Origin of the sequence: Ensifer adhaerens, assembly GCF_013283195.1 — a bacterium.
Taxonomy (GTDB): domain Bacteria; phylum Pseudomonadota; class Alphaproteobacteria; order Rhizobiales; family Rhizobiaceae; genus Ensifer; species Ensifer adhaerens_G.
Genome location: NZ_JABEKT010000005.1, coordinates 385,361 through 441,227, shown reverse-complemented (window position 1 = coordinate 441,227; position 55,867 = coordinate 385,361). Strand labels below are relative to the sequence as shown.

Sequence of the window (55,867 nt, the reverse complement as noted above, 5' to 3'; positions counted from 1 at the left end):
CCCTTGCGGGCAAAACAGGCGATGGCGGCGTCGAGGATGACTTGCCGCCTTGCCGCATGTTTCTCCGGGTCGATCTTGCGCATCGTGCTTCTCCCCAACGGGTCAATTTCTTTAATAGACTAATCGATCTGGTATGCGGTGCAGGCGCGTACGATGTCAAGAGAAGTGCCCCGATGACGGATGACGCCATGCTCCCGCAATGATTGTATGTGATCGCCTTACTCTTGACGCGTTTATCGAATGAAATTATTAGATTGACTGATCGAATAAATAATTTCTTCCGAACGCCATAATCAGGAACCGTCGACGTTGTGCTTGCTGCCAGAGTGGTGGCGACGTCCGGTTCCGTCAGCGAAAGCCAACCAGAATGAGACGTTCTCCAGCTCTGAATGCAGCCATCGTCGCCGTCTTCGCGCTTGCTGCGACTGCGGGCCAGGTTCGCGCCAACGAGGCGGCGGCATCCGTCAGCGCCGATGTCCACGCCGCAAGCCGCACCGTTTCAACGCTCGTGGCCGACAGGCAGCCGCAGAAGTGGCTGCGCTCCTTCGCGGGCATTTTCGTCGCTCGGGAAGAAATCGCTGTCGGGACGACACTGACCGAGCAACGGATCGCCAAGGTCGAGGTCGAGATCGGCGACCGGGTGGTTGCTGGCCAGGTGCTCGCGCGTCTCGAAACCGAGATGCTGGAAAACTTTCTGCGTGAGGCGGAAGGGCGGGTGGCGCGCGCCAGTGCGGCGGTTGCCCAGCAGGAAGAGACTGTCCGGCAGGAGGAAAAGAAGCTCGATCGCGCCCGGCAACTGCGCCATCTGAAGGCAGAAACCTTCCTCGAAGAACGGGTTTCGGCCGTGGCCATTGCAATCGAGGCGGTGAAGGTGGCGCGCGCCGACGATGCGCAGGCCCAGGCGCTCTTGGCCGAGGCACGCCGCAAGCTCGAGCGGGCCGTGATCGTCGCCCCGGCCGCCGGTATCGTTTCCGAGCGGCTTGCCCGTGCCGGCGCGCTCGCCGGAACGGAGCCGCTGATGCGGCTCATCCGTGACGGCGAAATCGAGCTTGCTGCCGAAATTCCGGAAAGCGAGTTGCCCTTGCTTGCCGTCGGTCAGAAAGTAAAGGTCAAGCTTTCCGGCCGCACGGACGCGATCGAAGGCCAGGTCCGGGTGATCAATCCGAAGATCGATAGCGAGACACGGCTCGGCACGGCCAAGATAACGCTGAAGACCGACAAGCCCCCCTATGCCGGAACGTTCGGCCGGGCGGAAATCGTCGTGGCCGAACGCGCGGCGATCATGGTCGACGATTCAGCGCTGCTTTACGGCACCCCGGACGGCATGCCCTCGGTGTTCATCGTCGAGGGCGGGAAGGTCAAGCGCAAGACTGTCCAGGCCGGAATGCGCCAGAACGGCAAGGTGGAGATCCTATCGGGTCTGGACGTCGGCGAGCGCGTTGTTGCCAAGGCCGGCGTTTCTCTCCGCGAGGGCGAGGCCGTCGCCACCAAGGACGTTGTTCCCGCTCAGACAGGCGTGCAGAAATGACCAGCAACATCTCCGCCTGGGCGATCCGTAAGCCCGTTCCGACCATCGTCCTGTTCGTCGTCTTGACGCTGGTCGGCATCGCCTCTTTCCTTCGCCTGCCGGTCAACGCAAATCCGAGCGTCTCGTTTCCCGTCGTGACCGTGACGATCACCCAACCGAGCGCCCAGCCAGCGGAAATGGAAACGCAGGTCACGCGTCGCGTCGAAGGCGTGGCGGCCGGCCTGGTTGCCGTCAATCACATTCGCTCGACGGTCGCCAACGGCATCTCGACGACGACGGTCGAGTTCAAGATCGGCACCGACCCGGATCGCGCTGCCAACGACGTGCGCGAGGCGGTCGCCCAGATCCGCTCCGATCTGCCGCAGTCGATCCAGGAGCCGGTGGTGTCGCGCGTCGACGTCGATGGCAGCGCCATCATTTACTACACCGTGCGCGCGCCCAACATGTCCGCGGTCGAGCTGTCATGGTTTGTCGACGACACCCTGAACAGCGAGCTTCTGACGCTTCCGGGCGTGCAGAAGGTTCAGCGTCTCGGCGGCGTCAACCGCGAGGTTCGCGTTTCGCTCGATCCGGAGCGGCTGCTGGCACTGGGCGTCACTGCCGATCAGGTCAACACCGCGATGCGCGAACTCAACACCAATGTGCCGAGCGGGCGTGGCGAGATCGGCGGGCGGGAGCAATCGATCCGCACGATCGGCAGCGCCACATCTGTCGAGGATCTTTCGCGCCTGTCGGTACCGATTTCGGGCGGCCGCTGGGTCCAGCTCTCGGACGTGGCGAAGATCGAGGACACGTCTTCCGAACCGCGCAATTTCGCCCGGCTCGACGGCGAACCGGTCGTCAGTTTCTCGGTGTCGCGCAGCAAGGGTGCGAGCGATACGGTGGTTGCCGATCGCGTTGCCGCGCGGTTGGCTGAAATCCAGGCGCGCACACCCGGCATCGAGATCAAGGAACTGATCTCGCTGGTCGAATACACCAAGGAAAGCTACGATGCGGCGGTGACGGCGCTGCTGGAAGGGGCAGCCCTGACGATCGTGGTCGTTTTCGCGTTCCTGCGCAACTGGCGGGCAACGTTGATCTCGGCGCTCGCCATGCCGCTGTCGATCCTGCCGACCTTCATGGTCATGGATTTTCTCGGTTTCACCTTGAACAGCATCAGCCTGCTGGCGCTGACGCTTGTCATCGGCATTCTTGTCGATGACGCCATCGTCGAAATCGAAAACATCGAGCGGCACGTGGACATGGGCAAGCGGCCCTTCCTAGCCGCGATCGATGCAGCCGACGCAATCGGGCTTGCGATTGTTGCGACGACGCTGACAATCGTTGCGGTGTTCGCGCCCGTCAGCTTCATCGGCGGTGCGGTCGGGCAGTATTTCAAGCAGTTCGGCCTGACGGTCGCTATCGCCGTGCTGTTCTCCCTGGCAGTTGCCCGCCTCCTGACGCCGTTGATGGCAGCCTATCTGCTCCGACCGAAATCAGCACCCCATCATGAGGCCAAGCGGTCGCGCATCGGCGATGCCTATGTCCACGTGCTCGGCTGGACGCTCGATCATCGCAAGACGGCGCTTTCCATCGTCGCCCTCATCTTCATCGGTTCGATCGCGCTTTTGACGATGTTGCCCACCGGTTTCCTGCCGACGAGCGACAGCAATCTCTCGACCTTGAAGGTGACCTTGCCGCCGGGCACGCGGCTCGAGGAAACGGCCCGCGTCTCGGATGAGCTGACGCGCAAGATCAGGCAGAGACCCGAGGTCGATAGCGTGCTTGCGACCGCCGACAGCCTCAACCGGGTCGACCTCCTGATCAAGCTTCGTCCGCGCAAGGAGCGCGAGCTCGACCGAAAATCGTTCGAGCTGTCCCTGCGTCCATTACTCGTCGAGACCCCGGACATCCAGGCGACCTTTGCCTCCGAGCAGGGGGCGAAGGACCTGTCGATCTATCTGACCAGCGACGACGCGGAGGCGCTGACCCAGGCGGTGCGCCAGCTCGAAAGAGAGATGCGGGCGATGCCGGGCCTCGTCAACGTGCAGTCGACCGAACCGCTGCTATCGCCCGAATTGCTGGTGAAGCCGCGTCTCGACGAGGCGGCCCGCCTCGGGGTCTCGGTGACGTCGATCGGCACGGTTGCGCGCATCGCCACCATGGGTGACAGCGAAAGCAATTCGGCGCGGTTCAATCTCGGCAACCGGCAGGTGCCGATCCGGGTCATGCTCGATGAGGCGGCCCGGGCGGATTTCGATACGCTGCGCAATCTCAGGGTGGGGACCAATTCCGGCAAGCTGGTGCCGCTGACGTCCGTGGCCGATATTTCCTTCGGCGCCGAGGAGGGCAGTGTCGAACGCCTCAACCGCAAGCGCCTGATGGCGGTAGAGGCCAATCTCAACGGCATCACGCTTGGCACGGCGTTCGACGCGGTCTCCGCCCTGCCGGCGATGAGCAACATGCCATCAGGCGTTTCGCAGGCGAATTACGGTGAAGCGGAATACATGTCGGAAATGTTCCGCAACTTCGCACTTGCCTTGCTCGCCGGCATCCTGATGGTTGCGGCGGTGCTCGTCCTCCTGTTCAAAGACTTTCTGCAGCCGGTGACCATCCTGATTGCCTTGCCCCTGTCGATCGGTGGTGCGGCGCTCGCGCTCATTCTCTTTGGCGCTGCGCTCGATCTGTCCTCGACGATCGGTATCCTGATGTTGATGGGTATTGTCTGCAAGAACTCGATCCTGCTGGTCGACCACGCGATCGTCTGCCGCAACGAAGGAGCGGACCGGAGAGCGGCCTTGCTGACGGCAGGCACCACCCGCGCCCGCCCGATCATCATGACGACGATCGCCATGGTTGCCGGCATGGTGCCGGCGGCGATCGGCGTTGGTGCCGATGCGGCCTTCCGCGCGCCGATGGCGATTGCCGTGATCGGCGGGTTGATCACATCGACGATGCTGAGCCTCGTCTTCGTGCCGGTGATGTTCACGGTGATGGATGATGTCAGCGTTCGCCTCGGCCGCCGGTTGAAGCGCCTGTCATCGGTGACCGACGAGGACAAGATCGCCGATGCGGCCCGCAGCGGCAACCCCATCCTGTCCGGCTCGTCTCATTGAACCGCGCGGCCTATTCGAAATAATTGACGAGCCGTGTGTCGCCGACGGCGTGTACGCGGCAGTCGACATCGAAGATCGCCTGCAGGCGTGACGGCTCGATCATGTCCTTCGGTGTACCTTCGAAGGCAAGCCTGCCGTCGCGCATGGCGACGATGCGATCGGAATAGGCAGAGGCGAAGTTGATGTCGTGCAGCACGACGACAACGGTCTTGGCGAAATCGTCGGCCAGGCGCCGCAGCAGCTTCATCGTCTCGACTGCGTGTTTCATGTCGAGGTTGTTCAACGGCTCATCGAACAGCATGTAGTCGGTATCCTGGCAGAGCACCATGGCGATGAAGGCGCGCTGGCGTTGGCCGCCGGACAACTCGTCAAGGAACCGGTGCTCGAAGACCTTGAGCCCGACATAGGCGATCGAGCGTTCGATATGCTCGACGTCACCCGCTGTCAGCCGGCCCTTCGAATAGGGGTAGCGACCGAAGGCGACGAGGTCGCGTACGCTGAGGCGTGCGGTGATATGGTTGTCCTGGCGCATGATCGACAGGCGGCGGGCAAGCACTTCGCCCGCCGTGTGGCTGACGTCGAGCCCGTCGACCAGAACCTGTCCCCCATCCATCGGCATCAGGCGGCTGACGATCGACAGCAGCGTTGATTTGCCTGCACCGTTCGGACCGATGATCGAGGTCAGCCCACCGGTTGGAAGCGTCATCGAGACCCGGTCGACGACAGCGTTGCTGCCGTAGGATTTGGTGACATCGCGGATTTCGATCATCGGGCGGAGCCTCGGACAAGCAGGAAGATGAAGACAAGACCACCGACGAATTCGATGACGATGCTGAGCGCGGTGTTGAAGGCAAACAGCCGCTCCAGGATCACCTGGCCGCCGACCAGCGTGACGATGGCAAGGCAGACAGCGATCGGCAGCACAAAGCGATGGCTTGCCGTCGGGGTGATCTGCCAGGCAAGGCTTGCGACCAGAAGGCCGAAGAACGTCACCGGCCCGACGAGCGCAGTGGAAACCGAGACGAGGACGGCGATGAGCACAAGCAGGATGGTAACGGTGCGGTGATGGTCGACGCCAAGCCCGATGGCGCTCTCGCGGCCGAGCGACAGCACGTCGAAGGTCGGGAACAGCCGCCAGAGAACGAAAGTGACGGCGGCGACGGCGACAGCGGAAATACCGAGAAGATCGGCATTGACGGTGTTGAAGCTGGCAAACAGCCGGTCCTGCAGCACCACGAACTCGTTGGGATCGAGGATCCGCTGCAGGAAGGACGAGAGGCTGCGGAATAGGCCGCCGAGAATGATGCCGACGAGCATCAGGAGATGCAGGCTGCCGGTGGCGCCTGAAAACAGCGCCCGGAACAGAAGCACGGAAAAGCCGACCATTGCCGCCGTCTCGATGACGAACTGAAGCCGCGGGTCGACGGCGTTGGCGCCTGCCGCCCCGAGCGCGAACACCATGACGGTCTGCAGCAGCGCGTACATCGCATCGAAGCCAATGATCGACGGTGTCAGGATGCGGTTTCCGGAGATAGTCTGGAAGAGAATGGTCGAGACGGCGATCGCATAGGCGACGAGGATCATGCCCGCAAGCTTGGTGCCGCGGAAGGAGAGGATGAACGCCCAGCTTCCCTTGGCGCCAAGCGTCATGAAGGCCAGCATCGACAGGAGCGCGAGCACTGCCGTCACAAGCAGCGTTCCGGCGGGCGATACCCTCTTGATGTCAGCCTGCATGGGCGCGCCTCGACAGCAGCAGATAGAGGAAGACAACGCTGCCGATGACACCCATGACCGTTCCGACCGGGATCTCGTAAGGTGCGATGATCATGCGGCCGACGATGTCGCAGGCGAGCACCAGCCCTGCACCGGTGGCGGCGATCAGCGGCAGGGTGCGCCTGAGATTGTCACCGACCACGAGGCTGATGACATTCGGCACGATCAACCCCAGGAACGGCACCATGCCGACGGTGGCGACGACCGTGGCCGTCACCATCGATACGATGCAAAGCCCGAGCGTCACGACCTTGTTGTAGTCGAGGCCGACATTGCGGGCGATGTCCTCGCCCATGCCGATGACGGTGAAACGGGCAGCGGTAACATAGGCGATCAGCGTCAGGGCAAAAGCGATCCACAACAGTTCGTAGCGGCCGCGCAGCACGCCGGAGAAATCGCCCGACATCCAGGCGCCCATCGACTGCATCATGTCGTATCGGTAGGCGATGAAGGTGGTGACCGCGCTGATGACGCCGCCGAGCATGATGCCGACAAGAGGCACCATCAGCACTGAACGCAGCGGGATCTGGCGCAGAATCTTGAGGAACAGTGCCGTGCCGGCGAGCGCGGTGAGGGCGGCCACGGCCATCTTGCCGGCGACCGGCAAAGTGGGCGCGAAGATCATCGTCACGAGCATTCCAAGCGCCGCCGATTCCGCCGTACCTGCGGTCGACGGTTCGACGAAGCGGTTGCGGGCGAGCATTTGCATGATGGTGCCGGCGACGGCGAGCCCGGTTCCGGCGAGCATCAGTGCAAGCGTACGCGGCACCCGGCTTTCGACGATCAGCAACCAGCCGCGCCCGTCGCCGTCAAGCCCGGAGGCGAGGCTGCCGACACCGGTCAGGACGCTGACGACGGCAAGCAGCAGGATGACGGGGACGGCAATCAGGAGTGACTTCATCGATCGGTCTTTACGTGCGCCGGTGCTTCAGTGAATGGCCCTTCGTGGCCCGCTTGTTGCCGTTCATCCTTCCGTTGCCTCCGAGCAACTTGAGATCGGTTTTACTTGCATCCGTCTCGGCACCGCCAAGCGGCGGACGGGAACTGAGCTTCCTTCATATATATGAGATGGTTAGTCAAGTTTCGTCGTGCCAAGCGCCATTGTCGGATGGTCGCATGCTGGCTCGTCGCTTTTGCACGACAGCAAACGGGCTTGTTGCCCTCTCTGGAAAATCGCGCTAGGACGGCTTAAAACATGAGGAAATAAGTCATGAATGTATCTCTATTTTCTAATGCTCTTCGTGGCGCCGTCCTGACGGCCGTCCTGGCTCTGGCGCCTGCCGCTGGCGCCGAAACGTTGAAAATCGAGCACAGCAGCGGCACGACGGATGTCGAAAAGTCCCCGAAGACGGTGCTGGTTTATGATTTTGGCATGCTCGAAACTCTGGATATGCTCGGCGTGCCTGTCGCCGGCGTTCCCGGCTCTGCCATCCCGCCGTCCCTCGAAAAATACAAGTCCGACACCTATCCGAAGATCGGTACGTTGTTTGAACCGGACTATGAGGCGGTCAATGCTGCCGAACCCGATCTGATCATCGTCGGCGGCCGTTCGCAGTCGAAATATGCCGAGCTTGCCAAGCTCGCGCCGACCATCGACCTGACCAACGACGACAAGGACCTGATCGGCAGCGTCAAGAAGAACGCCGCCATTCTCGGCCAGATCTTCGGCAAAGAGGCGGAAATCAAGGCTGCGTCGGACAAGCTCGACGCCTCGATCGTCAAGCTGCAGGGTGTCGCCAAGGATGCCGGCACCGGTCTCATCCTGCTGACGACCGGTGGCAAGATCAGCGCCTATGGCAAGGGTTCGCGCTTCGGCGAAATCCACGACATCTTCGGCGTCGAGCCTGCCGATCCGAAGCTCGAGGTCGCAACGCACGGGCAGGCAGTGTCCTACGAATATATCCTCGAGACCAATCCGGACTGGATCTTCGTCGTCGACCGCGACGCGGCGATCGGCCAGGAAGGCCAGCCGGCCGCGGCCCTCCTCGACAACGAACTGGTGCGCCAGACCAAGGCCTGGAAGAACGAGCGGGTCGTCTATCTCGATTCAGCCAAGCTTTACCTGACGAGCTCGGGTCTGAAATCCGAACAGGATATCGTCGATCAGCTGACGCAAGCGCTGAGCAAGAAATAGGCTTGAACTTTTCACGAGGGGCGGCTGGAGCAATCATGCCGCCCCTTGTCGTGCCTTTGCCTGCCCATCGATCCCATGCAGATTGGAGAAGACAATGTTGAAAGCCACGAGCGGTTTTGCCACCGAACGCGCCTCGCAATACCTGCAGCAGATGTCCAAGCATTTCGCGCACAAGACATCGGTCGAATATACCGAAGTGGATTCGGTGGCGGCGATTGGTGTAAGCACCGCGCGCATGACTGCCCGCGGACACCAGTTGTCGTTCGTCGCGGAATCGCCAGATGCCGAGGCGCTGGCGGAATGCAAGGATGTGATCGAACGCCACATCATCCGCTTCGCATTTCGCGAGGAGCTGAAGGCTCTTGACTGGACCGAAACCGCGGAGTGAGCGGTCGGCGTCTCCTGCTTCCACGCCTTCAATGCTTTATTCGCGACCCTGTTTCTCCAGGCTTGCCCGGCCGGGCCTGCAGGTGCGCCGAAATGCCTGATGGCAGCGATGGTTCAAGCAAGGGAGGTGCCGTCGGGAGCCGCACGGATGCATCGAGCGTTCGTTTCGGCGCCACCAGGACCCTCGGCGGCGATGGGATTGACACCGGGGTTTGCGCTGGTTCGGGAACCTCGTCCTGTTGGCCTTGCAATGCTTCCCTCAGGCGAATGACAGCGTCACGTGCTTTCAACTTGCAGCGCAGGTGATCCGGATCGTCCGAGAGGATGTCTTCGAAGCTCGTGAAAATTCCGAGGGCTTCCTCGCCTCGGCCAGTTGCGCACAAGGCGACGCCGAGCTTGTAGCGCACGAGGCTGAGGAGCGGGTGGCGGGCGAGCAGTGCTTCGAAGGTTTCGGCTGCTTCGCCGTAGTGTCCCTGCGCCATCTGGCTGTCCCCGAGCCGGTGCTGGATCTTGCCGGCACCCGGCATCGTCGCAAGCATCCCCTTATAGAGATACTCGGCCTCGTCGTGCTCGCCCTTGTCGTCGAAAAGCTGGGCGAGGCCATAGCGGGCGCGGGTGTGTGTCGGCATGGTGTGGATGACCTGCCGGTAACCGGGTTCTGCCCGATCCAGCCGTCCCTGCTTGTGTAGCTCAACGGCGCGCTCGTAGACATGTTCGATGCTGCGCGGGTTGAGGCAGTTGCGCAGATTGCGGCCGGATAGCGTTCTGACAAGCATGCTGCGAATACGGCGTTCCTCGACACCGAAGGCGTATTTATAGGCCTCATTGCCGCGCAGGAAGTCGTAGATCCGGTATCCCTCGGCAATCGCATCGCGAATGGAAAAGCCGTGCAGCAAAAGCCCTGGGGAAGGGGTGGTCCATTCCTCGTCGCGACCGGTGATGTAGAACAGAACCGTCTTCTTCTGCCGATCGAGCAGATTGGCAAGCACACCGAGCGGCCGGTCCTGATACCAGAGAACGGGAACGTCGAGCGCACCCTGATTGAAAGCGTCGAGCAGCATCTCCCTTGTCAAGGTGATCAGGCGGTCGACCTTGCTGCCCTTGCGCTCCGCCCATTTGATGCGCCACAGCCGGAACAGCGTGTCGAGATCACGTTCGATCGTCTCACTCGTCGCGTGTGTGATGCGGTAGTCGGACGACGCCTCGACCATGCGCATGAAGCGTCTGAGTTTCTGGCGGGTCTGGGCGCTCATATGCGTTGCGAGATACGCCTCCCAGCTTTCCGGCAGGACCACATAGGGGCAGATGGTATTGTCGATGTTGTCAGAATTGCTGCGCTCGTTGCTTTTCTGCGAGAATTCGGTTTGCGGAAAGGCCGCCAGAAGACGATCGAGCCGCGAAGAGGCGGTGTAGAAATAATCGAACGTGAGGGTCGTCCAGTTCTCCCTGCCGATATAGGCGGAGAAGGCATCGGCCGCCGCGTCCTCCAGGCCGGGCCGACACAGGAAGCCGGTGTAATCGGCACCGTAGTTGCCCGCCATCCGGATTTCGTCGCAGAAGAGGTTGGTCTTTTCGTCCTGGTAGGTCGATACCTTCAATGGCAGGAAGGCGCAGTAATGGGCATCGCCTTCCTGCTTCAGCGCCAGAACAAACCAGCGATGACGGTGCGACAGATACTTGTGCAGCCATTGCCAGGAAAGAAACAGATGGGCTTCTGGATCTTCGAAATAGATCCTGTCCCAATCTTCGCGAATTTTCTCAAATTCTTCTAAAGTCTCAAAAATATCTATTTTCATAACGCCCTCGGTACGCAACTAAAAAATACAATTATTAAAGAATATATCCGGCTCGTTTGTTTGCAAAACGACCTTAGGTACTAGTCAAACCATAGCTCGGCTGTACTAATGATATCATCCGAATGCGCCGTGTCGTCTACGGACGATCGAGGCCACGCTTCCGCCTCTAGAGCATTTCCAGGAAAAGTGCGAAGCGGTTTTCCGTCAGGAAATGCGTGAAAACTGAGTGCCAGAGCATTTCCAGGAAAAGTGCGAAGCGGTTTTCCGTCAGGAAATGCACAAAAACTGGGTGCCAGAGCGTTTCCGCGACTCTGTCCAAACCGGAAATGCTCTAGATCGAACGCTCGTCGAAATTCGGCCGGGAGCGAATGAACGCCCACAGGCTTTTGCTGATCTCGGTTATCTCCTGGATCGCGGCTTCGAGCCGCTCCAGCTCGCGGGCATCGAGCTGCTCGACCTTGCCGTAGCGTATGTCCTTGTCGCCTTCCACCAGGCGCATCAGCTGGGTGCTGGAAATCTCGCCCTGCTCGTCGAAGGAGTAGATGCAATGGTTGTACTTGTTGCGCATCTTCGACTGCTGCTTCAGCCGGTCCATGATCGAAAGAACGTTGTCGCGTGTGTCGACGGGGATCGCCGGCAGCTTGGCCAGGCGTTCGGTCAGATCGATGCGGGCGCGCGTGGTGTTCAAGGTCAGGAAGACGACGATCGCCTGCTCCTTGTCGACACTCAGCAGATGGGCAATGACGTAGATCAGCAGGCTTTCGGTATTGGTCCAGACATAGTTGAGGCGGCCGACAAGCAGAAGCACCTCGTGTATCGCTGCCATCAAACGTCTCCCCTATCCGCCACCGGTGGCACCCTGCCATCACCGACGATGCGCATCTTGACGGAAATACACGCGCCTTCAAGGCGTGTGCCGCTCGCCGGTGAAAACCCGAAACCTGCAGGCCAGTCCTGTCTTGCGCGGACTTCATTCGCAGCCTCCCCGCTTCGCCTCAGGTTTCCTTGAAGGCGCGCGACATGCTGTCGGTGATCGGCTTCGTCAGATATTCGAAGAAAGTGCGCTCCGACGTGGTGATCAGCACTTCCGCCGGCATGCCCGGCACCGGATGGAAACCGTGGATGCGGTGGATCTCGCTGACGGGAACCTCGACGCGGACGATGTAGACATCCCGCTGCTGGCCGCCGCTTACCTCTTCGACCGAGTCGGCGGAGACGTAAAAGACCTTGCCGCTCAGCACCGGCGTCGTGCGGCGGTTGAGCGCCGACAGACGGATGGTCGCGTCCTCGCCCACGCGCAATTGATCGATGGAGGTTCGCAGCACCTGCGCCTCGATGATCAGCGGCACGTTGGCCGGCAGAATTTCCATGATCGGCTTGCCCGTCGCGATGACGCCCCCGGCGGTGTGAAAATAGCTGCGCACCACGGTGCCGTCGACGGGCGACCGGATGGTGGCACGGCCGAGAACTTCGCTTGCCTCGCGCAATTGCTCGCGCACGCCATCGAGGTCGGATTCGGCAGCTTCAAGTCCATCGAGCGCCGCTTGCTTGTTGGCATTGACGGCGATCACCGCCTCCTGGCGATAGCGGTCGATCTGCGACAGGCTTTCCTTGACCTCGGCGTCAAGTCGGCCGATCTCGCCCATGGCATCGGCAGCAGCGCGGTCGAGCGCCATCAGTTCCGATTTCTTGATCAGGCCGCTTTCGGCCAGCTTGCTCTTGGCGGCGCGCTCCTCGTTGAGAATGTCCAGTTGCTTGTTGAACGATTCCTGCTGGCGCTCGTAGCCTTTGGCGCGGAACTCCAGTGACTTGATGTTCTGGTCGATGAGGTTCAGCTGATCGTCGAGCTTGATCTTCTTGCTGTGGAAGTTGACGTTCTGGCTCTCGATGATCGCGTGGATATCGGGATCGCTCGCCTCTTTCTTGACGATGTCGGGGATCTTGAACGTGTCGCTGCCCATGGCTTCGGCGCGCAGCCGCGAGACCACCGCCTCCAGACGCAGCCGCTTCAGATTGAGCGCGCGCTCGTTGGCGCGCGACGGCGTCTGATCGAGCTTGACCAGAATGTCGCCGGTCTTGACCTTGTCGCCTTCGGCCACCAGCATCTGCTCGATGATGCCGCCTTCGAGGTGCTGGATGATCTTGTTGTTGCCGTTGGCGACGAAGCTTCCCTGGGCAATGATCGCGGCCGCCAGAGGGGCTGCGAAAGCCCAGTAGCCGAAGCCGCCGAATGAGGCGAGGATCAGCGCCAGGCCCGCCATGCTGTGCAGCTTGATCGATCGCGGCACCTCCGAATACCACTCGACGACATGTTCTTCGGCGGCGTTCTTTTTCTCGCGGCTCATGGTCATTCTCCGGCGATACGGGGTGCGGACTTCTCGTCCTTCGGCTTGGCGCCGATGGCCGCAAGCACGTCGTTGCGCGCACCGAACATGGCAACCGTGCCTTCGTTCAGCAACATGATCTTGTCGACGCATTGCAGCAGCGCCGGACGCTGGGTGATGGTGACCGTGGTGATGCCCTGCTTCTTGGCATGCAACAGCGCCCGGGCAAGCGCCGCCTCGCCATTGCTGTCGAGATTGGAATTGGGCTCGTCCAGCACCACGAATTTCGGGTTGCCGAAGAAGGCGCGTGCGAGCGCAATGCGCTGTTTCTGGCCACCGGAGAGCGGCGCGCCGTCGGCAGCAACGATCGTCTCGTAGCCTTGCGGGAACGAGGCGATCAGTTCGTGCACGTCGGCAAGAACGGCCGCTTCAAAGATCGCGCTGTCTTCGACATCGTCGCGCATGCGCGAGATGTTGGCCTTGATGGTGCCCGGGAAGAGTTGCACGTCCTGCGGCAGATAGCCGATGCTTTCGCCGAACTGCCGTTGGTCCCAGTTTCTCAGGTCCATGAGGTCGAGGCGGACATTGCCGGAGGTCGGAACGATCGAGCCGACGAGCATCTTGCCGAGCGTCGTCTTGCCGGAGCCGGAATTTCCGATGACGGCGAGCGATTCCCCTTTGTTGAGCGAGAAGGAAATGCCGTTGAGGATCACCCGCTTCTGCGGCGGCGGCACGAACAGGATGCGTTCGACATCGAGCCGGCCTTCGGGCTTCGGCAGGCGCAATCGCGGGAAGTTCAACGGCGAATTGACCAGCAGCTGCTTGATCCGGCCATAGGCGGCACGCGAATGGTTGAGCTGGTTCCAACCTTCGATCGCCCCTTCGACAGGCGCAAGCGCACGCCCGGAGATGATCGACGCGGCAATGACCATGCCGCCGGTGATGTGTCCGTCCATCGACAGGTGCGCGCCCCAACCGAGCAAGGCGACCTGGGTGAACATCCGCACCGCCTTCGACGCGCCGGTAAAGACGATGCTTCGATCCTGAGCGTAGACCTGCGACTTCAAGGAGCCTGCGGTTTCGCGGCCCCACATCTTCACCGCTTCCGGGATCATTGCCAGGGCGTTGATGATCTGCGAATTGCGCGCCATCGAATCCAGGTGGAAATTGGCGCGGCTGAGGAAGGCATTGGCTTCGCTGAACGGCTGTGACGTCGCCTTCTGATTGAGGTAGGCGATCACGAACAGCACGACGCAGCACATGATGACGATCAGGCCGAGCTGCGGCTGGATGATGTAGACCACCACGACGAAGAATGGCATCAGCGGTGCATCGAGGAACGAGATCAGGGTGCCGGAGACGATGAAGGAGCGCAGCTGCTGAAGGTCGCTCAGCACCTGATAGTCGCGACCGTTGCCGTGCAATGATGCTCGTGCGGCGGCACTCAAGATGGGCGCACCGAGCTGGACCTCCATTTCGACCGCCGTGCGCATCAGGATGAAGCGGCGAATGGAATCGAGGATGACCTGAAGGACGATGGCGCCGAGCACGGCGATCGTCAGCATCACCAGCGTATCCTGCGAGCGGCTGGTCAGCACCCGGTCCGAGATCTGGAACAGATAGATCGGAATGGCAAGGACCAGCACGTTGATCGCGATGGTGAAGGCGATGACGATCATCATGTTGCGGCGAACGATGGCCATGCCGTTGCGCAGGCTCGCGGCGAAATTGACTGGTCCCATACGCTTGTGGAACGTGTGCTTGTCGCCGCCACCGCCGCCGCCACCGTTGCCATCAGTGGGCACACCGTTGTTGCCGCCGCCATCGCGAACGGTCGGACGGCGGTCATTCTCCTTGAGCGGCCCCGGGTCGTTGTCGATCGTCTGCGGCAGGGGGCGACCCGGTCGGCTCTTCACATCATCGGCCGGGTCGCTGTCGTTGCCACGACGCGCGGTGATTTCCGGTTGAGCAGGGTTTCCTTGTCCGTCGAGCGGTTTGGCTGGCGGCGCTTCTGCCGGAGAAACCTGTTCCGGTGCAACCTTGGCGACCGGCACCTCGACGATCGGCGCTTCCATCGGCACCACTTTGGCTTCGACGTCCTGCGGCGGCGCACTTTCCCGGCTCTGCCACAACGCGCCCTCGCGCCGCGGGCCGAAATGATAGCCGGCCTGTTTTTTCTCGGTATGACGGATGGGGTTTGCCAGGGAATGGGTAACGGCCAGCAATTCAGCATCGGAATCGTCGTGGGCCACGGGCGTTTCGGTGCGTTTTGCGGGCTCGGAAACGGCTTCCTGTTTCGGTGCGTCGTCGTCCCGCGTCATGCGGATATCGAGCCCGACTTTCCGCAGGCCTTCAACGGCCTCGTTGATCGCGGCGATGCATTTGTCGGTCAATGCAGCTTCAAGCTCGTCGACCGCTTCCAGAACCGGCTCACTCTGTACCGGCGTTCTGCCCGCACCGCCACGCCATTTCGAAAGATCGTTCATGCCTTCTCCCCGTCATTTTCTTGTCAGGTCAGCACCGTGTGCATGACGTCGTTCCATTGGCCGTTGGACCAGGACATGTCATGGCCGGCGTCGATGACCGTGTCGGTTTGATGCGATGGCGTGTCGTCGTCGCCGATGAAGGCGATGACTTCATTGGCAAGTCGGTCGCCCTTGGGCGTCACGTCCGATGAGCAGCTGTCGTTGTCGACGATGCCGGCCTGGATCAGGATGGCATCGGAATAGACTTGTCCGCCGACATAGGTCGTGTGACCGAAGCTGTCGTAATCGATGATCTGAGCGGTGTTGACGATCGTGTTGCCGCCGGTGTGGATCGTGACGTCGGCGCCCGGGTTGTTGTCCAGGATCTTGTTGGCGATATAGCTGACCGAGTCGGCGTCGCCGAGAACGCTGATCTGCTTGATGACGTTGACGTCATAGAGGTTTCCGGTGATGTAGAGAACGTTCAGGCCTTCATAGCCCTGGAAATTGAAGTCCTGCGAGAAGCCGGAAGGCAGCTCGTTGACGCGATCGTTGATGTTGTCGACCGCTTTCTGGATGTAGTCGGGCATCGCCTCGAAGCGATCGTTTGCACCGATGTTCTGGATCGACGCCTGGTTCCAGATCAGGTTTCCGCTCTGGTCGACGGTCATGCCGTTGCCGGCTGTAATGCCCTTGACGTGGTCGTTGTCGTAGAACACGGCGACCTGGGTGATCATGTTCATGTCCAGGATCCTGCCGCCGACGATCACCAGGTCATATTGATCGCCGACACCGAGGAAGGATGCGAGGTTCACCACCACGTTGCCGCCGGTCAGGGCCGTCGTCTGGACGCCGCTGGTGGTAACGGTCACCGTGTCGTTGTCGTTGAGGAAGTTGTACTGCTCAACCCAATGCACGAAGGACACGTCGCCATCGACCATGCTGACGCGCCAGGAATTCGGAAAGATCGAGGACTGCGCGGCATCGTCGTCGTGGTCGGATGACCCGGAATGATAGGACTCACGGCCGAAATTGGCGATGTTCATCGCGACTGTGCGCGAGGCGGATTCGGCCGAGTTGTCGCGCAGAACCTTGTCCAGCTTGTCGTTGTCGGCATAGACAAAGGATTGGGAGATCACGTCGATCTGGTGGTAGCCCCCCATCACCGCGGTTACCGGCGCGATGATACCGGTCTCGACGATGCTGACGATGTTGGCGACGATGTTGGCACCGGCTTCGACGTAAACGGAGTTGCCGCTCTTGCCCTCCTCCTGGAGTGGGCCATCGGCCCCTTCGGGATCGGCAACCGGCTGCGCCAGCCCACGATCAGGCATGAAGTCGGCAAGAACGGGCGCTTCGTCGACGCGCAAGCCGTTGACGTAAACACCCTCGATGCTGTCGGCGGCCAAGGTGAAGTTGCCATTGTTGTCCAGCGGCAACGTGTCGGGAGACACCGTTACGGGAAGCGTGATCGTATCGTCGAGCGGATCGGCGTCGTTGGGTTGGTCCGCGAGCGCAACGGTCGCACCGGGATCGGCGCTGGCTTGCGGGTCGCTGCCTGATGCCGGTGGCTCCGGTGGCCGGTTTGCCGAGGCATAGCTCGACACATCGTCGGCGATTTTCGAAAGGCCCTCATAGGTGTCGACGCGGGTGTAGTTCGCGAAGGGCGTGGCATCCGTGGCCTGCTCGCTGAATTCGGCGAGCTTGTAGGTGACGTAGGTCGTGTCGCGGGCAGCCTCCGTCGTGTCGGTCGTGTTCAGAACATCGTCGTCGCGCACCATGTTCGCCTGCACGACATGGGCGATCACCGAGCCGGGTCCGTCGTGGACGACCAGCTTGTCTTCGATGGGGGCGTCGTCCGGTTGGCCGAAGTTGCCGAACACCTTTCCGGGAACGACGTTGGCTGAAAGGGCGACCGCATCGGCAAAATGATCGCCGAAGCCCCGAATGCGCCCGAAGAGATCCACTTCGGCAATGTCGTCGGAGGGTGCCCGGTAGGGCACTTCAGGATCGTAATCGATCAACTGGAACGGCGAGGTGAAGTCGGTCGTCCTTGCTTCGCCCTCGTCGAGCTGCTGGATGCCCTCTTTGAGATCACCGCCGTCGAGCTGCTTTTGTCTCAGCCGTGCTTCATCGGTATCCGCCTCGAACATACCGATAAAGTGGGCGATGACTTCATTGACTTTTTCCGTATGCATCGTCCCGATCCTTCCCTTTTTTCCGCATCAAAGGGAGACTTCGGCGGGCTTAGACAGGCATGCCCCGGTAAAAGATTCGAACCGATCCGAAATCAAGTTTCCGCGACTGCACCGGCCACGGAGGGCCGGTGCAGTCTTCTTTTGTGAAATGGATCGATCAGCCGTCGGTGTCGTGTCCGACATCGGTGGTATGCGAGTTGCCGCCAATGACGCTGGAGTCGACAGAGTTGCTGACGAGGTTCGCGCCCTGGACGATTTCCTGATGAAAGCCGGAATTTGCCAGGATCGCAGACGAGTCCGACGTCGTGCTCCCGTTGATACCGTCGCCGGCCTTGAGATCCCAATCCGACTTGGTGTCGAAGTTCAGACCATCGCCGCCATCCGAATGCCCGCCATCGGCGCGCAAGTCGTTGTTGGCGTCGGCGTTGTTCATCTTGAAGTCGTAGGCCTGATCCTGATCGGCAAGATTGTTGGCCTGAACCACGCTGAAGCCGGTATTGTTGCCGGCGCCTTCCAGCGAGTTGTTCAGGATGTTGTCGACGTTCAGGTTGAACGAGAAGTCGTCACCGAGATTGAAGGTGAGGTCGCCACCGGCGATGCCGAGGTTGTCGAAGTCCTTGACGTCCTTGAGCGTCGCAAAGTCGTCGTCCGATTTGGTGATGATGTCGTTATCGGTTGACGAGTAGTTGTTGCGGTTGTCGCCGTTTTCGTTGGCTTCGGTCTTGATGTCGGTATCGATGTCGGTCTTGGTGGTAACCTTGCTGTCGTAATCCCACTCGTAGGAATTGTCGCGGTTATCGCCATTGTTCTTCTGGTCGATGTCGGTCTCGACCTTGCTGTTGTCCTTGTAATCATAGTCGTAATCGTAGTCGGTCGAGCTGTCGGTGTAATTGTTGCGGTTGTCGCCGTTTTCGTTGGCTTCGGTCTTGATGTCGGTATCGATGTCCGTCTTGATATGGGTGTCGTTGTCCTGCGAACTATCGCTGTAATTGTTGCGGTCATTGCCGTTGGCGATGCCAACGTTGCTCGTTGAGCCGTCGTCAACGTTCAGATCATTGGCGGCACTGGTTGCCAGTCCATCGGCGAGAGCGCCGACTTTCAGATCATCATCGGCCTTGATGCTATCGTCGAGCAGTGCGGACATGTGGTTCTCCTCCTGAGAAGGAGCCAGCACCGAAACCCCTACATCTTTTATGGGGTTTTTATCCGGGGCTGGCTCTTTTTTTTGAAGTTCAGATGATGCTCCCGCGGGATATTCATCTGTCGGGTTTCGATATATTTCAGTGTTATTTTAAATATATCTTTTTGGCGGTTTAATTGCCGCACTCAATCATTACGTGTGATAATGTCGTTGTTTTTAATACTGGTTTACACGTTTTTGCGCTTACGCATTCACACGGTCCGCGAACCAGACGCACACACATTTTCCTGGCTCGGATCGCACGAAACTCAAGTGCGAGGTGAGGAGTTTCGCTCCGAATGCGGTGAGGCGATAGACATCAATTGGAGCTATTAGGCCCTTTTCTGGGCGAATATCGTGCGGTTTTTCTGGATTTTCCGCATCGTAAGGTTTTGTTAAGATTTATGAATTTGTACCTTTAACAGGTGCTGGCGCTGACCCGACGACTGCGCCCCAGAGTGGAGTGAGGTCTTGCCAGGCACCACGTGAAGTGGGATCCTCCTCGCCGAGGATAGCTATTAGGAAGTATTATTAGGTATTCTCTGGAGGCCGCGTCTGGCGGAGCACTATTTCTGGCGCCTGTCGCGGCCCTGGAGAGGGTGTCCGGGCTTGGGCCGCCGAAGGAAATGCAACAGATGGAAAGGCTGATTAGCCTAGGGTTAGGGCCGCTTCAGCCGTTCGAATATGCGTATGCTATACATTTGATTAAGGAATGACCCAAAGATGGTTCGATTTAGAACGATTTAAGGTCGATTCCGGAGGGCTTCTAATCCTTTTGGGTTGTTCCACCCCTCTTCTCTTTACGATACATTAGCTAGTGCGAATTTTCCGTCTGTGGGGTGAGTTCGCATTATTTCACTGGTTATGAATAAATTTGCTGAGATGGGCGTAACTCCGAGTCAGGCTGGCGCACCCATAAAAATAAATGGGAAAACCCAAGGAGGGCGTAATGCATCCTGAAGGCTCCAACGTGGGCGATTTTGAAGATAACAACAAAGCTTTGTCGCAAAAGAAAAAGATTGTCATGCTTGCCAAGATCGACCTGTTCGCCGAGTGCCTCATGCAGGCGGTCGGCTCGCGGTTTCCTGGCCATGACGTCGTCAGTCTTTCCGACCCCGACAATTTGCTCGACGGCAATCTCGTCGATGTAAGTCTGATCATGCTTTACCGCATGTCCCCCAAAACGTTTCCGACCATTCTGCGGACCATCCACGAGTTCCATCCCAAGGCCTCGATCGGGTTGGTGGTAGATAATGCCGAAGAGCTCGATCCGTCGATCGCCGGCTTCGTCGAAGAGCGGCTGATCCATGGCGTTCTTCCTCTCAATCTGCACCTCGATGTCTGCCTCGCGGCGATCGATCTGTTGATGAAGGGGGGCGAACATTTCCCCGCTGCGCTGTTGCGACGGCTGTCGGTGGACCCCTTTGCCTCGACCAAGCATTATGGCCGGCAGGCGGAAGTGTCCGATGCGGCAGTCTATGCCAATGCCGCAAAGCGGCGCCGGGAAGCCAGTCTGGGTGGGTTGACGACGCGCGAAGTGCAGATCCTCGATCTGATCTGCATGGGGACCCAGAACAAGATCATCGCCGATCGTCTTGGATTGTCGGAAAACACCGTGAAGGTTCACGTCCGCAACATCTACAAGAAGATGAACGTGCGCAACCGCACCGAAGCGGCATCGCGCTATTTCACCACCGACGCGGATTCCGAACACGCGGCAGGACCGTTTTCTTCGCGCTGGAAAAACTGACGCCGTAAGGCATCGGAACTGAGGCTTTTCCCGCTCTTCGTCTCTCGGCGAATGTGGGCGCTGGTGGACTCGGTTCGTATGTTTGCCTCGAATGCTCTCGTGTCGTTTTCAATTTTGCTGTGCCGAACCGGGCGGGCGCGGCAGGTGTTGTCGTGTCCGCAAACAAGGCCGCGATGCTGCGGATGTCGAGTGCCGAAAGGCAGTGGATACATGGACAGTTAAAAGCGCTGATGCAGGATTTCGTCGCAGGAGGAATTTGCCTTTCTGCAGCCGCATGTCCAACCAGGTTGCTCTGGTGAAGTTAACTATAAATTTTAATTAGTGGCTATAGCCACGATTACTCATACGTATAGATGTGTCCTGTTGATTTAATTATGACTATTATAACTTGATATTATTAGGTGCCTTTCATTTATTATTATGTATCCGCATTGACGATTGTTTAATTATTTGCTAATCATCTTATATAGTGATTTCGGTGGAAGAATTCGTGGTTCTTCTTATTTTAAATTTATTGTGTCGGGTTGTGTTTTGAATTCTTGATAAAGATAATTTCCTTATTGTAGCTTTCATTCATGGCTCGTCTCCAATCACCAGATGCAATGGTGTGTATAATAATTGGAGGTGTGTAATGCGTAAGGTCGGTCGCGGTGAGCTGTCGGTCGTCGGCAGACAGGATTTTCTCAAGAAAGTTGCAGGCATACCCAAACGAATACTGGTGACCGGAGGCGGCGGATTTCTCGGGTCACATCTTTGCGAAAGACTTCTTTCCCTGGGGCACAGCGTTGTCTGCCTCGACAATTTCTCGACCGGGCGTCGGGAGAACCTTTCCCACCTTAGCGAGATCAGCCGCTTCCACATTGTGGAACACGACGTTCGCAAGCCCTTCCTTTTCGATGTCGACGTCATCTTCAACTTCGCTTCGCCGGCGTCGCCGCCGGATTACCAGGCCGACCCTGTGGGAACGTTGATGACCAACGTGCTCGGCGCCATGAACGTTCTGGAGAACGCTCGGGCCACCGGCGCCACGGTCGTGCAGTCCTCCACCTCGGAGGTCTACGGTGATCCGCTGCACAGCCCGCAGCGCGAAAGCTACTTCGGCAACGTCAACCCCATCGGGCCGCGGGCCTGCTACGATGAGGGCAAGCGATCGGCAGAAACCTTGTTCTTCGACTATCACCGCACCTATGGGGTGAAGACGAAGGTTGCGCGGATCTTCAACACCTATGGGCCGCGCATGCGCCCCGACGACGGACGTGTGATCTCGAATTTCGTGGTCCAGGCGCTGCTCGGCAAGGATCTGACGATCTATGGCGACGGCCAGCAGACGCGCTCCTTCTGTTATGTCGACGATCTCATCGAGGGCTTCATCCGGTTGTCGATCTCGGACGACAAGTGCATCGGTCCGATCAACCTCGGAAACCCGGGCGAGTTCACGGTTCTCGAACTTGCCGAGATGGTCCTCTCGATGACCGGCTCGCGCTCGTCGATCGTCCATCGTGCAGCGGCCGTCGACGATCCGCGTCAGCGCCGACCGGATATTTCCCAGGCTATGGCAGAGCTCGGCTGGGAGCCGAAGGTCGCGCTCCGCGAAGGGCTTCACCGCGCCATTGCCTATTTTGATCGCCGCCTGGGCACATCGGATCTCGCCATGGCGGGAGAGGCGGTATGATATGTCGCGCGTCGTTCTTGTCACCGGCGGAGCCGGCTTCATAGGCAGCCATACTTGCAAGCGCCTCGCCGAGGCCGGCATCCTGCCCGTTGTCTTCGACAACCTGTCGACGGGGCATCGCACCAATGTCCGCTGGGGACCGTTGGTCGAGGGAGGGCTTGAAGACACGGGACGGATCGTCGAGGCGATCCAGACCTTCAGGCCCGAATGCCTGATCCATTTTGCCGCCTCCGCCTATGTCGGGGAATCAGTCGAGGATCCCGGAAAATACTATCGCAACAATGTCGCCGGCAGCGTTTCGTTGCTCGAGGCCTGCCGTCAGGCGGGGCTGAACCGCATCGTCTTTTCCAGCACATGCGCGACCTATGGCGTGCCGCCGCGTTTGCCGATCACCGAGGACACGGTCCAGCTGCCGGTCAATCCCTACGGCCGCACAAAACTGATGATCGAGCTGATGCTTGGCGATTATGCCCGGGCCTACGGGTTCCGATCCGTCGCCCTGCGTTATTTCAATGCTGCAGGCGCCGACCCTGATGGGCAGCTGACCGAGCGGCATGACCCGGAGACCCACCTGATCCCGCGGGCATTGATGGCCGCGGCCGGGCGTGTCGACAGGCTCGACGTCTTCGGCGATGACTATGCGACGCCGGACGGCACCTGCATCCGCGACTACATTCACGTCGTGGACCTAGCCGAGGCGCATGTTGCCGCTGTCGATTATCTGCGCAACGGCGGCGACCCGCTCAAGGCCAACCTCGGTTCGGGCCGCGGCACATCCGTCCGACAGGTCATCGACGCCATTCACCAGGTCACCCGCAGGCGGGTTCCGGTCCAGCTTCTGGCGCGTCGGGCCGGCGATCCGCCGGTGCTTTATGCCGACACGACCTGGGCACGCCAGACGCTCGGCTTCCGGCCGCAGCTGTCCGATATCGAAACCATCATCAAAACGGCCGCCCCCGGCTTCGGGCTGGAGGTGCGGTCATGACGAGCAGGTTCTCATCCGTCGAATTCGCCGGGACCGACGCGTCGGTAGCAGCGCCAGCAGGGGATGCGCCGGTGCCGCTCGTCGCGCTCTTTTCCAAACGCATGCGGATTGCGAACGCTTTCGGCATCGCAGCCTGGGGGGCGGCGTTCCTGTACTTCTGGGCCTGGTGGCTCGACCCCACCCATGTCACCCATTGGCCGTCCTACGTCATGATTACGATCGTGGTCGGCTGGATCACGTTGCTGCCCGCCTATTTCATCTTCATTTTCGCAGGCGCCAAGGTGGCGGGGAAGAGCGGCCGGGCCGTACCGCCTGGGCGTATCGCCATGGTGGTGACCAAGGCGCCGTCGGAGCCTTTCGCCGTTGTTCGAAAGACGCTGCTGGCGATGCTCGACCAGATCGGCTGCGACTACGACGTGTGGCTGGCGGACGAAGATCCGTCGCCCGAGACGGTCGAATGGTGTGCGCGGCAGGGTGTGTTCATTTCGACGCGCAAGGGTGTGGCAGACTATCATCGCGCCACCTGGCCGCGGCGCACCCGCTGCAAGGAGGGAAACCTCGCCTACTTCTATGACCATTACGGCTACGACCGCTACGATTTCGTCGCCCAGTTCGATGCCGATCACGTGCCCGAACCGACCTATCTCGTCGAGGTTCTGCGGCCGTTCAGCGATCCTGATGTCGGTTATGTCTCGGCGCCGAGCATCTGCGATGCCAATGCGAAGCGCAGCTGGTCGGCGCGCGGCCGCCTTCACGCCGAGGCGAGCCTGCACGGCTCGCTGCAAGCCGGCTACAACAACGGCTGGGCGCCGCTTTGCATCGGCTCGCATTACGCCGTGCGCACCAGGGCGCTGAGAGAGGTCGGCGGTCTGGGACCCGAGCTTGCCGAGGACCATTCGACCACGTTGTTGATGAATGCCGGCGGCTGGAAGGGCGTGCATGCGCTGCAGGCGATCGCCCATGGCGATGGGCCTGCAACCTTTGCGGATCTCGTCATCCAGGAATTCCAGTGGTCGCGCAGCCTGGTGACGATCCTGCTCAAGTATTCGCCGGTCTATGTGCCGCGATTGCCGATGCGGCTGAAATTCCAGTTCATCTTTTCGCAGCTCTGGTATCCGCTGTTTTCCCTGTTCATGGCGCTGATGTTCCTCATGCCGATCATCGCGCTGGTCATGGGCCGCAGCTTCGTCGCCGCCACCTATCCGGACTTCGTGCTGCATTTTGCGCCGCTGTCGCTGGTTCTGGTCGGGCTTGCCTATTTCTGGCGCTCCACGGGCACGTTCCGTCCTTTTGATGCGCGGGTGCTCAGCTGGGAAGGCATGCTGTTTCTCTTTGCCCGCTGGCCATGGTCGCTGCTTGGCTGTGTGGCGGCCGTGCGCGACCACATCAGCGGCTCGTTCGTCGACTTCCGTATCACGCCCAAGGGCACGGGGCCGGCAGCACCTTTGCCATTGCGCGTGATGATGCCCTACCTCCTGCTTTCGCTCGGCTCTGCCCTTGCGCTCTGGCTCGTCACCGATGCCGGGACGGCGCGTGGCTTCTACATCTTTACCGGCATCAATGCCTTTGTTTATGCGGGACTCGCCGCCACCATCCATATCCGGCATGCGCGTGAAAACCGGCTTGCGCTCGTTCCGCGCACAGCGATGACGGCACTGACCGGCGGCTGCCTCGTGATCATCTCGGTGCTGTCGGGGCAGTCGGCCATGCGCCACGGGGCGGAGGCGACAGAAGCCCTGTCACAGGGGCTCGGCTTCGTCGGGCTGACCGAAGCGAAGTTTTCGGTCGCCGGTGCCGGGCAGGGCGGGTCGGACCTCAGGGTCGTGCGGTTTCATTTGAAATGGAAAGGGTTTTCGCCAGCCGTAACAGACGCGCTGGGGAAAGGCTCCGGCGTGCCGGAGGTGACGGAGACGAGGGTTACCAGCAAGGTGGGGCGGCTTCAGGCATCGCTGTAAATTCAGCCTGCCTCAGCCCACCCCATCACACCGCAAACGGCCCTCAAGCGAGGAGAAAAAGTGATGAAACGGTCCATGAATGTATTGCTTCTGCCGCTTCTGCTGCCTCTCGCAGCCTTTGCGGCCTATACGGGCGCGCAGCCGGCCAGGGCGAAGATGGAGATCAAGCCGATCCCCTTGAGCGCCTACGAGGTCTATTCCCTCTACCGGAACAAGACCTGGCAATGGCCGACGGGTGGCGCTCGCTTTACCGCGCATGACAGGAAGCTCGTCGCCTTCGTCGATGACAAGGGCAAGCGCTCGTTTGCGGAAGGCAGCTGGTATGTCAGCGACCTCGGTATGATGTGCATGCAGGCAAGGTGGACGGCAGCCGATGGGTCCGGTCCTGCGCGCACCTGCTTCGGGCACAGCAAGATCGGCGACACGATCTACCAGCGGCGCGTGCCGAATGGCGATTGGTACGTCTTCAAGCATGCCAAGCCGAAGCCCGGCGACGAATACAGGAAGCTCGTCGCTTCCGACGCAATCACGGAAAAGGCGTTGCGCCTGAAGGACCAATTCCAGGTCAAGAAGAGCGGTCGCAACCCCACAGGAGGATGACATGAAACGCAAATTGGCATTCGCCCTCTGCACGGCGCTCGCCCTTCATCTGGGGTCCGGCGCAGGTCTCGTATCCGCGTTGGCACAGGAGAAGGCCGATCTTGCCGCCAATGGCAGTGCAGGTCAGACTCAGACAATGGCCGACAAGCGCCCCGTCATCCACCCCGGCGGAACGCGTTTCGGGGCCTATGATCCACACGGCGATTTCGGCGGCCAGACCGATGTTTCGACGGAGCATCTGTTCCTGCCGTGGGAAGACGTGGATCTGGAATCGCTGCGCATGGCCGACGCCTACGCGCTTCAGCGCAAGCGCAAACTCCTGGTCACCATCGAGCCCTGGTCCTGGTCGCTCGACTGGAAGCTGACACCCAATCAACTGCGCGACCGCACGCTCGCGGGCGAGTACGATGCCAACATGGAAGCGATCGCTGGCATGCTGGCAGAGTTGAAGAGCCCTGTTATCGTGCGCTGGGGGCAGGAAATGGAAGACACATCCGGACGGTTCTCCTGGGCCGGATGGGTGCCGCAGGACTACGTCAAGGCCTACCGCCACGCGATGGATATCGTGCGCAAGCGCGTCCCCAACGCGCAGCTGATGTGGTCGCCCAAGGGTCTGCCGAACCTTGGCGAATACTATCCAGGCGACGACTATGTCGATCTCGTCGGACTTTCGGTGTTCGGTCTCGAGCCGTACGACGCGATCGAGTACGGCGGGCCTCACACCTTCAAGCAGGCATTGAAGCCCGGCTACGATCTCGTCGCCAAATACAACAAGCCAATCTGGGTTGCCGAACTCGGATGGGAGGGTGGAAAACCCTATATGCAGCCGTGGATCGACGCGGCGACTCAGCCCGATCCGGCCTTCCCCAATCTGGTCGAGGTTGTCTATTTCAACGATCGGGACGTGCATGAATGGCCGCACGATCTCGGCCGGCCGAACTGGCGCGTGGTCAACGACGCAACCAACTGATTGCGGCGCGACAGTGCCTGAACCAAAAAAGCCCCTCGCCAGCGGGCGAGAGGCTTTTACGAGAGTGAGAAAAGCGCCACTGCAAGAGTACCGAGGCGCTGCTCTTTGTTACTCGGCCGCCTGCGGCCCAAGTTCGCCACGACGGATCTGGTCCGCTTCGATCGATTCGAACAGGGCGCGGAAATTGCCCTCGCCAAACCCTTCGTCACCCTTGCGCTGGATGAACTCGAAGAAGATCGGTCCGATGACCGTCTTTGAGAAGATCTGCAGCAGGATCTTGGTCATGCCACCGTTCACCACGCCTTCGCCGTCGATCAGGATGCCGTGCTTCTTCATCCGCTCGATCGGTTCGTCGTGGCCGTGCACACGCTCGTGTGACATGTCGTAGTAGGTTTCCGGCGGACCCGGCATGAACTTCAGGTCATTGGCCGCCAGCCTGTCGGTGGCGTCGTAGATGCCGTCAGTGCCAACGGCGATGTGCTGGATGCCTTCGCCCTTGTACTTGCGCAGATATTCCTCGATCTGGCTCGTATCATCCTTGGATTCGTTCAGCGGGATGCGGATCTTGCCGCAGGGCGAGGTGATCGCACGGCTGACGAGGCCGGTAATGCGGCCGTCGATGTCGAAGAAATGGATCTGGGTGAAGTTGAACAGCTCGCGGTAGAAGGCCCACCACTTGTCCATGTTGCCGCGATAGACGTTGTGCGTCAGGTGGTCGAGATAATAGAAGCCGACGCCCTCCGGCTTCGGGTTGCGATCTCCGGTCCATTCGAATTCGGCCTCATAGGCCGAGCCCTTGGCGCCGTATGTCTCGACGAAATAGAGCAGAGATCCGCCGATGCCGACGATCGCCGGAACGTCGAGACACTTGTCGGTGCCGGAGTAGGGGACGGCACCCTTGGAAACCGCGTGGTCGAAGGCGTGCTTGGCATCGACGACGCGCCAGGCCATCGACGGGGCGCAGGGGCCGTGCTCGTCGACGAAGCGCATGGCATGGGAGCCCGGTTCGGCGTTCAGGATGTAGTTGATGTCGCCCTGTCGCCAGACGGTGATGTTCTTGGTTCTATGCCTCGCGACAGGGCTGTAGCCCATGCGGGCGACGAGCTCGGCGAGCTTCTCCGGTTCCGGGTGGGCGAATTCGACGAATTCGAAGCCATCCGTGCCGGCCGGGTTTTCTGCCGTGATCGTTGCGGGCGGGGCGTCATGTGGGAACGGGCCCATCGGAAGTCTCCTCTTCAAGCTCTCCAGATCGCTCTGGCCTCCAAACTTCGCTGGAGTATGACGCAAATCCGATGCATGATGCTTGTATTCTTGCGTGTTTTGGGCAGGATGCCGCACGAAACGTGCAAAATGCTGTATAAGGATGCATGAATGGAGCAGCTTGACGGGTTCGATCTCAAGATCCTCAGCGAACTGCAGCGCGACGGGCATCTCACCAACAACGAGCTATCGGAGCGCATCGCCCTTTCGCCCTCGCAATGCTCGCGACGCCGCACTCGCCTGGAAGCCGAGGGGTTCATTACCGGCTACCAGGCGCAGATCGACCGGCAGAAGCTCGGGCTCGACCTCATGGTGGTGATTTCGGTAACGCTCGCCACCCACAACCGCGACAACGCCAAGCGCTTCGGCAAGCTGATCTCCAGCCTGCCGGAGGTCCTGGAGGCTTATGCACTGACCGGGGAGATGGACTATCACCTGCGGGTGGTGACACCCGACCTTGCCGGGCTCTCGCGCTTCGTCAACGATGTGCTTCTGCCGCATGACAGCGTGCAGCACGTCAAGACATCGATCGTGCTTGAAACCCTCAAGAGCTTCCAGGGTGTGCCGATTCCGGAACGCATGAAGGGCTGAGGTCGGTCTGGCATAAGGTTCATCGGCGGGAAGGGTGCTTTTCGACCTGGTCGATCGCCCGCTCGATCGCCTCAAGGCCGGTGCTGAGCGCCTTCAGGCCGCCGGCACCGATCAGGTCGTTGAGTTGCGCCTGATAGGCGCTCGCGAGATCTGTCAGTTCGCGATAGGCGGTCCGGCCGGCTTTGGTCAGTTCCAGATGTTCCAGCCGGCGGTCGTCCTGGTCCTCGCTGCGCTTCAGCCAGCGCCGCTCCTCCAGCGCCGAGACGGCGCGGCTGACCTTAGTCTTGTGCATGGCCGAATGGGCGCCAACATCCGTTGCCGTCATGGCGCTGCCGGCGCTTCCAAGCGCTGCCAGCGTGCGCCACTCCGGACGCGTCAGCTGGTAGCGCGCCTTGTATTCGGCCGCGAAGCGCACGGCGACGAACTCGGCGGCGCGGTTCAGTCTGTAGGGCAGGAACGCATTGAGCTCGAAGCCTTCGGCCGACATTCGTGGCATCCTTGATAGTTACAAAATCGATAGTTACGATTGCAACTAATAGGCCCGCAGCGCGCCACCGTCCACTCGGACTTCAGGTGACGCCCAAACGCATTGAACGTGCCTTCGCCTTCCGGGATCAGCTTTGATCGCCGGCGGGGCAGGCACCTGAGGAGGAGGTTCAGGCCATGTTGGACAAGGCACAAAAGCAAGCGGGCGTCGGTTCGGCTGCCGCTTACGCACTGGATTACATGCCGGGTTTCGGCAACGACTTCGAGACCGAGAGCTTGCCCGGCGCCTTGCCGCAGGGCCAGAACAGTCCGCAGAAATGCGCCTACGGCCTCTATGCCGAGCAGCTTTCCGGCTCGCCCTTTACCGCGCCGCGCGGCACCAACGAGCGCTCCTGGCTATACCGCATTCGCCCGAGCGTGCGCCACACCGGGCGCTTCCAGAAGATTGATTACCCGCACTGGAAGACCGCGCCGCATGTGGCCGACCATTCGCTGGCGCTCGGCCAGCTGCGCTGGGGGCCGTTGCCGGAGCCTTCGGAGAAACTCAACTTCCTCGAAGGCATCCGCACGATGACGACGGCCGGCGACGCGCTGACGCAGGGCGGCATGGCCGCCCACGCCTATGCCTTCAATGCCGACATGGTCGATGACTACTTCTTCAATGCCGATGGCGAGCTGTTGATCGTGCCGGAATGCGGCGCCATCCAGGTGTTCACCGAACTGGGCAAGATGGATGTCGAGCCCTCGGAAATCTGCCTGGTGCCGCGCGGCACGATGTTCAAGGTGACCCGCCTTGGCGAGGGAAAGGTCTGGCGCGGGTATCTCTGCGAAAACTACGGTGCCAAGTTCACGCTGCCGGACCGTGGTCCGATCGGCGCCAACTGCCTTGCCAATCCGCGCGACTTCAAGACGCCGGTTGCAGCTTACGAAGAAAAGGAAACGCCCTGTCGCGTGCATGTGAAGTGGTGCGGCCAATTCCACGTGACCGAGATCGGTCATTCGCCGCTCGACGTGATCGCCTGGCACGGCAATTACGCGCCCTACAAATACGATCTCAGAACCTTCTCGCCTGTTGGAGCGATCCTGTTCGACCACCCCGATCCGTCGATCTTCACGGTGCTGACAGCACCGTCGGGTGAAGAGGGCACGGCGAATATCGACTTCGTCATCTTCCCGCCACGCTGGCTTGTGGCCGAACATTCTTTCCGTCCGCCCTGGTACCACCGCAACATCATGAGCGAGTTCATGGGCCTGATCTATGGCCGCTACGATGCCAAGGAAGAAGGGTTCGTGCCCGGCGGCATGAGTTTGCACAACATGATGCTGGCGCATGGGCCGGATGCCACCGGCTTCGAGAAAGCGACAAACAGCGAGTTGAAACCGGTGAAGCTCGACCATACGATGGCCTTCATGTTCGAGACCCGCTTCCCGCAGCAGTTGACCCGCTTCGCCGCCGAACTGGAGACGTTGCAGGACAACTATATCGACTGCTGGACAGACCTCAAAAAGCGCTTCAACGGCACGCCGGAAGGCGATTGGTCTTGAGGGCACGGTTGGTTCTGCTCGGCAGCAAGGGTGGCCCGGCAATCCGTCCGGGCGGCCCTTGGCCGACCTCTTCGCTGCTTGAGATCGGCGGCCGCACGGTTGTCGTCGACTGCGGCCTTGGCGTCACCCGGGGCCTCACGGACGCCGGCGTCAACCTCAAGGCGCTTGAGCTGGTGTTCATCACCCATCTGCATTCCGACCACGTGCTCGAGCTCGGGCCGCTGATCCACACCGCCTGGACCGCCGGTCTTGCCACAGCCGTCAGCGTCTTCGGCCCGCCGGGAACGGCCGATTACTGGCACGGCTTTCTGCAGGCGATGAAATTCGACATCGATATCCGTATCATCGACGAGGGTCGGCCCGATCTGCGCCAACTTGTCGACATCGTCGAGTTTGGCGAAGGCGACGTTTTGGTCGAGGGCGGCTTGCGGGTTTCGGCGCTGCGCGTCGATCATCCGCCGGTCACCGATTGCTTCGCGCTGCGGTTCGACCATGCGGGGGCGAGCGTCGTCTTTTCCGCCGACACGGCCTATTTCCCGCCGCTTGCCGATTTTGCTGCAGGTGCCGACATTCTGGTGCACGAGGCGATGCTGGCGGAGGGCGTCGACCGGCTGGTGGCGCGCACCGGCAACGGTGCGCGGCTGAAGGAACACCTGCTCGCGAGCCACAGTTTTGCCGGGGAGGCCGGCATGATCGCCACGGCCGCCGGCGTGGGGCGACTGGTGCTGCACCATCTCATTCCGGCCGACGACCCTTTGATCGGCGAGGCGGATTGGGTCGCGGCCACGCGCAAAAGCTGGGCTGGTGCCTTGACGATCGCGTCTGACGGCCTTGTTGTGGAAGTTGCGGACGATTCGTCTGCGTAGAGGGAGGATTGCATGAAACTGGCGACACTCAAGGATGGCTCGCGTGATGGAAAACTCGCGGTCGTCTCCCGCGATCTCACCCGCTGCTCGGAAGTCGGGCACATCGCCCGCACGCTGCAGGCTGCACTCGACGATTGGGCCCACACCGGCCCGCGGCTCGAGCGCGTGGCCGAAGGCATCGAGACCGGCGCACAGCCAACGATCCGTTTCCACGAACACGATGCGCTTTCGCCGCTGCCGCGCGCCTACCAATGGGCCGATGGTTCGGCCTACGTCAACCACGTCGAACTGGTGCGAAAAGCCCGCAATGCCGAGATGCCGGCGAGCTTCTGGACCGATCCGCTGATCTACCAGGGCGGCTCCGACAGCTTCATCGCACCGCGCGATCCCATCCTGATGGCGGACGAAAGCTGGGGCGTCGACATGGAGGGCGAGATTGCCGTCGTCGTCGACGATGTTCCGATGGGCGCCTCGCTGGAGGAGGCACGCGCCGCGATCCGCCTGGTCATGCTCGTCAACGACGTGTCGCTGCGTGGCCTGATCCCCGCCGAACTCGCCAAGGGGTTTGGTTTCTACCAGTCGAAGCCGTCGTCGGCCTTCTCGCCGGTCGCAGTCACGCCGGACGAATTGGGCGATGCCTGGGACGGTGGCAAGCTGCACCTCCCGCTTCATGTCGACCTCAACGGCAAGCCGTTCGGTCGCGCCGATGCTGGCGCCGACATGACCTTCGATTTCGGTCAGCTGATTGCGCATGCCGCGAAGACGAGGCCGCTTGCTTCAGGCACGATCATCGGTTCGGGCACTGTTTCCAACAAGCTCAATGGCGGTCCCGGAAAGCCGGTTTCCGAAGGCGGAGCCGGCTATTCCTGCATTGCCGAGCTGCGCATGATCGAGACGATCGTCGGCGGTGCGCCGAAGACGCATTTCCTGCGGTTCGGCGACACCGTGCGCATCGAGATGAAGGACAAGGCCGGCCACTCGATCTTCGGGGCGATCGAACAGTCAGTCGGGCCTTACGAAAAGGCCTGATCGTGGGCAGCGCACGCGACGAGGGTGGCAGCATCGCCGAAACCGTTCTCTATGACTATTGGCGGTCGTCGGCCAGCTACCGCGTCCGCATTGCGTTGAATAGCCTCGAACAGGCCTATCGTTCGGTGCCGGTGGACCTGCTTGCCAGGGCCCATCGCCAATCCGATCATCTCGACCGCAATCCGCAGGGGCTGCTGCCCGTGCTCGACATCGATGGCGAGCGGTTGGCGCAATCGCTCGCCATCATCGAATACCTGGCGGAAACGCGGGAAAAGACCGGCTTCCTGCCCGATGACGCCGCCGGGCGGCAGCGCGTGCGTGCGCTGTCCTATGCGATTGCCATGGACATTCACCCGGTCTGCAATCTCGGCGTCGTGTCCTACGTCATGGCCAATGCTGCGGATGGCGAGGCGGCGCGCCGCGACTGGATGCGCAAGTTCATCGGCGAGGGGCTCACTGCGTTCGAGCGCTTGCTCGACCACCCTGCTACGGGCAGCTTCTGCCATGGCGATACGCCCGGCATGGCGGATTTCTGTCTGGTGCCGCAGGTCTACAACGCCCGCCGCTGGGAGGTCGATCTCTCGGCCTGTCCGAAACTTGTCGCGATTGACCAGCGCTGCGCCGAGATCGACGCCTTTGCCCGCGCCCATCCCGACCGCACCCCGCGTTAGGCTTCTGAGCCCGCGTTGCCAAGCCGCTCCGTCGCCGTCTGGCCGGTTCCGTCCAGCCGATGTCGCGAATGGATCGACAGCCGGTCGAAGGCCGCGCTAGTTTTCGCGGTGACTGGCCGTATAAGGGGGGCCGGAAAAACCTCTGGAGCGAGAGACAGATACCGATGAAAAGCTATGTGCTGACCGTCACCTGCAAGTCCACCCGCGGCATTGTTGCTGCCATTACCGGTTATCTCGCGGAAAAAGGCTGTTACATCACCGACAGTTCGCAGTTCGACGACCTGCAGACCGGCCTGTTCTTCATGCGGCTGACCTTCATCAGCCAGGAAGGCGCAAAGATCGAGGAATTGCGGGAAGGCTTTGCGCCCGTCGTCAAGCGCTTCGACATGACCTGCGAAATCCGCGACAGCGAAGAGCGCATGAAGGTGGTGCTGATGGTGTCGCGTTTCGGCCATTGCCTCAACGACCTGCTTTATCGCTGGAAGATCGGCGCCCTGCCGATCGATATCGTCGCTGTGATCTCCAACCACTTCGATTACCAGAAGGTGGTGGTCAACCACGACATCCCCTTCCATCACATCAAGGTGACGAAGGAGAACAAGCCGCAGGCCGAAGCCCGCATGCTGGAGATCGTCGAGCAGACCGATGCCGATCTCGTCGTGCTTGCCCGCTACATGCAGGTCCTCTCCGACCAGCTCTGCAAGAAGATGTCGGGCCGGATCATCAACATCCACCACTCCTTCCTGCCGTCGTTCAAGGGCGCCAACCCCTACAAGCAGGCCTATGAGCGCGGCGTGAAGCTGATCGGCGCGACGGCGCACTATGTCACCGAGGATCTCGACGAGGGTCCGATCATCGAGCAGGACATCGCCCGCATCACCCACGCCCAGAGCGCCGAGGATTACGTTTCGATCGGCCGCGACGTGGAAAGCCAAGTGCTGGCGCGCGCCGTTCACGCCCATATCCACCACCGTTGCTTCATCAACGGCAACCGCGTCGTCGTCTTCCCGGCAAGCCCGGGCTCCTACGCCTCTGAGCGCATGGGTTAAGCAGCGGTGTGATTGGGTCTCTCGCCGCCAAGCGGGGAGAGACCTAAGGGGCAATTGCCACCTGAAAACGAGAGGCGCCACCGGTTCGACCGGTGGCACTCTTTTGTCAGTGCAACAGCTCCAGCCCGACCGCCGTCGCCTCGCCGCCGCCGATGCAGAGCGAGGCGATGCCGCGCTTGACGTTCTTGGCGCGCATGGCGTGCAGGAGCGTCACGATGATGCGGGCGCCGGATGCGCCGATCGGGTGGCCGAGTGCGCAGGCGCCGCCGTTAATGTTGACGATATCGTCGGACAGACCGAGGTCGCGGATTGCGGCCATCGCGACCACGGCGAAGGCCTCGTTGATTTCGTAAAGGCCGACGCTGCCCTTCTCCCAGGCAAGTTTGGCCATCAGCTTGTCGATCGCGCCGATCGGTGCCGTGGTAAACCAGGCCGGTTCCTGCGCATGGGCGGCATGGCCAGCGACGACGGCAAGCGGCGTCAGCCCGCGCTTTTCCGCCTCGCTCGCACGCATCAAAATCAGCGCCGCTGCACCGTCTGATATCGACGACGAATTGGCAGCGGTCACGCTGCCACCATCACGAAAGGCGGCTTTCAGCTTCGGGATCTTTGCCGGATCCGATTTGGTCGGCTGCTCGTCGCGATCAAGGTTGGCGGTCTGCCGCCTGCCGGCGCCGCTGACGGCCACCGTTTCCTCGGCAAAGGAACCATCTTCGGCTGCCCGATTAGCGCGCTCCAGCGAGCGCAGCGCAAACGCGTCCTGATCGTTGCGCGAGAACTGGTAGTGTTCGGCCGTGTCTTCGGCATAGGTGCCCATCAGCCGGCCGGAATAGGCGTCCTCGAGGCCGTCGAGGAACATGTGATCCTTGACCTCGCCATGCCCCAGGCGGAAGCCGCCACGCGCTTTCGGCAACAGATAGGGGGCGTTGGTCATCGACTCCATGCCGCCGACGGCAAGCACCGACGCGCTGCCCGAAAGGAGCGCGTCGTGGCCGAGCATCAGGGCCTTCATGCCGGAGCCGCAGACCTTGGAGATGGTCGTCGATGGCGTTTCCTTGCCAAGGCCGGCGCCGAGAGCAGCCTGGCGCGCTGGGTTCTGGCCGATGCCGGCCGGCAACACATTGCCCATCAGCACTTCGTCGACAGCGTCAAGGCCGGCGCGGTCGAGTGCTGCCTTCAGCGCTATGGCGCCGATTTCCGGTGCGGTCAGATCCTTCAGGCTGCCCTGAAAGGCGCCCATCGGGGTGCGCGCGGCCGAAACGATGACGATCGGATCAGTTCTGCTCATGTCTTTCTCCCATACGGCAAGAGGCAACGGTTGACGCTGGCGGGCGCCATTTCACCGGTGCGCCGCTCAGATATGCAGTGCATGCCCCAGCGCCTTGAGCGCTGCTTCCTGGAACGCTTCCGACTGGGTCGGATGGGCGTGGATCGTGCCGGCGATGTCTTCCAGCCGCGCCCCCATCTCGATCGCAAGCCCGAAGCTTGCCGAAAGCTCCGACACCCCGTGGCCGACGGCCTGGATGCCGAGGACCAGGTGATTGTCGGCGCGGGCGACGACGCGCACGAAACCGTCTTCCGACAACGTCGTCATGGCGCGGCCGTTCGCCTGGAAGGGGAACTGGCCGATCTTGATCTCGATGCCTGTGGCGCGGGCTTCGTCGGGCGAAAGGCCTGCCGTCACGATCTCCGGGTCGGTGAAGCAGACGGCAGGAATGCAGCGCTTGTCCCAGGCGCGCTTGTTGCCGGCGACGATCTCGGCGACCATTTCCCCTTGCGCCATGGCGCGGTGCGCCAGCATAGGTTCGCCGGTGACGTCGCCGATCGCATAGATGCCGCGCATCGAGGTGCGGCACTGGTCGTCGATGCGGATGAATTTTCCGGCGCGATCGAGATCGATCTCCTCGAGCCCGAAACCGTCGGTCACCGGTCGGCGGCCGACCGTCACCAGCACCTTTTCGGCCGGCACCTCGATCGGCCGGCCATTGTGTTCGGCGAGCAGGGTCTTGCCGTCGGCGGAGAGCCCCCTGGCGACCGTCTGGGTGAACACCTCGACGCCGAGCTCGCCAAGGCGCTTGGCGATCGGCTTCGACAGGTCGGCGTCATATTGCGGCAGGATGCGCGTCTGCGCCTCAAGCACGGTGACATGGGCGCCGAGTTTGGCAAAGGCGGTGCCGAGCTCCAGCCCGATGTAGCCGCCGCCGATGACGGCGACGCTGGCCGGCACGCTTTTAAGCGACAGCGCCTCGGTCGACGAAATGATCGGGCCACCGAAGGGCATGTCGGCTAGTTCGATCGGTGCCGAGCCGGTGGCAATCACGATCGCTTCGGCGCGAATGCGCTGCAGGCCGGTTTCGGTCTCGACGTCGACCGTCTTGCCGTCGACGAAACGGGCAACGCCGATGACGGCCTTGACGCCGGCTTTCTTCAAAAGGCCGGTGACGCCGCCGTTCAGGCGTCCGACGATGCCATCCTTCCAGGCGACGGTGCGGGCGAGATCGATTGTCGGGTTGGCGAGCGACAGGCCGAGCGGGCTGCGGCCCGACGCAGCCGAGCGCAGCTTATGAAATTCGTCGGCGGCGTGGATCAGCGCCTTGGAAGGGATGCAGCCGACATTGAGGCAGGTGCCGCCGGCTTTCGCCTTCTCGACGATGACGGTGTCGACGCCGAGCTGGCCGGCGCGGATGGCGCAGATATAGCCGCCGGGGCCAGCGCCGATGACGAGCAGCTTGCAGGAGATTTCCTTCATGTTCGCCTCAAGCCTCCACGAAAATGAGCGCAGGCGTTTCGAGCAGCGTCTTCAGCCGCTGCACGAAGGTCGCCGCATCCCAGCCGTCGATGACACGATGATCGAAGCTCGACGACAGGTTCATGATCTTGCGCGGCACGAACTGCGTGCCGTCCCAGACCGGGCGGACCGCCAGCTTGTTGACGCCGACGATCGCCACTTCGGGGTGGTTGATGACCGGGGTCGAGACGATGCCGCCGAGCGCGCCGAGCGAGGAGATGGTGATGGTCGAGCCGGTGAGCTCATCGCGCGTCGCCGTCCCGGTGCGGGCCGCTTCCGCCAGCCGGTTGAGCTCGATGGCGCAGTCCCAGATGCCGCGCGCTTCGGCATGGCGCACGACCGGCACGGTCAGGCCTGCCGGCGTCTGCGTGGCGATGCCGATATGCACGGCATGGTGACGGCTGATGATGCCGGCGCCGTCGTCGAAGGTGGAGTTGACACCGGGCAGATCGGCGATCGCCCGGACCAGCGCGCGCATCAGATAGGGCAGGATCGTCAACTTCGGCTGATCCGGCTTGCGATCGCGGTTCATCATCGTGCGCAGGTCTTCGAGCGCCGTCATGTCGACCTCCTCCACATAGGTGATGTGGGGGATGCGCGAGGTCGACAGCGTCATCTTCTCGGCGATGCGGCGGCGAAGGCCGGTGACCTTGATCTCGTCGACGGCAGTCTTGCGCACGAGCCCGGCAGGCACTGCAGCCGGTTGCGCGCCGCGGGCAAGAAACTGGTCGAGATCGTCGTGAGTGATGCGGCCGGCAGGGCCGCTGCCGCTGACCTGGCGCAGGTCGACGCCGCTGTCTCGGGCGCGTTGCCGCACGGCCGGTGAGGCCAGTGCCTTTTCCAGACGTTCAGGGGAGACGTGCACGCCATTGGCGGCGGACGCCGGCGTCTTCACCTCCACTTTTGCAGGCTGCGCCGGTTTTGCGACCGGAGCTGCGGTCTCGGATTTCGCTGCCGGTTTCTCTTCTTCCTTGGCGACGGGCTTTTCATCCAGCGCAGGCGTTGCTTCACCTTCGCCCGCGATTTCGATGCGCACCAGCGGCGCCTTGACCGCGACCGTGTCGCCGATCTCGGCGCCGAGCCAGAGCACCGTGCCGTTGACCGGCGAGGGAATTTCGACCGTCGCCTTGTCGGTCATCACGGCAGCGAGGATCATGTCCTCGCGCACGGGATCGCCTGGTTTCACATGCCATTCGACCAGCTCGGCCTCGGCCACGCCTTCGCCGACATCCGGCATCTTGATTACGAATTCGCCCATGCTCAGGCCTCCATCACTTCGACGAGCGCGCGTCCGACGCGCGCCGGGCCGGGGAAATAGTCCCACTCCTGGGCATGCGGGTAGGGTGTGTCCCAGCCGGCGACGCGCACGACCGGGGCTTCGAGATGATAGAAGCAGTGCTCCTGGACAAGCGAGGCGATTTCGCCGCCGAAGCCCGAGGTCAGCGTTGCCTCATGCACGACGACGCAGCGCCCGGTCTTTTCGACCGATTGCACAATGGCGTCGAGATCGAGCGGCAGCAGGCTGCGAAGGTCGATGACCTCGGCGTCGATGCCAGTCTCTTCGGCGGCGGCCAGCGCCACATGCACCATGGTGCCATAGGCAATCACAGTGACGGCCGAGCCCTTGCGGCGTACTTCCGCCTTGCCGATCGGGATGGTGTAGTGGCCTTCCGGCACTTCGCCGAGATCGTGCTTCGACCAGGGAATGACAGGGCGGTCGTGGTGCCCGTCGAACGGGCCGTTATAGAGCCGCTTCGGCTCCAGGAACATCACCGGATCCGGGTCTTCTATCGAGGCGATCAGCAGGCCCTTGGCGTCATACGGGTTGGACGGCACGACGACCTTGAGGCCGCAGACATGGGTGAACAGCGCTTCCGGGCTCTGGCTGTGCGTCTGCCCGCCGAAGATGCCGCCGCCGGTCGGCATGCGTAGCACGATCGGACAGGTGAAGTCGCCGTTGGAGCGATAGCGGATGCGCGCCGCTTCCTGGGTGATCTGGTCATAAGCCGGGTACATGTAGTCGGCGAACTGGATCTCGACGCAGGGCTTCAGCCCGTAGGCCGCCATGCCGATCGCCGTGCCGACGATGCCGCTCTCGCTGATCGGTGCGTCGAAGCAACGGGTCTTGCCGTATTTCGCCTGAAGCCCCTGCGTGCAGCGGAAGACGCCGCCGAAATAGCCGACATCCTCGCCGAAGACGACGACATTGTCGTCGCGCCCCATGGAGACATCCATGGCGCTGCGCACGGCCTCGATCATTGTCATTCTGGCCATATCAGTATCCTGCCTTCTGGCGCTGGCGGCGAATATGCGGCGGCATCTCGGCATAGACGCCTTCGAAGATGTCGCGCACCGAGGGCCTGCCGCCGGCATGCAAGGTGCCGTGGCCCTCGGCCTGCTTCTGCGCCTGGATCACCGCGTCGACAATCTCGGCTTCCGCCTGGGTGTGGCGTTCTTCCGACCAGGCGCCGCGCAGGATCAGGTGCTTCTTCAGCCGGAGGACGGGGTCGCCGAGTGGCCAGGCTTCCGATTCCGTCTTCGGCCGATAGGCGCTCGGATCGTCGGAGGTGGAGTGCGCGCCGACGCGGTAGGTGACGTATTCGATCACCGTCGGGCCGAGATTGCGTCGGGCGCGTTCTGCTGCCCATTTGGCGACCGCATAGACGGCGAGATAGTCGTTGCCGTCGACGCGCAGCGCCGGAATGCCGAAACCAAGGCCGCGGGCGGCAAAGGTGCCGGAGCCGCCGCGGGCGATGCCCTGGAAGGTCGAGATCGCCCATTGGTTGTTGACGATGTTGAGAATGACTGGCGCCTTGTAGGTGGAGGCAAAGACGAGGGCGGAATGGAAGTCCGATTCCGCCGTCGAGCCATCGCCGATCCAGGCGGCCGCGATCTTCGTGTCATTCTTGATGGCTGAAGCCATCGCCCAACCGACCGCCTGCACATATTGGGTGGCGAGGTTGCCGGAGATGGTGAAGAAGCCATGCTCCTTGGAGGAATACATGATCGGCAGTTGCCGGCCGCGCAACGGGTCGCTCTCGTTCGAGAAGATCTGGTTCATCATCTCGACCATGGGGTATTCGTCGGCGATCAGCAGACCCGCCTGACGATAGGTCGGGAAATTCATGTCGCCCTTGTTCAGCGCCTTGCGGAAGGCGCAGCTGACCGCTTCTTCGCCCAGATGCTGCATGTAGAACGACGTCTTGCCCTGGCGTTGCGCCATGACCATGCGCGCATCGAAGGCGCGCAGCGTCATCATGTGCTTGAGGCCGGCAAGCAGCTCGTCGTCGGACAACAGCCCGGCCCACGGGCCGACGGCTTCACCATCGCGGTTCAGGACGCGGATGATCGAATAGGCGAGGTCGCGGATCTCCTCCGGCGCGACGTCGATCTCGGGCCTCGGCACAGAGCCGGCCTTCGGGATCTTGACGTTGGAGAAGTCCGGCTGGCCGCCCGGGCGGACCGCCGGTTCGGGCACATGCAGGCTAAGTCGATCGGGATCGCTCATGCGGTTTCCGGCCTCCCTCCGGCGTGCGCGACGCGCACCTTACAAGCATGGGGAAAACGGGACGTCGCCAGACGGCAAAAGCGGCCGCGACCACCTGCAGGCTCCTCCGCCCAGGTCGTCACGCCTTCCTCCTCAGCCCCGTTCTCCCAACGGGAATGCACACAGACTGCCACGAGTTCAGGGGCTTATGAAGGCCTTTCGGCCGCTCGCGATGCTTGCAGCTGAAGAAAGACAGAATCCTGCCATAGCCATGGCAGCGGCTGGTGCCGCTGCGATTTCCGGTTGGCCTTGCGCGTAATTTTCTTGCGTGACGACTTCTGGTTCGTCTGTTCAAACCGGCGGAGCGATGGTGATCGGCGTGCCGTCGGAGAAGCGGGAGAGGCGAAAAGGTGTGGGATCGACGATCGGTTTTCCGCCGGTGACGAGGTCGGCGACCAGATGCCCGGCACCCGGGCCGATGCCGAAGCCATGGCCGGAAAATCCCGTGGCAACGATCAGCCCGGGCAGGCTTTCGACCGTTGAGATCACCGGCACGGCGTCGGGCGTCACGTCGATCAGGCCCGCCCAGACCTGTTGCACCCGCGCCTCGCGAAGCGACGGCAACGCCTTCCTGGCTTCGTCGAATGCGCGCAGCGCCGAGTGCTGGTCGGGCTGCGGATCCAGCACCCGATGCCGCTCGAAAGCGCCTGGGCGGTCGAGCGGAACAGTGCCGATCTCGAACAGTTCGCGCCAGCTCTGGGCGCTGAGGCCGACCTGAACGGAATCGCCTTCGGCCTTTCGCGCCGGCTGGAAATCGCGGAAGAAGGCAAAACTGTCGGGCACGACAGGATGCAGGTTGGCGCCGCCATCGGCAATTGTGTAGCCACCGTCGAGCCGTTTGCGATAGGCGTAGGTGCCGGTTGCACCCGCGCCTTCGGGGCCGCCCGAGACTGCGCTGGTCCGAAGCACGGTGTTGCGCACTTTCAATTGCGGCAACCGGATGCCGAGCCCTTTGAGGAACAACCGCGACCAGGCGCCACCGGCCACGACGACACCAGAGGTTTCGATCCGGCCCTTTTCGGTGACGACGGCGCTGATGCGCCCGGCTTGTCTCTCGATGCCACGGACAGCGCAGCCCGAAAGGATGCGGGCACCGGCGCGCCTCGCCCCGGCAACGATCGCCGGTACCGCCTTTTGCGGCTCGGCCCGTCCGTCGCTCGGCGTGTGCAGCGCACCCTGGTAGCGGATGCCGGCGCCCGGCATCAACGCTTCCGTTTCTTCCGACCCGATCTGTCTGCTATCGACGCCATAGGGTCTCGCCATCGCCAACCAGGCATCGCGGTTGGCGATGTCGGTCTCATTCTCGGAAATGTAAAGGATGCCGTTGCGGCGAAAGCCGGTCTCGCCACCGATGCGCGCATCGAGCGTATCCCAGATCTTCAGCGCCTCGATTGCCAGCGGTATTTCCCGCTCATCCCGGCCCATGACGCGCACCCATCCCCAGTTGCGGCTAGACTGCTCAGCGCCGGGCACGCCCTTTTCGCAGAGCACGACGTCGATGCCGCGCTCTGCCAGAAACAGTGCGGTGCTGACACCGATGATGCCGCCGCCGACGATGACGACATCGGCTTTCGCCGGTAGGTTCTGATCGGTTTCGACGATATCGAGAGTGGGACCGGGCATGGGAGGGAGCTTTCAGGCGGGGTTTGCGAACGCGCCATCGGTGCATGCCGGCACTGCCAGATCAAGGCCCGGATTCTAGCTTTCTGATCATTTCAATGTTTGCGTCGATCGGATGGTGCGAAATCGGTTTGATGCCATCGGCGCAGTCTTTCGATTTGGCGCGCAAGCTTCTATGTTTCGCGCATGAACGACCGCCCCGACGACCTTCGCCCGATCCTGCGCATCGACTTCCCGCTCGAAGACCGGCTCGGGCGCGGCAAGATCATGCTTCTGGAACATATCCGTGAGACCGGATCGATCTCGGCGGCCGGCCGGGCCATGGACATGTCCTACCGCCGGGCCTGGTTGCTGGTCGATGCCTTGAACCGGATGTTCAAGGAGCCGTCGGTCGAAAGTCAGCGCGGCGGCAAACAGGGCGGCGGCGCGGCGCTGACCCCTTTCGGCGAGACGCTGATCCGCCGCTATCGCGAGATGGAGGCAAAGGCGCGGGCGGCAATTGCCGACGATCTCGCCTGGCTGGAAGACGCGCGCGATCCCGACCAGACGCCGATCAGTGATCGATCGCCACGGACTTTATGATCGCGTGGATCGGCTTTCCCTGATGCAGTTGAAGCGCATCGCGTGAAAAGCTGGTGATGCGCGATGCGATCGTTGTGCCGCCGCAATCGACCCTGATATCGACGCTGCCCTTCTCGCCCGGTGTCATTTCGACGATCGTCCCCTCCAGCACGTTGAGCGCGCTGATGCCCTCAGGGCGGGCCGTCGCCAGCATGACGTCGCGCGCGGCGATATGCAGGCGCAAGGCGTGTCCCGGCGCGAGGTCGATTTTCGGCACCCGGATCAACCGCTCGCCGACGCGCACCGTCGTCAGGTCATGCGTGGTGTCGTGCGTCTCGACCACGCCTTCTAGCAGAACGCCCGCTTCGCGCAGGCCGGTGGCGACCGTCGCTGCCGGCGCGCTCAGCACGTCGGCAGCCGCACCCGAGGCCTTCACGCGGCCATCTTCGAGCACCACGACCCGCTGGGCGAGACGCGCGACTTCGCTGACGGAATGGCTGACATAGACGATCGGGATACCGGCATCGTCGCGCAAGCGTTCGAGATAGGGCAGGATTTCGGCCTTGCGGGCCTCGTCGAGGGCGGCGAGCGGCTCATCCATCAGAAGCAGGCGGGGCGCGGCCAGCAAGGCGCGGCCGATGGCGACGCGTTGGCGTTCGCCGCCCGACAGGGCCGAGGGGTTGCGCTCGAGCAGATGGCTGATGCCGAGCATCTCGACGATGCGTGTCGTGTCGGCTGCCTTGCCTTGCTTGCCGGCAAACCAGCGGCCATAGGCAAGGTTGCTGGCGACGCTCAAATGCGGGAACAGCCGCGCTTCCTGGAACACGTAGCCGAAACGGCGGCGATGCACTGGTGTGAAGATCCGCCGCTCGCTGTCGGCGATGATGTCGCCGTCGAGCACCACGCGGCCGCTTTCAGGCTTCATCAGGCCCGCGATGATGTTGATGAGCGAGGTTTTGCCCGAGCCCGAACGGCCGAACAGCGCGGTGACGCCGCCATCGGAGGTGAAAGCGGCGTCGACGGAGAAATTTCCGAGCCGGTGGCGGGCTTCGACGAGAAGGGTCATGCGGCAATCGTCCGCTTGGCGGCAGCGTTTGCCAGCAGTTCCGAGAGCATCAGCGCCGCCATGGAGATGATGACCGAGATGATCGTCAGGCGCATGGCGCCGGCGTCGCCGCCCGGCACCTGGGTGAAGGTGTAGATCGCGGCCGACAGCGTCTGCGTCTCACCGGGGATGTTGGAGACGAAGGTGATCGTCGCGCCGAATTCGCCCATCGCCTTGGCAAAGGCGAGAACCATGCCGGCGATGATGCCCGGCAGGATCAGCGGCAGGGTGACGGTGAAGAATACCGAGACGGGTCCCGCGCCGAGCGTGGTTGCCGCATCCTCGAGCTTGCGGTCGACCGCCTCGATCGACAGTCGGATGCTGCGCACCATCAGGGGAAAGGCCATGACGGCGCAGGCAAGGGCAGCGCCGGTCCAGCGGAAGGAGAACACCAGACCGAAATGTTCGGCAAGAAAAGCGCCGATCGGTCCGCGACGACCAAACAGCAGCAGAAGCAGAAAACCGGTGACGACCGGCGGCAGGATCAGCGGCATGTGCACGAGGCCGTTCAGCACCGCCTTGCCCCAGAAGCGGCCGCGCGCGAGCAGCATTGCGACGCCGAGCGCAAAGGGCAGGCTGCAGATCATCGCGACGGTTGCCACGCGCAGGCTCAGCAGGATCGCCGTCCATTCCGCGTCGCTCAACTCCAACCAATCCACCGTCTTGCCACCCCCGGTCGAATTCTCCGGCGCCGCGAGGTTCGCGGCGCCGGAGCAAGATAGATGCTTCGCCCGTTCATGCACAGGCGAGGCAGCGGTTATTTCAGGATGGTGAAGCCCTGCTTTTCAAAGAGTGGTGCTGCCTTGTCGGACTTGATGAAGTCGACATAGGCGGCCGCATCGGCGCTCTTGCTGTCCGCAGTGATCGCGATCGGGTAGATGATCGGCGGGTGGCTTTCTTCCGGGAAGGTGCCGACGACCTTGACGCCCGGATCGGCTGCAGCGTCGGTCTGGTAGACGATACCGTAGGGCGCTTCGCCGCGCGAAACGAGCAGCAGTGCCGCACGCACGCTCTCCGCGCCGGCAACCTTCTGTTCGACGGTCGACCAGACGCCGAGCTTTTCAAGCGCTGCCTTGCCGTACTTGCCGGCCGGCACGGAATCGACCGCACCCATCGCCAGGCGGCCGTCGCCGACCAGCGCTGCGAGGTCAAAGCCTTGCTTTATCTCGACCGGCTGCGCATCTGCCTTGCCCGAAACCAGAACGATGCGGTTGCCGAGCAGGTTGGCGCGGGTGTCGTCCTTGATCAGCTTCTTCTCCGCCAGATAGTCCATCCAGGCGAGATCGGCGGAGATGAAGACGTCGGCGGGTGCGCCCTGTTCGACCTGCTTGGCAAGGGCCGAGCTTGCCGCATAGGAAACGGTCGTTTCCTTGCCGCTTTCCTTCTGCCATTCGGCGTTGATCGCATCGAGCGCGTTCTTCAGGCTCGCGGCGGCAAAGACGGTTACCTTGTCTTCGGCCATGGCGGCGTTTGGCGCGTAGGTAACGCTGGCCCAGGCGACGCCGAGGGCGAGCACCAGACCCTTCAGCAATTGTCTGCGTTGTTTCATCATTCTTGCCTCCATCAAGTTCGTGATATTTTTCAGGATATAACGATATCTCCTCCTGATTAGCGTTGTATCTGTTGAAATACAATGCTGTTGGAGCGCGCTAGTAAAAGCCGTGAAACAAGCGGCTCGGTGCATGATTGCCGCTTGCGGTGTCGGCCGATCGGCCTAAATTCCGGGGCGCAAGCGGATGAAACGAAGCGGAGGTGGCATGGAAACGGCAGTGAAGCTCGAAGAGAGCTGGAAAGCGGCACTGGAGCCGGAATTTTCCAGCCCTTATATGGGCGATCTCAAGCAGTTCCTTCTCACCGCGCGCAACGAAGGACGGCAGATCTTTCCGCGAGGATCCGAGTATTTTCGCGCCCTCGATCTGACGCCGCTCGACAAGGTGCGTGTCGTCATCCTCGGACAGGATCCCTACCACGGCGACGGCCAGGCGCACGGGCTCTGCTTCAGCGTACGCCCGGGCGTGCGCACGCCGCCGTCGCTGGTCAACATCTACAAGGAACTGAAGACCGACCTCGGCATTGCGCCGGCCCGTCACGGCTTTCTCGAGAGCTGGGCAAAGCAGGGCGTGCTGCTTCTCAACAGCGTGCTGACCGTCGAGCGCGGGCAGGCTGCCTCGCATCAGGGACGCGGCTGGGAGCGCTTCACCGATGCGATCATCCGCGCCGTCAACGAAGCCGATCACCCTGTGGTGTTTCTGCTCTGGGGGTCCTATGCGCAGAAGAAGGCTGCCTTCGTCGATCGTTCGCGCCATCTGGTGCTGCGGGCGCCGCACCCATCGCCGCTGTCTGCGCATTCCGGTTTTCTCGGCTGCCGGCATTTCTCTCAGGCCAATGAATTCCTCGTCTCCAAAGGTTTCGAGCCGATCGACTGGACGCTGCCCGAAAATCCGGAGGCGCCTTCGTCGCCCTGATGTCATGGCGCTGGCGGCCGAAGCCCTGTCGCGCGTGGAGCTTGCGTCTCAACCGCCAATCCGCCAAGACACGGGGTCAGGCCTACGCGCCGGTTCCGGCGCGCGACGGTCGCTGCAACACTTAGACGAACGGCAGGGACGCCCGTGCGAAAACTTCTGATCATCGGCATCGGCTCCGGCAATCCGGAGCACATGACCGTCCAGGCGATCAACGCGCTCAACCGCGCCGACGTGCTGTTCATCCCGACCAAGGGCGAGAAAAAAACCGAGCTTGCCGAAGTGCGCCGCGAGATCTGCGCGCGCTACGTGACACGCGCCGACAGCCGCACGGTCGAATTCGCCGTGCCGGTCCGCCGCACCGAAGGCGTCAGCTATGACGGCAGCGTCGACGACTGGCACGGCCGCATCGCCGAAATCTACGAGCGCCTGATCGGCAGAGAACTCAGCGAAGACGGGATCGGCGCCTTTCTCGTCTGGGGCGATCCGATGCTCTACGACAGCACCATCCGCATCGTCGAGCGGGTGAAGGCGCGCGGCAAGGTCGTCTTCGACTATGACGTTCTTCCCGGGATCACCAGCCTGCAGGCGCTCTGTGCCAGCCATCGCATCCCGCTGAACCTCGTAGGCAAACCGGTCGAGATCACCACCGGTCGCCGGCTTGCGGAGAGTTTTCCCGCGCGCAGCCAGACCTCGGTCGTCATGCTTGACGGCGAGCAGGCATTCCAGCGGATCGATGACCCTGAAGCCGAGATCTATTGGGGCGCCTATCTCGGAACGCCGGACGAAATCGTCATTTCCGGCCGCCTTGCCGACGTCAGGGGCAAGATCCTGGCGGCGCGGGCGCAGGCGCGCGAGCGGATGGGGTGGATCATGGATATCTATCTGTTGCGCAAGGGTGCCGATTTCGACGAATAGGCGCGGCTGCCGCTGCATTCTCAGGACTTTTGCCGTCGCCTTTGATCTCTCTCAACGTCGGTCACTGTGTTATAGCGTCAGGTGAAGAACGAGCCCTCTGACGAGGGCGGATGTGAGGAGCGACCGAGACCTGCCGATGACCCTGTGCGCCGTGCCGACACCGCCGATGACTGACGTCGCCGCCTCCATGCGTCGCGGGGCATGCCCGTCGCTTGCAGCCCCGATGCAGACCGGCGATGGTCTGCTGGTGCGGTTGCGCCCGCTCGACGGCAGCCTGGCGCTTTCGCAATTCTCCGCTGTCGCGGAGGCCGCGAGCCGGTTCGGCAACGGCCTCCTGGAAATCACCGCGCGCGGCAATCTGCAGGTTCGCGGGTTGATCGCATCAACGGTTCCCGCGCTTGCCGAGGCGATCGGCGAAGCGGCAATCGTGGTGCCCGATGGCGTGGCGATCGAGACGCCGCCGCTTGCCGGCATTGACCCTGAAGAAATCGTTGACCCTCGGGCGCTCGCCGCGACGTTGCGGGAGGTGATCGCTGCGCAAGGGGCTGCCTTAAAGCTGGCGCCGAAGCTCGCCATCATCGTCGATGGCGGCGGCCGGTTCCATCTCGGCGATACCATTGCCGATTTGCGACTGCAGGCCGTCGGGCGCAGCGATGACGTCTGGTGGGAGCTATCGCTTGCCGGGACAGCGGCGACGGCGAAGCCCGTCTGCGCGCTTCGAACCGAAGCTGTCGTGCCGGTCGTTATCCGGATTCTGGAGGCCTTGGCGGCCATCGGTCCGGCGGCGCGTGGCCGCGATCTGGACATCGATGCAGTGCGGGCGCTCTGTCCGCCGGGCGCCGGCCAGGTGCCGTTCGCTCCAGCTTTGGCGCCGGCCTCTTCCGTTGTCGGCATGCACGATCTCGGTTCGGCAGGCACAATTCTCGGCCTTGGGCTTGCCTATGCACAGATCGACGCCACCAGCCTGATCGCTTTTCTGCAGCAAGCAAGCGAGCTTGGCGGGCGCGGAATTCGGCTCGCCCCAAGCCACGGCTTTTTCCTGCTGGGCCTTGAGCGTGCGGCGGCAGCAATCGTTCAGCGTCTGGCGCTTTCGCAGGGCTTGCGGATCGCACCCGACGACCCGCGAAACCACATTGCCACCTGCGCCGGCAGCACCGGCTGCGCATCCGCATGGATGGACACCAAGGCGATGGCGCGGCTATGGGTGGAAACGGTGCCGGATCTCTTCGACGGTTCGCTGACGGTGCATCTGTCCGGTTGTCTCAAGGGCTGCGCCCGCCCGAAGGCGTCGGCGCTGACGCTGGTGGGTGCGCCATCAGGATATGGGCTTGTCGTAAATGGGGCGGCGAAGGATGGCGCGAATGCCTACACCGATGAAAATGGAATGAAATCCGCTCTGGAACGGCTGGCCGGCCTGGTGCGAGAAAACAAAGACGCTGGCGAATCGGCGCGGTCCTGTCTTACACGGCTGGGTGCCGCGCGCGTCTCGGCTGCGTTCGAACAGGGATAGAAATGCCTGAGTATGATTACATCCGGGATGGCAACGCCATCTATGAGCGTTCCTTCGCCATCATTCGGGCAGAAGCCGACCTTTCCGCCTTTTCCGAGGAGGAAGCCGATCTCGCGGTGCGCATGGTCCATGCCTGTGGCCTGGTCGAGGCGTCGAAGCAGTTCGTGTTCTCTCCCGACTTCGTCACCGCCGCACGCAGCGCGCTTCAGAACGGTGCGCCGATCCTCTGCGATGCCGAGATGGTGGCGCGCGGCGTAACACGCGCACGTCTGCCTGCCGGCAACGAGGTGATCTGTACGCTTCGCGATCCGCGTACGCCGGACCTCGCAGCCGAGATCGGCAATACGCGTTCGGCCGCGGCGTTGAAGCTTTGGAGCGAGTATATGGCGGGTTCGGTCGTCGCCATCGGCAACGCGCCGACGGCGCTCTTTTACTTGCTGGAAATGCTGCGCGATGGCGCGCCGAAGCCGGCGGCTATCATCGGCATGCCGGTCGGCTTCGTCGGCGCGGCTGAATCGAAGGATGCGCTTGCCGAGAATTCCTATGGCGTGCCGTTCGCCATCGTGCGCGGTCGCCTCGGCGGCAGCGCCATGACGGCCGCGGCGCTCAATTCGCTCGCGAGGCCGGGCCTGTGAGCGGCGCGGTCATGGGCCGATTGATCGGCGTCGGTACGGGGCCTGGCGACCCGGAGTTGTTGACCGTCAAGGCCGTCAAGGCCTTGGGTGAGGCGGATGTGCTTGCGTATTTCGCCAAGGCGGGACGAAGCGGCAATGGCCGCGCCGTCGTCGAGGGGCTGTTGAAGCCGGGTCTTGTCGAGCTGCCGCTCTACTATCCGGTCACCACCGAGATCGACAAGGACGACGGCGCCTACAAGAGCCAGATCACAGATTTCTACAACGCGTCTGCCGAGGCGGTCGCGCAGCATCTCGAAGCCGGCCGAACCGTCGCGGTCTTAAGCGAAGGTGATCCGCTGTTCTACGGATCCTACATGCACCTGCATGTGCGGCTGGCCGGACGTTTCCCGGTCGAAGTCATTCCCGGCATCACTGCCATGTCCGGCTGCTGGTCGCTTGCCGGCCTGCCGCTGGTGCAGGGCGACGACGTACTATCGGTGCTGCCGGGCACGATGGCGGAAGGCGAGCTTGGCCGACGTCTGGCCGATACCGAGGCCGCCGTCATCATGAAGGTCGGGCGCAACCTGCCGAAGATCCGTCGGGCGCTTGCCGCCTCCGGCCGGCTTGACCAGGCCGTCTATGTCGAGCGCGGCACGATGAAGAACGCGGCCATGACCGCGCTTGCGGAAAAGCCCGATGACGACGCGCCCTACTTTTCGCTGGTGCTCGTTCCCGGCTGGAAGGACAGACCATGAGCGGCACGCTCTATGTCGTCGGCACCGGCCCCGGCAGTCCCGCGCAGATGACGCCGGAGACGGCCGAGGCCGTCTCGCAGGCGCAGGAATTCTTCGGCTATTTCCCCTATCTCGACCGCCTGAATCTCAGGCCCGACCAGATCCGCATCGCGTCGGACAATCGCGAGGAACTTTACCGTGCACAGGCGGCGCTGACGCGCGCCGCTGCCGGCGCCAAGGTCTGCATGGTCTCGGGCGGCGATCCCGGTGTGTTCGCGATGGCGGCTGCCGTCTGCGAGGCGATCGACAAGGGACCGGCGGAATGGAAGACAGTCGATCTGGTGGTGACGCCTGGCGTGACGGCAATGCTGGCCGTTGCCGCGCGCATCGGTGCGCCGCTCGGCCATGATTTCTGCGCCATTTCGCTTTCCGACAACCTGAAGCCCTGGGAGGTCATCACCAAACGGCTGAAGCTTGTGGCGGAAGCCGGTCTGGTGATCGCGCTCTACAACCCGATCAGCAAGGCGCGGCCGTGGCAGCTCGGTGAAGCCTTCGAGATCCTGCGCGGTGTGCTGCCGGCGACGGTGCCGGTGATCTTCGGTCGCGCCGCCGGTCGGCCGGACGAGCGCATCGCGGTGATGCCGCTCGGCGAGGCCGATGCCAGCCGCGCCGACATGGCGACCTGCGTCATCATCGGCTCGCCGGAAACGCGCATCGTTGAACGCGAAGGCAAGCCGGATCTGGTTTACACGCCGCGCTTCTACGCCGGAGACAGCCAGTGATCGATGCGTTCGAGTGCGGCATCGCAGTCGCCGACCGACGGGACGTCGGCGGGCTTGCGGCGCTCGACCATGATCACCGCAACCCCCAGCTTGCGGGCCGCCGCGATCTTGCCATAGGTGGCAGCGCCGCCGCTGTTCTTGGCAACGATCACGTCGATGCGATTGGCCCTCAGCAGTTCGATTTCGTCCGGTTCGGCGAACGGGCCGGTGGCAAGGATCGCCGTCGCATCCGGCAGCTTCAACGGCGGGCTCACCGGGTCGACGCTTCGGATGACGTAGCTGTGCTGCGGTGCTGCCTCGAAATGAAAGGCCTCCTGCCGACCGATGGCGAGAAAGACACGGCGCTTCGTTTCGCCAAGGGCGGTCACCGCCTCGGCGACGCTGCCGACGCCGGTCCAGTCGTCGCCGGCTTGCGCCTGCCATTCCGGACGGCGCAGCGCAAGCAGCCGCACGCCCGCGGCCTTTGCGGCCATCGCGGCATTGTGCGAAATCCGGGCGGCGAAGGGATGCGTCGCGTCGACGACCAGCGCGATCTGTTCAGCGGCAAGGAAGGTAGCCAGCCTTTCGGCGCCGCCAAAGCCGCCGATGCGGGTCCTGACCGGTTGCGGGCGGGGATCGGCCGTGCGGCCGGCAAGCGAGATCGCGGTTTGATAACGCGTATCGCCGGCAAGGCGGGATGCCAGTTCGCGGGCTTCGGTCGTCCCGCCAAGAATCAAAATACGAGGTTTTTCCATGGCTGAGGTGTCGAACAGCGAGCCGGCCATCGTCTCCCCCTGGTTGACCATCATCGGCATAGGCGAGGATGGTGTAGCCGGTCTCGGCGACGAGGCCAAGCGGCTGATTGCGGCAGCTCCGGTGGTCTATGGCGGCGCTCGCCACATGGAGTTGACGCACGCGCTGATCCAGGGCGAGGGGCGCGTCTGGCAAAGCCCGTTCGGCCGTTCGGTCGATGAAATTGTTGCGCGTCGCGGCACCCCGGTCGTCGTGCTCGCCTCGGGAGACCCGTTCTTCTTCGGTGTCGGCGCCACGCTTGCGCGCCGCGTTGCTGCGGCAGAGATCCGCACCCTTCCTGCCCCTTCCTCCTTCAGCCTTGCCGCCTCGCGGCTCGGCTGGGCGTTGCAGGAGGCGACTCTCGTGTCGCTGCACGGACGGCCGATCGACCTGGTGCGGCCGCATCTGCAGCCGGGCAACCGGGTGCTGGCACTGACATCGGATGGAACCGGACCGAAGGCGCTCGCCGAACTTTTGACGGAAAACGGCTTCGGTCAGTCGCGCCTGACGGTTCTGGAGGCGCTGGGTGGCGCCGGCGAACGCGTGACGACGCAGATTGCCTCGCTCTTCATGCTCGGTGTCGTCCATCCGCTCAACGTCTGCGCCATCGAAGTTGCCGCCGATCAGGGCGGCCGGGTGCTGCCGCTTTCGGCCGGGCGCGACGACCTGCTGTTCGAACATGACGGCCAGATCACAAAGCGGGAAGTGCGGGCGCTGACGCTGTCGGCGCTCTCGCCGCGCAAGGGCGAACTGCTCTGGGATATCGGTGCGGGCTCAGGCTCGATCGGCATCGAATGGATGCTGGCCGATCCGGCGATGCGGGCGATTGCCATCGAGGCTTCGCCCGAGCGTGCGGTTCGTGTTGGCCGCAATGCAGAGGCGTTCGGCGTGCCCGGCCTGATGGTCGTCCAGGGCAAGGCACCGGCAGCTCTGTCAGGTCTTTCACGCCCCGATGCGATCTTCATCGGCGGCGGCGGCAGCGAGCCGGGCGTCATGGATGCGGCGGTCGCGGCGCTCGGCGAGGGCGGCCGGCTGGTCGCCAACGCGGTGACGACGGAGATGGAAGCTGTGCTGCTGCAACGCCACGCCAAGCTTGGTGGCTCGCTGATCCGCATCGATATCGCCCGGGCGCTGCCGATTGGCGGAATGACCGGCTGGCGGCCGGCGATGCCGGTGACGCAATGGTCCTGGACGAAGAGCTAGAGAGTTCTGCGGGCGGACTTGCATCAGACAAAGAGAATGGCGCGGTTCCGCATTTGCGTGAACAGCGCCTAGAACGTTCGGAGAGACACATGACGGTACATTTCATCGGCGCGGGCCCCGGAGCTGCGGATCTGATCACGGTTCGCGGTCGCGATCTGATTGGGCGCTGCCCGGTCTGCCTCTATGCCGGCTCGATCGTCTCGCCCGAGCTCTTGCAGTATTGCCCGCCCCGCGCCCGCATCGTCGATACCGCGCCGATGTCGCTCGATGAGATCGAGGCGGAATATGTGCGCGCGGCGGAAGCTGGCGAGGATGTCGCCCGGCTGCATTCCGGCGATCTTTCCGTCTGGAGCGCGGTCGCCGAACAGATCCGCCGGCTGGAGAAGCATGGCATCGGTTACACGATGACACCGGGTGTTCCGTCCTTCGCGGCCGCCGCTGCAGCGCTTGGTCGTGAACTGACAATTCCCGCCGTCGCCCAGAGCCTGGTGCTGACGCGGGTTTCTGGCCGTGCCTCGCCGATGCCCAACACCGAGACGCTTACCGGCTTCGGCGCCACCGGCGCGACGCTTGCCATTCATCTGGCCATCCATGCGCTCGATCAGGTGGTCGCGGAACTGACGCCGCTCTATGGCGCAGATTGCCCTGTCGCGATCGTCGTCAAGGCGTCGTGGCCGGATGAGCGGGTGGTGCGGGGAACGCTCGGCACGATCGCGGCCAAGGTCGCCGAAGAGCCGATCGAGCGCACCGCGCTGATCTTCGTCGGTCCCGGGCTGGAAGCGTCGGACTTCCGCGAAAGTTCACTTTACGATCCGGCCTACCAGCGCCGTTTTCGCGGCCGCGAGTAAGGCTTACTCTTCAGTTTCTTCTGGGGTCTGGACGGGAAGCGGCTTCTGCTTCAGCGGCACACCGCGGCGTTGCTCGACGCGGTCGCGGTAAAGGGCGGCCTGGCCAAGCAGCATCAGCGTGACCGGCGTCGTCATGATCACGAAGACGATGATCAGGACCTCGTGAAACACCCAGCGGTTCTGCAGCACGGCAAAGCAGACCATCGAGGCGGTGCAGATGAGGATGACGCCGCCGCTGGTGGCAAGCGTCGGCGCGTGCAGACGGGTGTAGAAATCCGGCAGACGGAGCAGGCCGATCGAGCCGATCAGCGCAATCGCCGCGCCGAGAAGAACCAGCACGCAGACGATGACGGCAGCCCAGGTCGGAAGGTCGGTCAGATGGCTCATTCGATCACCTCCCCGCGCATCAGGAACTTGCCAAAGGCGATCGAAGAGACGAAGCCGATCAGCGCGACGATCAGCGCGGACTCGAAATAGATGCTGTTGGCGGTGCGGATGCCGAACGTCAGCAGCATCAGCATGGCATTGATGTAGAGGGTGTCGAGGCCAAGGATGCGGTCCTGTGCCCGGGGTCCCTTGACCATGCGGTAGGCCGCGAAGGCCATGGCAAGCCCGATCATGATCTGGGCTGCGAGGATCGACCAGATGATTACAAGCTCCGTCATCCGAACATCTCCTTCAAACCGGCCTCGTAGCGCTTGACCGTCTGTATCCAGACCTCCTCGTTCTCCATGTCGAGCACGTGGAAGAGCAGCGATTTCCGGCCGCGATCATATTCGAGCCAGGCAGTGCCCGGGGTTGCTGTCATGATGCAGGCGAGCAGCGCCAGCGCGTTTTCATCCTCGATATCGATGTCGACCGTCAGGAAGCCCGAGTTCGGGGCGCGGCGTCCGACGCGCAGGATGACGCGTACAACCGCGATGTTGGAGCGGATGACGTCGACGAACACGCTGGCGCCGAAGCGCAGCGTGCGCAGGATCCGACGTGGATGCGAGCGCGCCGGGTGAAGCTTGAGAGTCACCCAGGCGAGCGCGATGCCCAGGATCGTGCCCATGACGATGGTGCCGGGGGCGACCGACTGGTTCAAGAGCATCCAGATGATGAGGAGGCCGATGGACAAAAGCGGGTAGGGGAACCAGGTGCGCATCGGTTACTGCCCTCCCACGCGCGGCGCCGTCAGGACGCGCTCTGTGTAGCCCGAGGGGTTGAGCAGCGAATCCGCCGTCGCCTGCATGTAGCGCATCGTCGGCCCGGCCTGCAGGCTGAGGAAGATGCAGGCGCCGAGCAGCACCACGACCGGCGCGATCTCGATGACGAAGACCCGCGGCACGGTGTTCTCGATCGAGGCCCAGAAGGTGCGGATACCGACGCGGTTCATGGCGATCATGGCGGAAAGGCCGGACAGGATCAGCAAGGTGACATAGGTCCAGTCTGCGGCCGAAAGCGCCGGTGTGGGTTCGGCGCCGGAGAGGCCGAAGAGACCGCTCAGGATCGCGAACTTGGCAACGAAGCCGGAAAGCGGCGGCAATCCTGCCAGCAGAAGTGCGCAAAGGCAGAAGCAGAGACCGAGCACGGCCATGGTGCCGGGGATGGCCGCACCCGCTTCATCGACCTCTTCGTCTTCGTCGGCATCACCATAGGCTTCCATCGTCACCGCCAGAACGTCGGCGCCGGCGTCGCGGCCGCGCTCCACCAGTTCGATCAACAGGAAGAAGGCCGAAATCGTCAGCGTCGAGCTGACGAGGTAGAACAGCGCGCCGGCAATCATGCTCGAATGCCCGAGGCCGATCGCCGCCATCAAGGTGCCGGAGGAGACGAGCACCGAATAGGCGGCGAGCCTCGCCATCGCCTGGGAGGCGAGCACGCCGATCGCGCCGAAGGCGATCGTCAGCATGCCGCCGATTACGAGCAGCGTCTGGCCGAAGCCGGCGGAAACCCCGGCATTGGCGCCGAAGACGAGCAGCGACAGGCGCAGTATGACGTAGATGCCGACCTTGGTCAGCACGGCAAAGACGGCCGCGACCGGCGGCGTCGCCGCCGAATAGGCGGTCGGCAGCCAGAAGCTCAAGGGCCACATGCCGGCCTTGACCAGGAA

General features: G+C 62.5%; 51 protein-coding genes (2 of these 51 cut by a window edge). 25 read left to right on the top strand and 26 right to left on the bottom strand.

Annotated elements, in window-relative coordinates; all coding sequences use genetic code 11:
• On the bottom strand, positions 1 to 83 hold the start of the coding sequence (locus LPJGGPFB_RS31295; RefSeq protein ID WP_173423793.1) for a TetR/AcrR family transcriptional regulator. 517 nt of this gene lie to the left of the window's left edge; only the first 83 of its 600 coding nucleotides appear in the window; its start codon is at positions 81 to 83; the stop codon falls past the left edge of the window.
• A gap of 284 nt (positions 84 to 367) precedes the next feature.
• Here LPJGGPFB_RS31295 and LPJGGPFB_RS31290 point away from each other — a divergent pair, with 284 nt between their 5' ends.
• Together LPJGGPFB_RS31290 and LPJGGPFB_RS31285 are read left to right on the top strand one after the other, a co-directional pair.
• Complete coding sequence (locus LPJGGPFB_RS31290; protein WP_173423792.1) at positions 368 to 1,528, top strand: efflux RND transporter periplasmic adaptor subunit; 1,161 nt, start codon at positions 368 to 370, stop codon at positions 1,526 to 1,528.
• Positions 1,525 to 4,623, top strand: coding sequence for an efflux RND transporter permease subunit (locus tag LPJGGPFB_RS31285; RefSeq protein WP_173423791.1), 3,099 nt, complete (start codon positions 1,525 to 1,527; stop codon positions 4,621 to 4,623). Before LPJGGPFB_RS31290 ends, LPJGGPFB_RS31285 begins: the two co-directional genes overlap by 4 nt.
• A 10-nt stretch (positions 4,624 to 4,633) precedes the next feature.
• Here LPJGGPFB_RS31285 and LPJGGPFB_RS31280 read toward each other — a convergent pair whose 3' ends face one another.
• The 3 genes from LPJGGPFB_RS31280 to LPJGGPFB_RS31270 are packed head-to-tail and all read right to left on the bottom strand — an operon-like array spanning position 4,634 to position 7,297.
• Entirely contained in the window at positions 4,634 to 5,392 is a 759-nt protein-coding gene (locus tag LPJGGPFB_RS31280; RefSeq protein WP_173423790.1) for an iron ABC transporter ATP-binding protein, read from the bottom strand.
• A complete protein-coding gene (locus tag LPJGGPFB_RS31275; RefSeq protein WP_173423789.1) occupies positions 5,389 to 6,357 on the bottom strand; it encodes an iron chelate uptake ABC transporter family permease subunit in 969 nt (322 codons plus the stop codon). Before LPJGGPFB_RS31275 ends, LPJGGPFB_RS31280 begins: the two co-directional genes overlap by 4 nt.
• Positions 6,347 to 7,297, bottom strand: a complete 951-nt coding sequence (locus LPJGGPFB_RS31270; RefSeq protein WP_173423788.1) for an ABC transporter permease — start codon at positions 7,295 to 7,297, stop codon at positions 6,347 to 6,349. The genes LPJGGPFB_RS31275 and LPJGGPFB_RS31270 overlap by 11 nt, the downstream gene beginning before the upstream one ends.
• Positions 7,298 to 7,606: 309 nt before the next feature.
• Between LPJGGPFB_RS31270 and LPJGGPFB_RS31265 the strand changes: the two genes are divergently transcribed.
• Together LPJGGPFB_RS31265 and LPJGGPFB_RS31260 are read left to right on the top strand one after the other, a co-directional pair.
• The gene (locus LPJGGPFB_RS31265; RefSeq protein WP_173423787.1) at positions 7,607 to 8,530 is read left to right on the top strand and encodes a siderophore ABC transporter substrate-binding protein; all 924 of its coding nucleotides are present in this window, start codon (positions 7,607 to 7,609) and stop codon (positions 8,528 to 8,530) included.
• A 94-nt stretch (positions 8,531 to 8,624) separates the two neighbouring features.
• Positions 8,625 to 8,918, top strand: a complete 294-nt coding sequence (locus LPJGGPFB_RS31260) for a DUF2218 domain-containing protein (protein WP_173423786.1) — start codon at positions 8,625 to 8,627, stop codon at positions 8,916 to 8,918.
• 28 nt (positions 8,919 to 8,946) lie between these two features.
• Here LPJGGPFB_RS31260 and LPJGGPFB_RS31255 read toward each other — a convergent pair whose 3' ends face one another.
• From LPJGGPFB_RS31255 to LPJGGPFB_RS31230, 6 genes are all read right to left on the bottom strand, one after another.
• Positions 8,947 to 10,713 carry a GNAT family N-acetyltransferase gene (locus LPJGGPFB_RS31255; protein WP_173423785.1) on the bottom strand — a complete coding sequence of 589 codons (1,767 nt, stop codon included), beginning with the start codon at positions 10,711 to 10,713 and terminating at the stop codon, positions 8,947 to 8,949.
• A gap of 331 nt (positions 10,714 to 11,044) precedes the next feature.
• Positions 11,045 to 11,539, bottom strand: coding sequence for a hypothetical protein (locus LPJGGPFB_RS31250; RefSeq protein ID WP_173423784.1), 495 nt, complete (start codon positions 11,537 to 11,539; stop codon positions 11,045 to 11,047).
• A 169-nt stretch (positions 11,540 to 11,708) separates the two neighbouring features.
• Positions 11,709 to 13,058 carry an HlyD family type I secretion periplasmic adaptor subunit gene (locus LPJGGPFB_RS31245; protein WP_173423783.1) on the bottom strand — a complete coding sequence of 450 codons (1,350 nt, stop codon included), beginning with the start codon at positions 13,056 to 13,058 and terminating at the stop codon, positions 11,709 to 11,711.
• 2 nt (positions 13,059 to 13,060) lie between these two features.
• Positions 13,061 to 15,112, bottom strand: coding sequence for a type I secretion system permease/ATPase (locus LPJGGPFB_RS31240; RefSeq protein WP_234903166.1), 2,052 nt, complete (start codon positions 15,110 to 15,112; stop codon positions 13,061 to 13,063).
• Positions 15,113 to 15,546: 434 nt separating this feature from the next.
• Positions 15,547 to 17,700 (bottom strand): hypothetical protein, encoded by a 2,154-nt coding sequence (locus LPJGGPFB_RS31235; RefSeq protein ID WP_173423781.1) that lies wholly within the window; start codon positions 17,698 to 17,700, stop codon positions 15,547 to 15,549.
• A gap of 157 nt (positions 17,701 to 17,857) precedes the next feature.
• A complete protein-coding gene (locus tag LPJGGPFB_RS31230) occupies positions 17,858 to 18,844 on the bottom strand; it encodes a fibrinogen-binding protein (RefSeq protein ID WP_173423780.1) in 987 nt (328 codons plus the stop codon).
• Between the two features lie 985 nt (positions 18,845 to 19,829).
• Here LPJGGPFB_RS31230 and LPJGGPFB_RS31225 point away from each other — a divergent pair.
• From LPJGGPFB_RS31225 to LPJGGPFB_RS31200, 6 genes are all read left to right on the top strand, one after another.
• A complete protein-coding gene (locus LPJGGPFB_RS31225) occupies positions 19,830 to 20,630 on the top strand; it encodes a LuxR family transcriptional regulator (RefSeq protein WP_077504893.1) in 801 nt (266 codons plus the stop codon).
• A 631-nt stretch (positions 20,631 to 21,261) separates the two neighbouring features.
• Positions 21,262 to 22,302, top strand: a complete 1,041-nt coding sequence (locus LPJGGPFB_RS31220; protein WP_173423779.1) for a UDP-glucuronic acid decarboxylase family protein — start codon at positions 21,262 to 21,264, stop codon at positions 22,300 to 22,302.
• A 1-nt stretch (position 22,303) separates the two neighbouring features.
• Positions 22,304 to 23,287, top strand: coding sequence for a UDP-glucose 4-epimerase GalE (gene galE / locus LPJGGPFB_RS31215; protein ID WP_173423778.1), 984 nt, complete (start codon positions 22,304 to 22,306; stop codon positions 23,285 to 23,287).
• Positions 23,284 to 25,242 (top strand): glycosyltransferase family 2 protein, encoded by a 1,959-nt coding sequence (locus LPJGGPFB_RS31210; RefSeq protein ID WP_234903157.1) that lies wholly within the window; start codon positions 23,284 to 23,286, stop codon positions 25,240 to 25,242. The genes galE and LPJGGPFB_RS31210 overlap by 4 nt, the downstream gene beginning before the upstream one ends.
• Positions 25,243 to 25,317: 75 nt before the next feature.
• Complete coding sequence (locus tag LPJGGPFB_RS31205; RefSeq protein WP_234903156.1) at positions 25,318 to 25,842, top strand: DUF995 domain-containing protein; 525 nt, start codon at positions 25,318 to 25,320, stop codon at positions 25,840 to 25,842.
• Between the two features lies 1 nt (position 25,843).
• Positions 25,844 to 26,812, top strand: a complete 969-nt coding sequence (locus LPJGGPFB_RS31200; RefSeq protein ID WP_173423776.1) for a glycoside hydrolase family 26 protein — start codon at positions 25,844 to 25,846, stop codon at positions 26,810 to 26,812.
• Between the two features lie 108 nt (positions 26,813 to 26,920).
• Here the strand turns inward: LPJGGPFB_RS31200 and hppD are convergent, their stop codons facing one another.
• The gene (gene hppD, locus LPJGGPFB_RS31195) at positions 26,921 to 28,033 is read right to left on the bottom strand and encodes a 4-hydroxyphenylpyruvate dioxygenase (RefSeq protein ID WP_173423775.1); all 1,113 of its coding nucleotides are present in this window, start codon (positions 28,031 to 28,033) and stop codon (positions 26,921 to 26,923) included.
• A gap of 150 nt (positions 28,034 to 28,183) precedes the next feature.
• Here hppD and LPJGGPFB_RS31190 point away from each other — a divergent pair, with 150 nt between their 5' ends.
• Complete coding sequence (locus LPJGGPFB_RS31190; protein ID WP_173423774.1) at positions 28,184 to 28,663, top strand: Lrp/AsnC family transcriptional regulator; 480 nt, start codon at positions 28,184 to 28,186, stop codon at positions 28,661 to 28,663.
• A gap of 19 nt (positions 28,664 to 28,682) precedes the next feature.
• Here LPJGGPFB_RS31190 and LPJGGPFB_RS31185 read toward each other — a convergent pair whose 3' ends face one another.
• Positions 28,683 to 29,150, bottom strand: coding sequence for a MarR family winged helix-turn-helix transcriptional regulator (locus tag LPJGGPFB_RS31185; protein ID WP_173423773.1), 468 nt, complete (start codon positions 29,148 to 29,150; stop codon positions 28,683 to 28,685).
• Between the two features lie 176 nt (positions 29,151 to 29,326).
• Here LPJGGPFB_RS31185 and hmgA point away from each other — a divergent pair, with 176 nt between their 5' ends.
• From hmgA to purU, 5 genes are all read left to right on the top strand, one after another.
• Positions 29,327 to 30,694, top strand: a complete 1,368-nt coding sequence (hmgA, locus tag LPJGGPFB_RS31180) for a homogentisate 1,2-dioxygenase (protein ID WP_173423772.1) — start codon at positions 29,327 to 29,329, stop codon at positions 30,692 to 30,694.
• A complete protein-coding gene (locus LPJGGPFB_RS31175) occupies positions 30,691 to 31,560 on the top strand; it encodes an MBL fold metallo-hydrolase (protein WP_173423771.1) in 870 nt (289 codons plus the stop codon). Before hmgA ends, LPJGGPFB_RS31175 begins: the two co-directional genes overlap by 4 nt.
• Before the next feature lie 12 nt (positions 31,561 to 31,572).
• Complete coding sequence (locus LPJGGPFB_RS31170; RefSeq protein WP_173423770.1) at positions 31,573 to 32,589, top strand: fumarylacetoacetate hydrolase family protein; 1,017 nt, start codon at positions 31,573 to 31,575, stop codon at positions 32,587 to 32,589.
• A 2-nt stretch (positions 32,590 to 32,591) separates the two neighbouring features.
• Positions 32,592 to 33,260, top strand: a complete 669-nt coding sequence (gene maiA, locus LPJGGPFB_RS31165; protein WP_427858753.1) for a maleylacetoacetate isomerase — start codon at positions 32,592 to 32,594, stop codon at positions 33,258 to 33,260.
• 164 nt (positions 33,261 to 33,424) lie between these two features.
• Positions 33,425 to 34,309, top strand: coding sequence for a formyltetrahydrofolate deformylase (gene purU / locus LPJGGPFB_RS31160; protein WP_173423769.1), 885 nt, complete (start codon positions 33,425 to 33,427; stop codon positions 34,307 to 34,309).
• A gap of 106 nt (positions 34,310 to 34,415) precedes the next feature.
• Here the strand turns inward: purU and LPJGGPFB_RS31155 are convergent, their stop codons facing one another.
• The 6 genes from LPJGGPFB_RS31155 to LPJGGPFB_RS31130 all read right to left on the bottom strand — a co-directional run bounded on the left by LPJGGPFB_RS31155 (position 34,416) and on the right by LPJGGPFB_RS31130 (position 42,267).
• Complete coding sequence (locus tag LPJGGPFB_RS31155; RefSeq protein ID WP_173423768.1) at positions 34,416 to 35,597, bottom strand: acetyl-CoA C-acyltransferase; 1,182 nt, start codon at positions 35,595 to 35,597, stop codon at positions 34,416 to 34,418.
• Between the two features lie 66 nt (positions 35,598 to 35,663).
• Positions 35,664 to 37,058, bottom strand: a complete 1,395-nt coding sequence (gene lpdA / locus LPJGGPFB_RS31150) for a dihydrolipoyl dehydrogenase (protein ID WP_173423767.1) — start codon at positions 37,056 to 37,058, stop codon at positions 35,664 to 35,666.
• A 7-nt stretch (positions 37,059 to 37,065) separates the two neighbouring features.
• Entirely contained in the window at positions 37,066 to 38,355 is a 1,290-nt protein-coding gene (locus LPJGGPFB_RS31145) for a dihydrolipoamide acetyltransferase family protein (RefSeq protein WP_173423766.1), read from the bottom strand.
• A gap of 2 nt (positions 38,356 to 38,357) precedes the next feature.
• Entirely contained in the window at positions 38,358 to 39,371 is a 1,014-nt protein-coding gene (locus LPJGGPFB_RS31140; RefSeq protein WP_173423765.1) for an alpha-ketoacid dehydrogenase subunit beta, read from the bottom strand.
• Position 39,372: 1 nt separating this feature from the next.
• Positions 39,373 to 40,605 carry a 3-methyl-2-oxobutanoate dehydrogenase (2-methylpropanoyl-transferring) subunit alpha gene (locus LPJGGPFB_RS31135; protein ID WP_173423764.1) on the bottom strand — a complete coding sequence of 411 codons (1,233 nt, stop codon included), beginning with the start codon at positions 40,603 to 40,605 and terminating at the stop codon, positions 39,373 to 39,375.
• A 330-nt stretch (positions 40,606 to 40,935) separates the two neighbouring features.
• Positions 40,936 to 42,267 (bottom strand): NAD(P)/FAD-dependent oxidoreductase, encoded by a 1,332-nt coding sequence (locus LPJGGPFB_RS31130; RefSeq protein ID WP_173423763.1) that lies wholly within the window; start codon positions 42,265 to 42,267, stop codon positions 40,936 to 40,938.
• Between the two features lie 183 nt (positions 42,268 to 42,450).
• Between LPJGGPFB_RS31130 and LPJGGPFB_RS31125 the strand changes: the two genes are divergently transcribed.
• Entirely contained in the window at positions 42,451 to 42,846 is a 396-nt protein-coding gene (locus LPJGGPFB_RS31125) for a winged helix-turn-helix domain-containing protein (protein ID WP_173423762.1), read from the top strand.
• On the opposite strand, the gene modC is transcribed toward LPJGGPFB_RS31125, so the two are convergent.
• The 3 genes from modC to modA all read right to left on the bottom strand — a co-directional run bounded on the left by modC (position 42,818) and on the right by modA (position 45,479).
• Entirely contained in the window at positions 42,818 to 43,891 is a 1,074-nt protein-coding gene (gene modC, locus LPJGGPFB_RS31120; RefSeq protein ID WP_173423761.1) for a molybdenum ABC transporter ATP-binding protein, read from the bottom strand. The genes LPJGGPFB_RS31125 and modC overlap by 29 nt on opposite strands.
• Entirely contained in the window at positions 43,888 to 44,589 is a 702-nt protein-coding gene (modB, locus tag LPJGGPFB_RS31115; protein ID WP_173423760.1) for a molybdate ABC transporter permease subunit, read from the bottom strand. The genes modC and modB overlap by 4 nt, the downstream gene beginning before the upstream one ends.
• 98 nt (positions 44,590 to 44,687) lie before the next feature.
• A complete protein-coding gene (gene modA, locus LPJGGPFB_RS31110) occupies positions 44,688 to 45,479 on the bottom strand; it encodes a molybdate ABC transporter substrate-binding protein (RefSeq protein WP_173423818.1) in 792 nt (263 codons plus the stop codon).
• Positions 45,480 to 45,687: 208 nt separating this feature from the next.
• Here modA and ung point away from each other — a divergent pair, with 208 nt between their 5' ends.
• The 6 genes from ung to LPJGGPFB_RS31080 all read left to right on the top strand — a co-directional run bounded on the left by ung (position 45,688) and on the right by LPJGGPFB_RS31080 (position 50,950).
• On the top strand, positions 45,688 to 46,395 hold the full coding sequence (ung, locus tag LPJGGPFB_RS31105; RefSeq protein ID WP_173423759.1) for a uracil-DNA glycosylase: 708 nt from the start codon (positions 45,688 to 45,690) through the stop codon (positions 46,393 to 46,395).
• Between the two features lie 144 nt (positions 46,396 to 46,539).
• Positions 46,540 to 47,310, top strand: a complete 771-nt coding sequence (cobF, locus tag LPJGGPFB_RS31100; protein ID WP_173423758.1) for a precorrin-6A synthase (deacetylating) — start codon at positions 46,540 to 46,542, stop codon at positions 47,308 to 47,310.
• A 136-nt stretch (positions 47,311 to 47,446) separates the two neighbouring features.
• Positions 47,447 to 48,820, top strand: coding sequence for a precorrin-3B synthase (cobG, locus tag LPJGGPFB_RS31095; protein ID WP_427858767.1), 1,374 nt, complete (start codon positions 47,447 to 47,449; stop codon positions 48,818 to 48,820).
• A gap of 2 nt (positions 48,821 to 48,822) precedes the next feature.
• Entirely contained in the window at positions 48,823 to 49,455 is a 633-nt protein-coding gene (locus tag LPJGGPFB_RS31090; RefSeq protein WP_173423757.1) for a precorrin-8X methylmutase, read from the top strand.
• Positions 49,452 to 50,189, top strand: coding sequence for a precorrin-2 C(20)-methyltransferase (locus LPJGGPFB_RS31085; RefSeq protein WP_173423756.1), 738 nt, complete (start codon positions 49,452 to 49,454; stop codon positions 50,187 to 50,189). Before LPJGGPFB_RS31090 ends, LPJGGPFB_RS31085 begins: the two co-directional genes overlap by 4 nt.
• Positions 50,186 to 50,950, top strand: a complete 765-nt coding sequence (locus LPJGGPFB_RS31080; protein ID WP_173423755.1) for a precorrin-3B C(17)-methyltransferase — start codon at positions 50,186 to 50,188, stop codon at positions 50,948 to 50,950. The genes LPJGGPFB_RS31085 and LPJGGPFB_RS31080 overlap by 4 nt, the downstream gene beginning before the upstream one ends.
• Here the strand turns inward: LPJGGPFB_RS31080 and LPJGGPFB_RS31075 are convergent.
• Positions 50,929 to 51,714, bottom strand: coding sequence for a cobalt-precorrin-6A reductase (locus LPJGGPFB_RS31075; RefSeq protein WP_173423754.1), 786 nt, complete (start codon positions 51,712 to 51,714; stop codon positions 50,929 to 50,931). The genes LPJGGPFB_RS31080 and LPJGGPFB_RS31075 overlap by 22 nt on opposite strands.
• Between LPJGGPFB_RS31075 and cbiE the strand changes: the two genes are divergently transcribed.
• The gene (gene cbiE, locus LPJGGPFB_RS31070; RefSeq protein ID WP_173423753.1) at positions 51,683 to 52,924 is read left to right on the top strand and encodes a precorrin-6y C5,15-methyltransferase (decarboxylating) subunit CbiE; all 1,242 of its coding nucleotides are present in this window, start codon (positions 51,683 to 51,685) and stop codon (positions 52,922 to 52,924) included. The genes LPJGGPFB_RS31075 and cbiE overlap by 32 nt on opposite strands.
• A gap of 89 nt (positions 52,925 to 53,013) precedes the next feature.
• Positions 53,014 to 53,772: a precorrin-4 C(11)-methyltransferase gene (gene cobM / locus LPJGGPFB_RS31065; protein WP_173423752.1), complete on the top strand. Its 759-nt coding sequence runs from the start codon at positions 53,014 to 53,016 to the stop codon at positions 53,770 to 53,772.
• A 3-nt stretch (positions 53,773 to 53,775) separates the two neighbouring features.
• Here cobM and mnhG read toward each other — a convergent pair whose 3' ends face one another.
• The 4 genes in view from mnhG to LPJGGPFB_RS31045 are tightly spaced (at most 3 nt apart) and all read right to left on the bottom strand, a layout consistent with a single transcriptional unit that may run on beyond the window.
• The gene (gene mnhG, locus LPJGGPFB_RS31060; protein WP_173423751.1) at positions 53,776 to 54,159 is read right to left on the bottom strand and encodes a monovalent cation/H(+) antiporter subunit G; all 384 of its coding nucleotides are present in this window, start codon (positions 54,157 to 54,159) and stop codon (positions 53,776 to 53,778) included.
• Entirely contained in the window at positions 54,156 to 54,437 is a 282-nt protein-coding gene (locus LPJGGPFB_RS31055; protein ID WP_173423750.1) for a K+/H+ antiporter subunit F, read from the bottom strand. The genes mnhG and LPJGGPFB_RS31055 overlap by 4 nt, the downstream gene beginning before the upstream one ends.
• On the bottom strand, positions 54,434 to 54,919 hold the full coding sequence (locus tag LPJGGPFB_RS31050) for a Na+/H+ antiporter subunit E (protein WP_173423749.1): 486 nt from the start codon (positions 54,917 to 54,919) through the stop codon (positions 54,434 to 54,436). The genes LPJGGPFB_RS31055 and LPJGGPFB_RS31050 overlap by 4 nt, the downstream gene beginning before the upstream one ends.
• Positions 54,920 to 54,922: 3 nt before the next feature.
• A protein-coding gene (locus LPJGGPFB_RS31045) for a monovalent cation/H+ antiporter subunit D (protein WP_173423748.1) crosses the window boundary here: on the bottom strand, positions 54,923 to 55,867 show its 3' portion. It continues 699 nt past the right edge of the window; 945 of the gene's 1,644 nt are visible here — the last part of the coding sequence; its start codon lies beyond the right edge, outside the window — the gene reads right to left on this strand; the stop codon is at positions 54,923 to 54,925.

What these genes read in the sequence shown, in the direction of transcription:
- hmgA (WP_173423772.1), top strand. Translation starts at nt 29,327, where the DNA reads ATGTTGGACAAGGCACAAAAGCAAGCGGGCGTCGGTTCGGCTGCCGCT.
- LPJGGPFB_RS31220 (WP_173423779.1), top strand. Translation starts at nt 21,262, where the DNA reads ATGCGTAAGGTCGGTCGCGGTGAGCTGTCGGTCGTCGGCAGACAGGAT.
- LPJGGPFB_RS31235 (WP_173423781.1), bottom strand. Translation starts at nt 17,700, where the DNA reads ATGCATACGGAAAAAGTCAATGAAGTCATCGCCCACTTTATCGGTATG.
- ung (WP_173423759.1), top strand. Translation starts at nt 45,688, where the DNA reads ATGGAAACGGCAGTGAAGCTCGAAGAGAGCTGGAAAGCGGCACTGGAG.
- LPJGGPFB_RS31240 (WP_234903166.1), bottom strand. Translation starts at nt 15,112, where the DNA reads ATGGAAGCGCCGATCGTCGAGGTGCCGGTCGCCAAGGTTGCACCGGAA.
- LPJGGPFB_RS31260 (WP_173423786.1), top strand. Translation starts at nt 8,625, where the DNA reads ATGTTGAAAGCCACGAGCGGTTTTGCCACCGAACGCGCCTCGCAATAC.
- lpdA (WP_173423767.1), bottom strand. Translation starts at nt 37,058, where the DNA reads ATGAAGGAAATCTCCTGCAAGCTGCTCGTCATCGGCGCTGGCCCCGGC.
- LPJGGPFB_RS31200 (WP_173423776.1), top strand. Translation starts at nt 25,844, where the DNA reads ATGAAACGCAAATTGGCATTCGCCCTCTGCACGGCGCTCGCCCTTCAT.
- LPJGGPFB_RS31090 (WP_173423757.1), top strand. Translation starts at nt 48,823, where the DNA reads ATGCCTGAGTATGATTACATCCGGGATGGCAACGCCATCTATGAGCGT.
- LPJGGPFB_RS31280 (WP_173423790.1), bottom strand. Translation starts at nt 5,392, where the DNA reads ATGATCGAAATCCGCGATGTCACCAAATCCTACGGCAGCAACGCTGTC.
- LPJGGPFB_RS31270 (WP_173423788.1), bottom strand. Translation starts at nt 7,297, where the DNA reads ATGAAGTCACTCCTGATTGCCGTCCCCGTCATCCTGCTGCTTGCCGTC.
- LPJGGPFB_RS31075 (WP_173423754.1), bottom strand. Translation starts at nt 51,714, where the DNA reads ATGGCCGGCTCGCTGTTCGACACCTCAGCCATGGAAAAACCTCGTATT.
- mnhG (WP_173423751.1), bottom strand. Translation starts at nt 54,159, where the DNA reads ATGAGCCATCTGACCGACCTTCCGACCTGGGCTGCCGTCATCGTCTGC.
- LPJGGPFB_RS31185 (WP_173423773.1), bottom strand. Translation starts at nt 29,150, where the DNA reads ATGTCGGCCGAAGGCTTCGAGCTCAATGCGTTCCTGCCCTACAGACTG.
- LPJGGPFB_RS31140 (WP_173423765.1), bottom strand. Translation starts at nt 39,371, where the DNA reads ATGGCCAGAATGACAATGATCGAGGCCGTGCGCAGCGCCATGGATGTC.
- LPJGGPFB_RS31055 (WP_173423750.1), bottom strand. Translation starts at nt 54,437, where the DNA reads ATGACGGAGCTTGTAATCATCTGGTCGATCCTCGCAGCCCAGATCATG.
- LPJGGPFB_RS31205 (WP_234903156.1), top strand. Translation starts at nt 25,318, where the DNA reads ATGAATGTATTGCTTCTGCCGCTTCTGCTGCCTCTCGCAGCCTTTGCG.
- LPJGGPFB_RS31245 (WP_173423783.1), bottom strand. Translation starts at nt 13,058, where the DNA reads ATGAGCCGCGAGAAAAAGAACGCCGCCGAAGAACATGTCGTCGAGTGG.
- modA (WP_173423818.1), bottom strand. Translation starts at nt 45,479, where the DNA reads ATGAAACAACGCAGACAATTGCTGAAGGGTCTGGTGCTCGCCCTCGGC.
- LPJGGPFB_RS31250 (WP_173423784.1), bottom strand. Translation starts at nt 11,539, where the DNA reads ATGGCAGCGATACACGAGGTGCTTCTGCTTGTCGGCCGCCTCAACTAT.
- cobG (WP_427858767.1), top strand. Translation starts at nt 47,447, where the DNA reads ATGACCCTGTGCGCCGTGCCGACACCGCCGATGACTGACGTCGCCGCC.
- LPJGGPFB_RS31135 (WP_173423764.1), bottom strand. Translation starts at nt 40,605, where the DNA reads ATGAGCGATCCCGATCGACTTAGCCTGCATGTGCCCGAACCGGCGGTC.
- LPJGGPFB_RS31285 (WP_173423791.1), top strand. Translation starts at nt 1,525, where the DNA reads ATGACCAGCAACATCTCCGCCTGGGCGATCCGTAAGCCCGTTCCGACC.
- LPJGGPFB_RS31080 (WP_173423755.1), top strand. Translation starts at nt 50,186, where the DNA reads ATGAGCGGCACGCTCTATGTCGTCGGCACCGGCCCCGGCAGTCCCGCG.
- LPJGGPFB_RS31210 (WP_234903157.1), top strand. Translation starts at nt 23,284, where the DNA reads ATGACGAGCAGGTTCTCATCCGTCGAATTCGCCGGGACCGACGCGTCG.
- LPJGGPFB_RS31050 (WP_173423749.1), bottom strand. Translation starts at nt 54,919, where the DNA reads ATGCGCACCTGGTTCCCCTACCCGCTTTTGTCCATCGGCCTCCTCATC.
- LPJGGPFB_RS31190 (WP_173423774.1), top strand. Translation starts at nt 28,184, where the DNA reads ATGGAGCAGCTTGACGGGTTCGATCTCAAGATCCTCAGCGAACTGCAG.
- LPJGGPFB_RS31145 (WP_173423766.1), bottom strand. Translation starts at nt 38,355, where the DNA reads ATGGGCGAATTCGTAATCAAGATGCCGGATGTCGGCGAAGGCGTGGCC.
- LPJGGPFB_RS31155 (WP_173423768.1), bottom strand. Translation starts at nt 35,597, where the DNA reads ATGAGCAGAACTGATCCGATCGTCATCGTTTCGGCCGCGCGCACCCCG.
- LPJGGPFB_RS31225 (WP_077504893.1), top strand. Translation starts at nt 19,830, where the DNA reads ATGCATCCTGAAGGCTCCAACGTGGGCGATTTTGAAGATAACAACAAA.
- LPJGGPFB_RS31130 (WP_173423763.1), bottom strand. Translation starts at nt 42,267, where the DNA reads ATGCCCGGTCCCACTCTCGATATCGTCGAAACCGATCAGAACCTACCG.
- modC (WP_173423761.1), bottom strand. Translation starts at nt 43,891, where the DNA reads ATGACCCTTCTCGTCGAAGCCCGCCACCGGCTCGGAAATTTCTCCGTC.
- LPJGGPFB_RS31265 (WP_173423787.1), top strand. Translation starts at nt 7,607, where the DNA reads ATGAATGTATCTCTATTTTCTAATGCTCTTCGTGGCGCCGTCCTGACG.
- LPJGGPFB_RS31170 (WP_173423770.1), top strand. Translation starts at nt 31,573, where the DNA reads ATGAAACTGGCGACACTCAAGGATGGCTCGCGTGATGGAAAACTCGCG.
- cobM (WP_173423752.1), top strand. Translation starts at nt 53,014, where the DNA reads ATGACGGTACATTTCATCGGCGCGGGCCCCGGAGCTGCGGATCTGATC.
- purU (WP_173423769.1), top strand. Translation starts at nt 33,425, where the DNA reads ATGAAAAGCTATGTGCTGACCGTCACCTGCAAGTCCACCCGCGGCATT.
- galE (WP_173423778.1), top strand. Translation starts at nt 22,304, where the DNA reads ATGTCGCGCGTCGTTCTTGTCACCGGCGGAGCCGGCTTCATAGGCAGC.
- cbiE (WP_173423753.1), top strand. Translation starts at nt 51,683, where the DNA reads ATGGCTGAGGTGTCGAACAGCGAGCCGGCCATCGTCTCCCCCTGGTTG.
- LPJGGPFB_RS31255 (WP_173423785.1), bottom strand. Translation starts at nt 10,713, where the DNA reads ATGAAAATAGATATTTTTGAGACTTTAGAAGAATTTGAGAAAATTCGC.
- LPJGGPFB_RS31275 (WP_173423789.1), bottom strand. Translation starts at nt 6,357, where the DNA reads ATGCAGGCTGACATCAAGAGGGTATCGCCCGCCGGAACGCTGCTTGTG.
- hppD (WP_173423775.1), bottom strand. Translation starts at nt 28,033, where the DNA reads ATGGGCCCGTTCCCACATGACGCCCCGCCCGCAACGATCACGGCAGAA.
- LPJGGPFB_RS31230 (WP_173423780.1), bottom strand. Translation starts at nt 18,844, where the DNA reads ATGTCCGCACTGCTCGACGATAGCATCAAGGCCGATGATGATCTGAAA.
- LPJGGPFB_RS31290 (WP_173423792.1), top strand. Translation starts at nt 368, where the DNA reads ATGAGACGTTCTCCAGCTCTGAATGCAGCCATCGTCGCCGTCTTCGCG.
- LPJGGPFB_RS31125 (WP_173423762.1), top strand. Translation starts at nt 42,451, where the DNA reads ATGAACGACCGCCCCGACGACCTTCGCCCGATCCTGCGCATCGACTTC.